Raw genomic sequence first — 57,311 nt, 5'->3', positions numbered from 1 at the left:
GATGCGGCCGTGGTAGCGGTAGCCCGAACGATCGAAGGCAACCTTCTCGACGCCGGCGGCCTTGGCGCGCTCAGCGACGATGCGGCCAACCTTGGCAGCGGCGTCGGCGTTCTTGCCGTTCTTCAGGCCTTCCTTGATGTCGGCCTGGGTGGTGTTGGCAGCAGCCAGCACCTTGGAACCGTCAGCGGTGAAGACCTGCGCGTACAGGTGCTGACCGGTGCGCAGCACCGACAGGCGGGCAACGCCGAGCTCACGGATGTGGGCGCGGGTCGACTTGGCGCGACGCAGGCGGGCGATGTTCTTGTTCATTTTGTTTTTCCCTTGAAAGCGGAAGGACCTAATTAGGCCTTCTTGGCTTCCTTACGGATGATGACTTCGTCGGAGTACTTCACGCCCTTGCCCTTGTACGGTTCCGGCTTGCGGAACGCACGGATCTTGGCGGCGACTTCACCGACCACCTGCTTGTCCGCGCCCTGGACCAGGATCTCGGTCTGGGTCGGGGTGGTGATGGTGATACCTTCCGGCGCCACGAACACGACCGGGTGCGAGAAGCCGAGCGACAGGCTCAGATCCTTGCCCTGCATGGCGGCACGGTAACCCACGCCGACCAGCTCCAGCTTGCGCTCGAAACCGTCGGACACGCCCTTGACCATGTTGGCCAGGATCGCGCGAACGGTACCGGTCAGCGCGACCAGCTCCACGTTGTCGGTGCTCAGGGTGGCAACGCCGTTGTCGACGTTGATGGCAATACCGGCCGGCTTGGCCAGCGACAGGGTGCCCTTCGGGCCCTTGGCGGTGACGCTGTCCGACTGGACGTTCAGTTCAACCTTACCCAGGTCGATCGGCTTCTTGGCTACGCGGGACATAGTTCTACTCCTTTCGCCTTAGGCCACGAAGCACAGGACTTCGCCGCCGACGCCCAGCTGGCGCGCCTGCGCATCAGTCATGATGCCCTTGGAGGTGGAAATGATGGAGATACCCAGGCCGTTCATGACCTTCGGCAGCTCGCTCTTGCCGCGGTACTGACGCAGGCCCGAACGCGAGAAGCGCTTCAGGGTCGCGATGACCGGCTTGCCTTCGAAATACTTCAGCACGATTTCCAGCTCGGACTTGTTGTTTTCCAGCGGGGTCACGCGCAGGTCGGCGATGTAACCCTCGTCCTTCAGGACCTGGGCGATCGCAACCTTGATCTTGGACGACGGGGCTTTCACCGTCTGCTTGCCAACCGCGGCCGCATTCTTGATGCGGACCAGCAGGTCGGCGATGGGATCAGTCATGCTCATATGAGTACCTTTGAGTGCACCGATATCCGCTTTCGCGAAAATCTGTTGTCTCCTGGAAACGGGCCAGGCCCCCTACCCCTCACGCTTTGCGCAGGGCAAGACGCGGGAGTATACGCCAAAAGAGCCCGACTTGCGTCGGGCTCTTCAGGTTTTTTCACAGAGGGAAAGCTGAACACCTTCCCTCCCCGGTTCAGGAGCCCCCGAAGAGGCCCCTGATCGCAGGACCGGCTGGGATTACCAGCTGGCCTTGCGCAGACCCGGGACGTCGCCACGCATGGTGGCTTCACGCAGCTTGTTACGGCCGAGGCCGAACTTGCTGTAGACGCCACGCGGACGGCCCGACAGCTCGCAACGATTACGCTGGCGGCTCGGCGACGAATCGCGCGGCAGCTTGGCCAGCTTGGTTGCGGCGTCGATCTTCTCTTCGTAGCTCGCGTCCACCGAGGACACGATCTTCTTCAGAGCCGCACGCTTGTCAGCGTACTTCTTGGCCAGCTTTTCCCGCTTGATGTCGCGGTTGACCATGGAGGTCTTTGCCATTTCGGTTTCCTCGACAGATCAGTTACGGAACGGGAACTTGAACGCTGCCAGCAGCGCCTTCGCTTCCGCGTCGGTCTTCGCAGTGGTGGTGATGGCGATATCCATGCCGCGGATCGCGTCGACAGCGTCGAAGTCGATTTCCGGGAAGATGATCTGTTCCTTCACACCCATGTTGAAGTTGCCGCGACCGTCGAAGGAACGACCGGAAACACCACGGAAGTCGCGCACGCGCGGCAGCGAGATGTTGATCAGGCGGTCCAGGAACTCGTACATCTTGTGGCGACGCAGCGTGGTCTTGCAGCCGATCGGCCAACCATCACGGATCTTGAACGACGCAACCGAGATACGCGACTTGGTGACAACCGGCTTCTGGCCGGAAATCTTGGTCATGTCGCCGACGGCGTTTTCCAGGATCTTCTTGTTGGTGGCCGCTTCGCCGACACCCATGTTCAGGGTGACCTTGACGAGCTTCGGCACTTCCATCGGATTGGTGTAGCCGAACTGCTTCATCAGCGCCGGCACCACTTCTTCCTTGTAGAACTTTTCGAGACGGGAAGTCATCTTCACATTCCTCAGGCGTCAAGCGCCTCACCGCTGGAGCGGAACACACGCAGTTTGCGTCCATCCTCCAGCACCTTGAAGCCAACGCGTTCGCCCTTGCCCGAAGCCGGGTTCAGCACATTCACGTTGGAGATATGGATCGACGCTTCACGCTCGACCACGCCGCCGGCAACACCTGCCTGCGGGTTCGGCTTGGTGTGGCGCTTGACGATGTTCACGTTGGCGACGACCACACGGTCGCCGTCGACGCGGACGATTTCGCCCTGCTTGCCCTTGTCCTTGCCGGCGTTGACGACAACCTGGTCGCCCTTCTTGATACGGTTAGCCATGATTATCTCCTGTCGCTCACAGCACTTCGGGAGCGAGCGAGACGATCTTCATGAACTTCTCCGAACGAAGTTCACGGGTCACCGGCCCGAAGATACGGGTGCCGATCGGCTCCTGCTTGTTGTTCAGCAGAACGGCAGCGTTGCCGTCGAAGCGGATCAGCGAGCCATCGGCGCGACGCACACCCTTGCGGGTACGCACCACGACGGCGTCATACACTTCACCCTTCTTGACCTTGCCGCGCGGAATCGCATCCTTCACGGTGACCTTGATGATGTCGCCGATACCGGCGTAACGGCGCTTGGAACCACCCAGCACCTTGAAGCACATCACCTGCTTGGCACCCGAATTGTCCGCGACGTCAAGGTAGCTCTGCATCTGGATCATGATTCAGACTCCTTATTCAGCCGCACGCGTGATGACTTCCACCACGCGCCAGTTCTTGGTCTTGGACATCGGAGCAATCTCGGTCACGCGGACGACATCGCCTTCCTTGCAGGCGTTGTCGGCATCGTGGGCGTGCAGCTTCGTCGAGCGCTTGATGTACTTGCCGTACAGCGCGTGCTTGACCTGACGCTCAACCAGGACGGTAACCGTCTTGTCCATCTTATTGCTGACGACACGGCCTTCGACCGTGCGCAGCGCCTTGTTTTCAGTATTGTCGCTCATAGCGGCCATCCTTACTTCGTGCTGCCGAGCAGGGTCTTGACGCGAGCAATCTCGCGACGGACCCGGCGGATGTCGTGGGTCTTCGGCAGCTGGCCGGTGACCTGCTGCATACGGACAGAGAACTGTTCCTTACGCAGGTCGATCAGGTGGGCCTTCAGTTCGTCAGCCGACTTTTCACGGAGAGTTTTGATATCCATCAGCGCACCGTACGGGTCACGAAAGTGGTGGTGACCGAGAGCTTGGCGGCGGCCAGGCGGAACGCCTCGCGAGCCACTTCCTCGGAAACACCCTCGATTTCATAGATCATGCGGCCGGGCTGGATCTGGGCCACCCAGTATTCCACGTTGCCCTTACCCGAACCCATTCGAACTTCGATGGGCTTCTTGGTGATGGGCTTGTCGGGGAACACGCGGATCCACATCTTGCCGCCGCGCTTGACGTAGCGGCTGATCGAGCGGCGAGCCGCTTCGATCTGACGCGCGGTCAGCTGACCGTGTGCGGTTGCCTTCAGGCCGTACTCGCCGAAGCTGACAGCGTTGGCGCTCCAGCTCAGGCCTTCGTTACGGCCCTTGTGTACCTTGCGGTACTTGGTTCGCTTGGGTTGCAACATTGTCGTTACCTCGCTTCACGAGCCGGGCGCTGACGGTCACCACGGTCACCACGATCGTGACGATCGTTGCGCGACGGGGTGTCGTCCTGCTTTTCCTGGCCAACCTGGGAGAAGTCGAAGACCTCGCCCTTGTAGATCCAGACCTTGATGCCGATGATGCCGTAGGTCGTCTTGGCTTCAGCGAAGCCGTAGTCGATGTCGGCACGCAGGGTGTGCAGCGGCACGCGGCCTTCGCGGTACCACTCCGAACGGGCGATTTCAGCACCGTTGAGGCGGCCACCCACGTTGACCTTGATGCCCAGGGCACCCAGGCGCATCGCGTTGCCCACCGAGCGCTTCATTGCGCGGCGGAACATGATGCGACGCTCCAGCTGCTGAGCGATCGATTCGGCAACCAGCTGTGCGTCCAGCTCCGGCTTGCGCACTTCGGTGACGTTGATGTGCGCCGGGACGCCCATCATCTCGCTCACTTCCTTGCGCAGCTTCTCGATGTCCTCACCGCGCTTGCCGATCACCACGCCCGGACGGGCGGTGTGGATCGTCACGCGAGCGGTCTTGGCCGGACGCTCGATCAGGATCTTGCTGATGCCGGCCTGAGCCAGCTTCTTGCGCAGCATTTCGCGAACTTTCAGGTCGGCTGCCAGGTAACCAGCGAACTCGGCCTTGTTGGCGTACCACTTGGAGTTCCAGTCCTTGGAAATACCGAGACGGATACCAATCGGATGAACTTTATGACCCATGGTCTTTTCCTTATCCGCTTACTTGCCGGCGCCCACAACCACAGTGATGTGGCTGGTGCGCTTGAGGATGCGGGTACCGCGGCCTTTCGCCCGCGCCATGAAACGCTTCAGGGTCGGACCTTCATCAACCATGATGGTCTGAACCTTCAGCTCGTCGACGTCGGCGCCCTGGTTGTTCTCGGCATTTGCAATAGCCGACTCCACCACCTTCTTGATCAGGTGGGCAGCCTTCTTGTCCGAGAACTTCAGCAGGTTGACGGCACGCTCGGCCGGCAGACCGCGCACCTGGTCAGCGACCAGACGTGCCTTCTGCGGGGAGATGCGCGCGGTGCGCAGGATGGCTTTCGCTTCCATTGTCATCTCTCCTTACTTGCCCGACTTCTTGTCACCACCGTGACCCTTGAAGGTCCGGGTGATGGCAAATTCGCCGAGCTTGTGGCCGACCATGTTCTCGTTGACGAGAACCGGGATGTGGTTCTTGCCGTTATGCACGGCAATGGTGACGCCTACCATGTCAGGCAGGATCATCGAACGGCGCGACCAGGTCTTGATCGGCTTCTTGCTGCCCGCAGCGGCCTCCACCTTCTTGACGAGGTGGTGATCGACGAACGGGCCCTTCTTGAGTGAACGTGCCATGGTCGATTAGCCCCTACGATCGCGGACGATGAACTGCTGAGTGCGCTTGTTATGGCGCGTCTTGTAACCCTTGGTCGGGACACCCCACGGGGTGACCGGATGCGGGTTACCCTGGCCGGCCTTCGCCTCACCACCACCGTGCGGGTGGTCAACCGGGTTCATGGCAGCACCACGAACGGTCGGGCGGACGCCGCGCCAGCGCTTGGCACCGGCCTTGCCCAGCTTTTCCAGGCTGTGCTCGTCGTTGCCGACTTCGCCGATGGTGGCGCAGCACTCGACCGGGACCTTACGCATTTCACCCGAGCGCAGGCGCAGGGTGGCGTAGATGCCTTCGCGAGCCACCAGCTGCACGGCCGCACCAGCGGCGCGGGCGATCTGAGCGCCCTTGCCGGGCTTCAGTTCGATGCAGTGGATGGTGGTACCGACCGGGATGTTGCGCAGCGGCAGGGTGTTGCCCGCCTTGATCGGGGCGTCCGAACCAGCGATCACCTGATCACCAGCCTTCAGACCCTTCGGGGCGATGATGTAGCGACGCTCGCCGTCGACGTAGCACAGCAGGGCGATGTGGGCGGTGCGGTTCGGATCGTATTCGATGCGTTCCACGCGCGCCGGGATGCCCAGCTTGTTGCGCTTGAAGTCGATGATGCGGTAGTGCTGCTTGGCACCACCACCGACGTGACGCACGGTGATGCGGCCGTGGTGGTTACGACCACCCGAGCGGCTCTGCGACTCGACGAGCGCGGCGTGCGGAGCACCCTTGTGCAGGTCGGGCGTGACCACGCGCACGGCCGAACGGCGGCCGGGGGAGGTGGGCTTGAATTTCATCAATGGCATGGGATGTACCTCAGGCCTTGGCCGTTACATCGATCGACTGGCCATCGGCCAGACGAACGTACGCCTTGCGCCAATCGCCGCGGCGGCCAGCACGGTTACGGAAGGACTTGTTCTTGCCCTTGACGTTGACCACGTTGACGGCTTCGACCTTGACGTCGAACAGCTGCTCAACCGCGGCCTTTACATCGGCCTTGGTGGCTTCGTTCGAAACTTCGAAGACATACTGGTTGGAGAGTTCCTGCAGGCGCGCGGTCTTTTCGGAGACACGCGGGGCACGCAGCACGCTGAAGATTTTTTCGTTGCTGTTCATGCCAGCCACTCCTCGACCTTCTTGACCGCGTCAGCGGTGATGACGACCGTGTCGGCACCAACCAGCGAGACCGGATCCAGACCCTGGACGTCACGCACCTGCACATACGGCAGATTGCGGGCGGACAGGTACAGGTGCTCGGACGCATCTTCGGTGACGATCAGCGGGCGCTTGCCCACTTCCAGGCCGGCCAGCTTGGCGATCAGCGCCTTCGTGTTGGTCGCTTCGACATCGAAGGCCTCCACGATGGTCAGACGGCCCTGACGGTTCAGCTCGGACAGGATCGCGCACATGGCGGCACGGTACTGCTTACGGTTGACCTTCTGCTCGAAGCTGCGCGGCTTGGCCGCGAAGGTGACACCACCGCCGACGAAGATCGGAGCCGTCAGTGCGCCATGACGCGCGCCGCCGCCCTTCTGCTTCTTCGACTTCTTGGTGGTACCAGCCACTTCAGAACGAGTCTTCTGTGCCTTGGTGCCGGCGCGACCGGCGTTGCGGTAAGCAACGACGACCTGGTGAACCAGATCTTCGCTGAAATCGCGACCGAACACGGCTTCGGAGACCGAGACCTTGTTGTTGCTACCCGTGATAACGAGTTCCATCGTCATCTCTCCTTATGCCTTGCTCGCCGGACGGACGATCACGTCGCCACCCGCCGCACCCGGAACGGCGCCGCGAACCGCGATCAGACCGCGCTCGACGTCGACCTTGACCACTTCCAGGTTCTGGGTGCTCTGCTGCACCGCGCCCATGTGGCCCGACATCTTCTTGCCCGGGAAAACGCGACCCGGGGTCTGGCGCTGACCCAGCGAACCCGGCGCGCGATGCGACAGCGAGTTACCGTGGGTTGCATCGCCCATACGGAAGTTGTGGCGCTTGATGGTGCCCTGGAAGCCCTTACCCTTGGTGACACCCTGGACGTCGACGATCTGGCCGACTTCGAAGATGTCCGCCTTGACTTCGCCGCCAACGGCGAATTCGCCGAGCTGCGCGTCTTCAACGCGGAATTCCCACAGGCCACGACCCGCTTCCACCTTCGCCTTGGCGAAGTGGCCGGCTTCCGGCTTGTTGACCAGGGCAGCGCGACGTGCGCCGACGGTCACCTGCACAGCGCTGTAGCCGTCGGTTTCGACGGTCTTGATCTGCGCGATGCGGTTCGGGCTTGCTTCGATCAGGGTCACCGGGATGGAACGACCATCTTCGGTGAACACGCGGCTCATGCCGGCCTTGCGGCCCACGAAGCCCAACGAATACTTCTTCGTCATGGTCGTAGTCCTCAGGTCAGCTTGATCTGAACGTCGACGCCGGCAGCCAGTTCGAGCTTCATCAGCGCGTCCACGGTCTTGTCATTCGGGTCAACGATATCGAGCACGCGCTTGTGCGTGCGGGTCTCGTACTGGTCACGCGCGTCCTTGTCGACGTGCGGGGAAACGAGAATGGTGTAACGCTCGATCTTGGTCGGCAGCGGGATCGGGCCACGCACTTGCGCGCCGGTCCGCTTTGCCGTTTCAACGATCTCGCTGGCCGAACGGTCGATCAGACGATGATCGAACGCTTTCAGCCGGATCCGGATCTTTTGGTCCGCCATGGCGGTAGGTTCCTTCGTTAAAAGAGCGACAGACAAAGCCTCTGGGTTGCTTTGTCCCATGAAATTCCTGAATACAGACGGCCCGCACTCCTGCAGGCCGACAAGGTCAATCCGTAGACCTCAAAAACGTAGGCAGACCCGTTTCCCGGCCTGCCCAGACGTAGAAGCATAATGGCACGCAAGGCAGCTGTCAACAGTCGCCTGTTGACGCCGCCTGAATGGCATTGACCCTTCCTGGTCCGGGGAACACAAGGCACGTCCTGTGCCTGCTTTCCCATTTTGATACGCCCCGATGCCCTACCCAGGCAACATCGGGGCGCAGATACTAACAGATTACTCGATGATCTTCGAGACCACGCCGGCGCCGACGGTACGGCCGCCTTCGCGGATGGCGAAGCGCAGGCCTTCGTCCATTGCCACCGGGTTGATCAGGGTGACGACCATCTTGACGTTGTCACCCGGCATCACCATTTCGACGCCTTCCGGCAGCGAAGCTGCACCGGTGATGTCGGTGGTGCGGAAGTAGAACTGCGGACGGTAGCCGTTGAAGAACGGGGTGTGACGGCCGCCCTCATCCTTCGACAGCACGTACACTTCGCCTTCGAACTTGGTGTGCGGCTTGATCGAACCCGGCTTGGCCAGAACCTGGCCACGCTCGACGTCGTCACGCTTGGTGCCGCGCAGCAGCAGGCCAGCGTTGTCGCCTGCCTGACCCTGGTCCAGCAGCTTGCGGAACATTTCAACGCCGGTCACGGTGGTCTTCTGCACCGGACGGATACCGACGATTTCGATTTCGTCGCCGACCTTGATGATGCCGCGCTCGATACGACCGGTCACCACGGTGCCGCGGCCCGAGATCGAGAACACGTCTTCCACCGGCATCAGGAACGGCTTGTCGATCGCGCGCTCCGGCTCCGGAATCCAGGTGTCCAGCGCCTCAACCAGCTTGATGATCGCCGGCACGCCGATGTCGCTCTGATCGCCTTCCAGCGCCAGACGGGCCGAACCGGCAATGATCGGGGTGTCGTCGCCCGGGAACTCGTACTTGCTCAGCAGTTCACGGACTTCCATCTCCACCAGCTCGAGCAGCTCGGCGTCGTCAACCATGTCGGCCTTGTTCAGGAACACGACGATGTACGGCACGCCGACCTGACGCGACAGCAGGATGTGCTCGCGGGTCTGCGGCATCGGGCCGTCGGCGGCCGAGCACACCAGGATCGCGCCGTCCATCTGGGCGGCACCGGTGATCATGTTCTTGACGTAGTCAGCATGGCCCGGGCAGTCAACGTGGGCGTAGTGACGGTTCGGGGATTCGTATTCGACGTGTGCGGTCGAGATCGTGATACCACGAGCCTTCTCTTCCGGAGCAGCGTCGATCGCGGAGTAATCCTTGAACTCGCCACCGAAGCGCTCAGCGCCGATCTTGGTCAGCGCAGCGGTCAGCGTGGTCTTGCCGTGGTCGACGTGACCGATGGTGCCGACGTTGACGTGCGGCTTGGTGCGCTCGAACTTACCCTTTGCCATTGTTGTATACCTTGATTGTTCGTAAGTGATTTCAGGAGAGGCTGAGCGAAGCTCAGCCCTTCTTCATGACGGCTTCGGCGATGTTGTTCGGCGCCGGCTCGTAATGGTCGAATTCCATGGTGAAGGTGGCACGGCCCTGGGTCTGCGAACGCAGCGCAGTGGCGTAGCCGAACATTTCACCCAGCGGGATCATCGCGTTGATGATGCTGGCCGAACCGTCACCGGTGGTGTCGGAACCCTGCAGCACGCCGCGACGACGGCTGACGTCGCCCATCACGTCACCCTGGTAGTCTTCCGGGGTCACGATCTCGACCTTCATGATCGGCTCCAGCAGCACCGGCTTGGCCTTGGCGAAGCCCTGCTTGAAGGCCATCGACGAAGCCAGCTTGAACGCCATTTCCGACGAGTCGACGTCGTGGTACGAGCCGAACACCAGCTTGACCTTCACGTCCACGACCGGGAAGCCAGCCAGCGGACCGCTGGTGATGGTTTCGCGCAGGCCCTTTTCGATCGAAGGAATGAATTCCTTCGGGATCACGCCGCCGGTGATGTCATTGACGAACAGGAAGTCGTCCTTGATCGCCGGAGCCAGCTTGGCGTCGGCACGATCAGCAGCGGTCAGCGGCGACAGCTCGATCACGACGTGACCGTACTGACCCTTACCACCGGACTGCTTGGCGTGCTTGTAGTCCGACTTGACGTCGGCCAGGGTGATGGTTTCGCGGTACGCCACCTGCGGCGCACCGACATTGGCTTCAACGTTGAATTCGCGCTTCAGGCGGTCAACGATGATGTCCAGATGCAGCTCGCCCATGCCCGAGATGATGGTCTGGCCGGATTCTTCGTCGGTCTTGACGCGGAACGACGGATCTTCCTGCGCCAGACGGCCCAGGGCCAGACCCATCTTTTCCTGGTCCGACTTGGTCTTCGGTTCGACAGCCATCGAGATCACCGGCTCCGGGAACGTCATGCGCTCCAGGATGATCGGCTGGTCGATCGAGCACAGGGTGTCACCGGTGGTGGTGTCCTTCAGACCCACGGCAGCGGCGATGTCACCGGCCAGAACTTCCTTGATTTCCTCGCGGTTGTTCGAGTGCATCTGCAGGATGCGGCCGATGCGCTCCTTCTTGCCCTTGACCGAGTTCAGCACGGTGTCGCCACCGTTCAGAGTGCCCGAGTACACGCGGAAGAAGGTCAGCGCGCCGACGAACGGATCAGTGATGATCTTGAAGGCCAGCGACGAGAACGGAGCCTTGTCGTCCGACTTGCGGGTCATGGCGACGTTTTCGTCGTCCACGTCGGTACCGGTCACGTCCGGAACGTCGACCGGCGACGGCAGCAGCTGGATCACGCCGTCGAGCATGGCCTGCACGCCCTTGTTCTTGAACGCCGAACCGCAGTACATCGGGACGATTTCGGTGGCCAGGGTACGGGTACGCAGCGCGTTGATGATTTCGGCCTCGGCCAGCTCTTCGCCGCCCAGGTACTTTTCCATCAGCTCTTCGTTGGCTTCGGCCGCAGCTTCGATCATGAAGGTACGGGCTTCTTCAGCCTTTTCCTGCAGATCGGCCGGGATCTCACCGTACTCGAACTTCATGCCCTGCGAAGCCTCATCCCAATGGATGGCCTTCATCTTCAGCAGATCGACAACGCCCTTGAAGCCTTCTTCAGCGCCGATCGGCAGCTGCATCGGCACGGCGACGGCGCCGAGCTTGGCCTTCAGCTGGTCACGGACCTTGTAGAAGTTGGCGCCGGTGCGGTCCATCTTGTTGACGAACGCAATGCGCGGCACCTTGTAACGGTTGGCCTGGCGCCACACGGTCTCCGACTGCGGCTGCACGCCACCGACGGCGCACAGGACGAAGACGGCACCGTCGAGCACGCGCAGCGAGCGCTCCACTTCGATGGTGAAGTCGACGTGCCCGGGGGTGTCGATGATGTTGAAGCGATGCTCCGGCAGGGACTTGTCCATGCCCTTCCAGAACGCAGTGGTCGCAGCGGACTGGATCGTGATGCCACGCTCCTGCTCCTGCTCCATCCAGTCCATGGTGGCGGCGCCATCATGTACTTCACCGATCTTGTGGCTCTTGCCGGTGTAGAACAGGATGCGCTCGGACGTGGTGGTCTTGCCGGCATCGATGTGGGCCATGATGCCGAAGTTGCGGTAACGCTCGATGGGAGTGGAACGGGCCACGGGGAGCCTCTCAGATTTCTTGGAATTCGGATGGCCGAACGCCGCCTTTCGGCGGCCTTCGGATTGGCGCAGCCCTTCTGGGGCCGCGAGGCAGCACCGATATGGTGCTGCCCTGCCTGTTTTACAAGGCCGTCAAACTCACCAGCGGTAGTGGGCGAATGCCTTGTTGGCTTCGGCCATGCGGTGGGTTTCTTCGCGCTTCTTGATGGCGCCGCCACGGTTTTCCGAGGCATCGATCAGTTCAGCAGCCAGCTTCTTCGGCATGGTGTTTTCACCACGCTTGCGCGCGGAGTCGATCAGCCAACGCATTGCCAGAGCCATCTTGCGCGAGGCGCGCACTTCGACCGGCACCTGGTAGGTGGCACCACCGACACGACGCGACTTGACTTCGACCGACGGAGCCACGTTTTCCAGAGCCTTCTGAACCAGCTCGACGGAATTCGGGTTCTTCTCACCGATCACGTCCATGGCGCCATAGACGATCTTTTCAGCGACCGACTTCTTGCCGCTCAGCATCACCATGTTGATGAAACGGGCGATGGTTTCGCTTCCGTGCTTCGGATCCGGCAGGACTGCGCGCTGCGGCGTATTACCTTTACGAGACATGTGTGCTTTCCCTTAGCTCTTCGGACGCTTGGCGCCGTACTTGGAACGGCCCTGGCGACGCTTGGCAACGCCGGAGGCGTCCAGCGAACCACGAACGGTGTGGTAACGCACACCCGGCAGATCCTTGACGCGACCGCCGCGGATCAGGACCACGGAGTGCTCCTGCAGGTTGTGGCCTTCACCGCCGATGTAGGAAATCACTTCTTCCTGGTTGGTCAGGCGAACCTTGGCAACCTTGCGAAGCGCCGAGTTCGGCTTCTTCGGAGTAGTGGTGTAAACGCGCGTGCAGACGCCACGGCGCTGGGGGCACTTTTCGAGAGCCGGCGAGGCGCTCTTATAAGTGGTTGCCTGCCGCGGCTTGCGGACAAGCTGATTGATCGTCGCCATCAGTATGTTCTTCTGAGAGAGGCCGAAAAAACCGGCCATGAATGCGGATATGTGCGAGCAGGCGGAAAAGCAGCCTGCTGAGACAGACGATTGTAGCAACCTGACGAAAACGCGGTCAAATGCGCACACGCCAAGCCAGCCCTGATCCTGGGCCGTTACAGGGGAGCCTTCTCCATGCCCCCCGTTCAGGTTGTCGCCCGACCCATCGCTGGGCCGGCCGGCATCCTACCTCATCGAGGGCGGACAGACCAGCGGCCTGAGCCTTCGAGTGCAGATCCGGCCAAAGCCGATCCTGCGTGATACGTGCCCGGCACGGAGCCGGGCCCTCCTGCAGGGCACGGCCGATGGCCGCCCCCTGCCCGATCGAGGTCCGGCCCAAGGCCGGACCTGCCGATCAATCCTCGGCCTGCTCGGCGTCGGTCGACTCCACCACCACTTCCGGCGCGGCCACGGCCACGACCGGGGCTGCAGCGGCCGGGGTGCCGGCGAGGGTCTGCATTTCCGAATCGGTCAGCCCGCTCGCGTTGCGGCGGCGGTTGGCGTGGTAGGACAGACCGGTACCGGCCGGGATCAGGCGGCCGACGATCACGTTCTCCTTCAGGCCGCGCAGGTTGTCCTTGGTGCCGCGAACGGCAGCCTCGGTCAGCACGCGGGTGGTCTCCTGGAAGGAGGCCGCCGAGATGAACGATTCGGTTGCCAGCGAGGCCTTGGTGATGCCCAGCAGGACCGGATCGAAGCGCGCGATCAGCTCGTTGCGGGCCACCAGGCGCGCATTCTCCTCGATCACGCGCTGGCGCTCGACCTGCTCGCCGTTCAGGAACTTGCTGCTGCCCTGATCGGTGATCTCGACCTTGCGCAGCATCTGGCGGGTGATCACCTCGATGTGCTTGTCGTTGATCTTCACGCCCTGCAGGCGGTACACGTCCTGGATTTCCTTGACCAGGTAGGCGGCCAGCGGCTCGACACCCAGCAGGCGCAGGATGTCCTGCGGGCTCGGCTCGCCGTCGACGATGGTTTCGCCCTTGGTCACGTGCTCACCTTCGAACACGATGACCTGACGGTACTTCGGAATCAGCTCTTCGTGCTCCGAACCATCGGTGTCCTTGATGATCAGACGCTGCTTGCCCTTGGTGTCCTTGCCGAAGCTGATGATGCCCGAACGCTCGGCCAGCACCGCCGGATCCTTCGGCTTGCGCGCTTCGAACAGATCGGCCACGCGCGGCAGACCACCAGTGATGTCGCGGGTCTTGGACGCTTCCTGCGGGATCTTGGCGACGACGTCGCCCACGCCCACCGCGGCGCCGTCCTGCAGGTTGACGATCGAACGCGGCGGCAGCAGGTACTGCGCCGGCAGATCGGTACCCGGAATCGACAGGTCGTTGCCCTTGGCATCAACGATGCGCACGATCGGACGCAGATCCTTGGCCTGGGCGCCGCGGCGCTTCGGGTCGGTGATCTCGCGCGACGCCAGGCCGGTCAGCTCATCGGTCTTCTCGATGACGGTGATGCCGTCGACGAAGTCGATGAAGCGGATGAAGCCGGCCACTTCCGAAACGATCGGGTGGTTATGCGGATCCCAGTTGGCCACGGTCTGGCCAGCCTTGATCGCATCACCGTCCTTGGAGGTGATGGTCGCACCGTACGGCAGCTTGTAACGCTCACGCTCACGACCGTGGGCGTCGAGCACCGAGATTTCGCCCGAACGCGACACCGCCACCAGCGAGCCATTGGCGTGCTCGACCGACTTGAGGTTGCTGAACTTGACCGAACCGGTGGTCTTGACGGTGATGTTGTCCACCGCAGCCGCACGCGATGCCGCACCACCGATGTGGAACGTACGCATGGTCAGCTGGGTACCCGGCTCACCGATCGACTGGGCGGCGATGACGCCGACCGCTTCACCGATGTTGACCAGGTGGCCACGGGCCAGATCGCGGCCATAGCAGCGACCACAGACACCGAAGGCCGATTCGCAGGAGATGGTCGAGCGGACCTTGATGGTCTGCACGCCGGCATCTTCCAGCTTGGCCACCCAGGCTTCGTCCAGCAGGGTGTTGCGGGTGACGATCGGATCTTCGTCGTTGCCCGGCAGGAACACGTCCTCGGCCACCACGCGGCCCAGCACACGATCCTTCAGCGGCTCGACGACATCGCCGCCTTCCACGATCGGGGTCATGATCAGGCCTTCGGAGGTACCGCAGTCCACCTCGGTGATCACCACGTCCTGCGCAACGTCGACCAGACGACGGGTCAGGTAACCCGAGTTCGCGGTCTTCAGCGCGGTATCGGCCAGACCCTTACGGGCACCGTGGGTGGAGTTGAAGTACTCCTGCACGTTCAGGCCTTCGCGGAAGTTCGCCTTGATGGGCGTCTCGATGATCGAGCCATCGGGACGGGCCATCAGGCCTCGCATGCCGGCCAGCTGACGGATCTGCGCCTGGCTACCACGCGCACCGGAGTCGGCCATGATGTACAGCGAGTTCATCGACTTCTGGTCGATGGTCTCGCCCTTGGCATTGACCACCTTCTCGGTGCCGATGGTGTCCATCATCGCCTTGGCGATGCGTTCGTTGGTGCGCGACCAGATGTCGACCACCTTGTTGTAGCGCTCGCCGGCGGTGACCAGACCCGACTGGTACTGCTCCTGGATTTCCAGCACTTCGGCTTCGGCCTCGGTGAGGATACCCTTCTTCTCGTCCGGGATCAGCATGTCGTCGATGCCGATCGAGACGCCGGCGCGGGTCGCGTAGGCGAAGCCGGTGTACATCAGCTTGTCGGCGAACACGACCGTGTCCTTCAGACCCAGCTGGCGGTAGCTGGAGTTGATCAGGCGGCTGATGTTCTTCTTGGTCAGCTCGGTGTTGGCCAGCGCGAACGGCAGGCCTTCCGGCAGGATTTCAGCCAGCAGGGCGCGGCCGATCGTGGTGTCCACGATCGAGGTCTTCGGCTGCTTGACACCATCTTCGTCGGTCACCACCTCGGTGATGCGGACCTTGACGCGCGCATGCAGTTCCACCACGCGGTTGTCGTAAGCGCGCTTGACTTCGGCGATGTTCGCGAAGGCCATGCCCTCGCCCTTCTTGTTTTCCAGCGAGCGGGTCATGTAGTACAGACCCAGCACGACGTCCTGCGACGGCACGATGATCGGCTCGCCGTTGGCCGGCGACAGGATGTTGTTGGTCGACATCATCAGCGCACGCGCTTCCAGCTGGGCTTCCAGCGAGAGCGGCACGTGGACGGCCATCTGGTCACCGTCGAAGTCGGCGTTGAACGCGGTGCAGACCAGCGGGTGCAGCTGGATGGCCTTGCCTTCGATCAGCACCGGCTCGAACGCCTGGATGCCCAGACGGTGCAGGGTCGGCGCACGGTTCAGCATCACCGGATGCTCGCGGATGACCTCTTCCAGGATGTCCCAGACTTCGGCTTCTTCGCGCTCGACCAGCTTCTTGGCGGCCTTGATGGTGGTGGCCAGGCCACGACGCTGCAGCTTGGCGAAGACGAACGGCTTGAACAGTTCCAGCGCCATCTTCTTCGGCAGGCCGCACTGGTGCAGGCGCAGGTACGGACCGACCACGATGACCGAACGGCCCGAGTAGTCGACGCGCTTGCCGAGCAGGTTCTGGCGGAAGCGACCCTGCTTGCCCTTGATCATGTCGGCCAGCGACTTCAGCGGGCGCTTGTTGGTGCCGGTGATGGCACGGCCGCGGCGGCCGTTGTCCAGCAGCGCATCGACCGATTCCTGCAGCATGCGCTTTTCATTGCGCACGATGATGTCCGGCGCGCTCAGTTCGAGCAGGCGGCGCAGGCGGTTGTTGCGGTTGATGACGCGGCGGTACAGATCGTTCAGGTCGGAGGTCGCGAAGCGGCCACCGTCCAGCGGAACCAGCGGACGCAGGTCCGGCGGCAGCACCGGCAGCACGGTCATGACCATCCATTCCGGACGGTTGCCCGACTCCAGGAAGGCTTCGATCAGCTTGATGCGCTTGGTCAGTCGCTTCAGCTTGGTTTCCGAACCGGTCGCGGCGATCTCTTCGCGCAGGCGGGTCATTTCCGACTGCAGGTCGATCGTGCGCAGCAGTTCGTACACGGCTTCGGCGCCCATCGCGGCATCGAAGTCGTCACCGTGCTCCTGGCGTGCCTGCAGGTACTGCTCTTCGGTCAGCAGCTGGCGGCGCTCCAGGGCGGTCAGGCCCGGCTCGGTCACCACGTAGGCTTCGAAGTACAGCACGCGCTCGATGTCGCGCAGGGTCATGTCCAGCATCAGGCCGATGCGCGACGGCAGCGACTTCAGGAACCAGATGTGCGCGACCGGCGAGGCCAGGTCGATGTGGCCCATGCGCTCACGGCGCACCTTGGCCAGGGTCACTTCGGTGCCGCACTTCTCGCAGACCACGCCGCGATGCTTCATGCGCTTGTACTTGCCGCACAGGCACTCGTAGTCCTTCACCGGCCCGAAGATGGCGGCGCAGAACAGGCCGTCGCGTTCCGGCTTGAAGGTACGGTAGTTGATGGTTTCCGGCTTCTTCACTTCGCCGAAGGACCACGAACGGATCAGGTCCGGCGAGGCCAGCGCGATCTTGATCGCGTCGAAGTCCAGCGTCTGGCGCTGCTGGTTGAAGAGGTTGAGCAGGTCTTTCATGGTGTTCTCCAGAAGGAGGAATGCTGTGTCGATGGGCTTTCAGTTCACTGCCAGCGGCGCGGCGGTCGAGGCCGCCGCGCCGGCATGGATCAGTTGTCTTCCAGTTCCATGTTGATGGCCAGCGAGCGGATTTCCTTCACGAGCACGTTGAAGGATTCCGGCATGCCCGCGACCATCTCGTGCTCACCGTCGACGATGTTCTTGTACATCTGGTTGCGGCCCTGAACGTCATCGGACTTCACCGTCAGCATTTCCTGCAGGGTGTAGGCCGCGCCGTAGGCTTCCAGCGCCCAGACTTCCATTTCACCGAAGCGCTGGCCACCGAACTGCGCCTTGCCGCCCAGCGGCTGCTGGGTGACGAGCGAGTACGGACCGGTCGAACGGGCGTGCATCTTGTCGTCGACCAGGTGGTTCAGCTTCAGGTAGTGCATGTAACCGACGGTGGTGTGGCGGTCGAAGGCTTCACCGGTGCGGCCGTCATACAGCTGGGTCTGGCCACTGCTCGGCAGGTCGGCCAGTTCCAGCATGCGCTTGATTTCCGCTTCGGTGGCGCCGTCGAACACCGGGGTGGCCATCGGCACGCCGTCGAACAGGTTGCGGGCCAGGCGCAGCAGCTCTTCATCGCTGAACTGCGACAGGTCGACACGGTTGGCCACGTTGGTGTCGTCGTGGTTGTAGATGTCGTCCAGGAACTTGCGCAGGTCCGCGACCGCGGCCTGGGCTTCCAGCATTGCCTGGATCTTGCGACCCAGACCCTTGGCGGCCCAGCCCAGGTGCACTTCCAGGATCTGCCCGATGTTCATACGCGACGGCACGCCCAGCGGGTTCAGCACGATGTCCACGGTTTCGCCCGAGGCCATGTACGGCATGTCCTCGACCGGCACCACGTTGGAGACCACACCCTTGTTGCCGTGGCGGCCTGCCATCTTGTCACCCGGCTGGATACGGCGCTTCACGGCCAGGAACACCTTGACCATCTTCAGCACGCCCGGGGCGAGGTCGTCGCCGGCGGTGATCTTGCCGCGCTTGTCGGCGAAGCGACGCTCGAATTCCTTCTCGTGCGCCTGGATCTGCTTCTGCGCGCGCTCGATGGCTTCCGCAGCGTCCTCGTCCTTCATGCGCAGCACGAACCAGTCGGCCTTCTTCAGGCCATCCAGGTAGGCGTCAGAGATGACGTCGCCCTTCTTCAGGCCGGCGCCGCCGTTGACCACCTTGCCCACGATCTGCGAACGCAGGCGCATGTAGATGGCCGCTTCCAGGATGCGGAACTGGTCGTCGAAGTCCTTCTTGACGCGCTTGATTTCAGACTCTTCGATCTGGCGGGCGCGCTTGTCCTTCTCGATGCCGTCGCGGGTGAAGACCTGCACGTCGATGACCGTGCCGTCCATGCCCGGCGGAACGCGCAGCGAGCTGTCCTTAACGTCCGAAGCCTTCTCGCCGAAGATCGCGCGCAGCAGCTTCTCTTCCGGGGTCAGCTGGCTTTCGCCCTTTGGGGTGACCTTGCCGACCATGATGTCGCCGGCGCGGACTTCGGCACCGATGTACACCACGCCGCTCTCGTCCAGGCGGTTCAGCGCCTGCTCGGAAACGTTGGGGATGTCGGCGGAGATTTCCTCCGGCCCCAGCTTGGTATCACGCGCAACGCAGGTCAGCTCCTCGATGTGGATCGTGGTGTAACGATCCTCTTCCACCACGCGCTCGGAGAGCAGGATGGAGTCTTCGAAGTTGTAGCCGTTCCACGGCATGAATGCGATCAGCATGTTCTGGCCCAGGGCCAGCTCGCCGATGTCGGTGGACGGGCCGTCAGCCAGCACGTCGCCACGCGCCACCACATCGCCCACTTCCACCAGCGGACGCTGGTTGATGCAGGTGTTCTGGTTGGAGCGGGTGTACTTGATCAGGTTGTAGATATCGACGCCGGCATCGGTCGCGTCGGTGATCTCCGGCTCGTTGACCTTGACCACGATGCGGGCGGCGTCGATCTGCACGATCTCACCACCACGACGGGCATTCACGGTCACGCCCGAGTCACGCGCAACGGCGCGCTCGATGCCGGTACCAACCAGCGGCTTCTGCGCACGCAGGGTCGGCACGGCCTGACGCTGCATGTTCGCGCCCATCAGTGCACGGTTCGCGTCATCGTGCTCCAGGAACGGAACCAGCGCGGCCGCGATCGACACGGTCTGCATCGGCGAGACGTCCATGAAGTGGACTTCCGCCGGCGGCTTCAGCAGCGATTCGCCCTGGAAGCGGCACGGAACGAACTGCTCGGTCAGCACGCTGTTGGCATCGGTCAGCGCATTGGCCTGGGCGATGACGTACTCGTTTTCTTCGATGGCCGACAGGAACTCGACTTCGTCGAAGACCTTGCCGTCCACGACCTTGCGGTACGGGGTCTCGAGGAAACCGTACTGGTTGGTGCGGGCGTACACGGCCAGCGAGTTGATCAGGCCGATGTTCGGGCCTTCCGGGGTTTCGATGGTGCAGACGCGGCCGTAATGGGTCGGGTGAACGTCGCGCACTTCGAAGCCGGCGCGCTCACGCGTCAGGCCGCCCGGGCCCAGGGCCGAGACGCGGCGCTTGTGCGTCACTTCCGACAGCGGGTTGTTCTGGTCCATGAACTGCGACAGCTGCGAGGAGCCGAAGAATTCCTTGATGGCAGCAGCAACCGGCTTGGCGTTGATCAGCTCCTGCGGGGTCAGGCCTTCGGACTCGGCCATCGACAGGCGCTCCTTGACCGCGCGCTCGACGCGGACCAGGCCCACGCGGAACACGTTCTCGGCCATTTCGCCGACCGAACGCACGCGACGGTTGCCCAGGTGGTCGATGTCATCGACCACGCCGCGACCGTTGCGGATCTCGGTCAGGACCTTGATCACATCCAGGATGTCGGAGCTTTCACCGTGGGTGGCGACCAGGCGCTTGGACTCTTCGTCGTTGCGCTCACCGAAGTACTTGCGGTCGTACAGCACGGCTTCGCCGGTGGTTTCCTTGCGGCCCACGCGACGGTTGAACTTCATGCGGCCGACCGCGGACAGGTCGTAGCGCTCGAAGGTGAAGAACAGGTTGTGGAACAGGTTCTGCGCGGCGTCCTTGGTCGGCGGCTCGCCCGGACGCATCATGCGGTAGATCTCGACCAGGGCTTCCAGCTGGGTCTTGGTCGGATCGATGCGCAGGGTGTTGGACAGGTACGGGCCACGATCCAGGTCGTTCACCCACAGGGTGCCGACCGCATCAACACCGGCCTTGCGGAAGTTCTGCAGCTGCTCGTCGCTGATCTCATCGTTGGCCTGGGCCAGCAGTTCGCCGGTCGAAGCATCGACCACGTCGTGCGACAGGATGCGGCCAACGATGTAATCGTCCGGCACGGCCAGCGCAGCGATGCCCGAGGCTTCCAGCTGCTTGATGTGGCGCGCGGTGATGCGCTTGCCGGCTTCCACGATGACCTTGTCGCCATCGGCGAGGTCAAAGCCCAGGGTTTCGCCGCGCAGGCGCTCCGGCACCAGCTCCAGCTGGACGCCTTCATCCGGGTTGATGTGGAAGGTGTTGATCTCGAAGAACTCGGCCAGCATCTCTTCGTTGCTGTAGCCAAGCGCGCGCAGCAGGATCGACACCGGCAGCTTGCGGCGACGGTCGATACGGGTGAACAGCGCATCCTTCGGGTCGAACTCGAAGTCCAGCCAGGAGCCGCGGTAAGGGATGATGCGGGCGCTGTACAGCAGCTTGCCCGAGCTGTGGGTCTTGCCACGGTCGTGGTCGAAGAACACGCCCGGCGAGCGATGCAGCTGCGAGACGATGACGCGCTCGGTGCCGTTGACGATGAAGGTGCCGTTTTCGGTCATCAGCGGGATTTCACCCAGATAGACCTCCTGCTCCTTCACGTACTTGATGGCCTTGGTCGACGACTCACGGTCGTAGATCACCAGGCGCACGGTCACGCGCAGCGGGGCGCCGTAGCTCATGCCGCGCTGGCGGCACTCACGTTCGTCGAAGACCGGCTCGCCCAGCTTGTAGCCGACGTATTCCAGGGCGGCATTGCCGCTGTAGCTGGCGATCGGGAAGACCGACTTCAGCGCAGCGTGCAGGCCGTGGTCCGTGCGCTTGGCCGGATCGACGTTTTCCTGCAGGAATTCACGATAGGAATCCACCTGGATGGCGAGCAGGAACGGCACTTCGAGGATCGAGCGCTGCTTGCCGAAATCCTTGCGGATGCGCTTTTTTTCGGTGAACGAATAGGACGTCATGAGGTCTTCCACCTTGTTGTGCGGGCCGTGCGTCCACGACCCAGAAGGAAACTTGAAATTGTCAGTTGGAAGTCGCTGGTATTGCCGGCACCAGCACGCCTTCTCCCGCTACTTCCAACTGCCAACTCGTCTGCTACCGCGCCCCTGCCGCCGCGCCCTGCGCTGGCCGACCGAGGTTTGACTGCAGCCCGTGTTGGGCTTTTTCCGCTTTTTACATCCACGCATGGCGTGGATCTACCACATCGCAACAACGACCAAAGGCCGGGGGCTTACGCCCCCAGCCTTGGCTGCATCGCCGTGAATCGGTGACGATGCAAGGTAACTGCTTACTTGACTTCGACAGTCGCGCCAGCAGCTTCCAGGTCCTTCTTCATCTTCTCGGCTTCGTCCTTCGAAGCGGCGTCCTTCAGCACGCCACCGGCTTCGGCCAGGTCCTTCGCTTCCTTCAGGCCCAGGCCGGTGATGGCGCGGACGGCCTTGATGACTTCGACCTTCTTCTCGCCGGCAGTCTTCAGGGTGACGGTGAATTCGGTCTGCTCTTCAACAGCAGCAGCCGGGCCAGCGGCAGCAGCCACGGCAACCGGAGCAGCGGCGGAGACGCCGAACTTCTCTTCGATGGCCTTGACCAGCTCCATCACTTCCATCAGGGACTTCTCGGCGATGGCGTCGACGATCTGTTCGTTGGTAAGGGACATGATAAATACCTTTGGATGTTTTTCTGGGTTGAGGTTCCGTCAGGAACCACGATTAGTCGAAACTCAGGCGGTCTCGGCGGCCGGTTCAGCAGCGTCGGCGACGACGTCGCCACCATTCTGCTTGTCGCCGATTGCCTTGATGGCGCGGGCGAACATCGTGACCGGCTCGGTCAGGACGCGTGCCAGCATTGCCAGGGCCTGGTCGCGGGTCGGCAGCGATGCCAGAACCTCGACGTGGCTCGCCGGGAACACTTCACCACCGATGGCGACGACCTTGGCCTTCAGCTTGTCGTTGCCCTTGGCGGCTTCCTTGATCAGGCGACCGGCAGCGCCGGGCTCCTCAAGCGAGAACGCGTACAGCAGCGGACCAACCATCTGGTCCTGAGCGACTGCGAACTCGGTGCCTTCAACAGCACGCGAAGCCAGGGTGTTCTTGACAACCTTCAAGAAAACACCGGTTTCACGAGCCTGCTTACGCATCGCGGTCATCTGAGCGACCGTGGTGCCAGCGTATTCGGCTGCGATCAAGGAGTGGGCCTTGGCGGCGATGTCTGCCAGCTCCGCGACTACTTCTTGCTTCTGGGACAGATTGAGAGCCATTGCACTCCTCCAATTGAACTCCGCTTACGGCTCCTGCCGTGTGCGGTCCTGTGCAGCATCCGTCCTGGACGCCGGGAACATCGGGATGATGTTCCGGGGGTGGGCCGTTCTAGACCTGGAGTGGGCCAACCTGGGAAACCCAGACGTGCGTGAACCAGAAAAACTCCAGAAGGGCACCATCTACGCAGGGTGATTCCGGGGAATCGATTAAGCGCTCATGACGGTTCCGGCGGCGACTCCTTGCCAGATCGAGCTTCCGTGCCCGTCGCCGGTACTGCCACGACCGCGCCTGCGGTCTTTGACGGCTACCGCGGGCGATGGACTGTCCGCGATGCCTTCAAATGTCACGATCACGGCACCGGAGGCACCGTGACCGCTTGAAACAATTACTTCAGGGTCAGCGACGACTGGTCGACGGTGACGCCCGGGCCCATCGTCGAGCTGACCGAAACCTTCTGCAGGTAGGTGCCCTTCGAGGTGGCCGGCTTGGCCTTGATCAGGTCCAGCAGCAGCGCGGTCAGGTTCGACTTCAGCGCATCTTCGGCGAAGTCGGCCTTGCCGATGGTGCAGTGGATGATGCCGGCCTTGTCGGTGCGGTAACGGACCTGACCCGACTTGGCGTTCTTCACGGCTTCGCCCGGGTTCGGGGAAACGGTGCCGACCTTCGGGTTCGGCATCAGGCCGCGCGGGCCCAGCACGGTGCCCAGCTTACCGACGACGCGCATGGCGTCCGGGGTCGCGATGACGACGTCGTAGTTCAGGTCGCCGGCCTGCATCTTCTCGGCCAGATCGTCCATACCGACGGCTTCGGCACCAGCGGCCAGGGCTTCGTCAGCCTTGGCACCGGCCGGAGCGAACACGGCGACGCGGACCGACTTGCCGGTACCTGCCGGCAGCACGGTGGAGCCACGGACCTGCTGGTCGGACTTCTTCGCATCGACGCCCAGGCGCACGGCAACGTCGATCGACTCGACGAACTTGGCCTTGGTGGCGGTCTTCAGGATGTTGATCGCGTCCTCGAAGGCGTACGCCTTGCCCGGAACGACGGCGGCCTTGATGGCCTTCTCACGCTTGTTCTGTGCCATCTTATTAACCCTCCACCACGAGGCCCATGGAACGGGCAGAGCCAGCGATGGTACGCACGGCGGCGTCCAGGTCGGCGGCAGTCAGATCCGGCTCCTTCGCCTTGGCGATCTCTTCCAGCTGCTTACGGGTGACCTTGCCGACCTTCTCGGTGTTCGGGCGCTTGGAGCCCGACGAGATGCCAGCGGCCTTCTTCAGCAGGGTGGTAGCCGGGGTGCTCTTGGTGATGAAGGTGAACGTACGGTCCGAGTAGGCCGTGATGATCACCGGAACCGGCAGACCCGGCTCGAGCTTCTGCGTGGCAGCGTTGAACGCCTTGCAGAATTCCATGATGTTCAGGCCGCGCTGACCCAGCGCAGGACCGACCGGCGGCGAGGGGTTGGCCTGACCGGCCTTCACCTGCAGCTTGATGTAACCGACAACTTTCTTTGCCATGAGTATGCTCTCCGGGTGCTAGCGCCTTTCGACAACAGGCTCCCCATCGGACCGGGAATCACGCGTCCCGGCATCGCGTTTTGAAATCATGCCGAAGGCCACCTTGCGGTGGCCTCGTCCTGCTGGCTTCCCAGCGGGGAGCCGCGCACTATATCAGGTTTTTTCTTCACATGCCTGAAGCGGCAGGTAAACGGAAGAAACCGGGCAGCGCCCGGTTCCCCTTGTAGAGTCGAGCTTGCTCGGCTCTATCAACCGGTCAGACGGCCTTTTCGACCTGCCCGAACTCGAGCTCGACCGGCGTGGCACGGCCGAAGATCAGCACCGAGACGCGCAGACGGCTCTTCTCGTAGTTGACTTCTTCGACAACGCCATTGAAATCGTTGAACGGGCCATCGGTGACGCGGACCATCTGGCCCGGCTCGAACAGCACCTTCGGGCGCGGCTTCTCGACACCTTCCTGAACGCGGTTCAGGATGGCCTCGGCCTCGGAATCGGCGATCGGCAGCGGGCGATCAGCGGTACCGCCGATGAAGCCCATCACGCGCGGGGTTTCCTTGACCAGGTGCCAGCTTTCATTGTCGATGCGCGGAATACCGGCTTCTTCGTGGGTCTCGATCTGGACCAGCACGTAACCCGGGAAGAACTTGCGCTCGGAGCGGCGCTTCTGGCCAGCGCGCATCTCGACCACTTCTTCGGTCGGGACCAGGACGTCGCCGAAGCGCTCTTCCATGCCGTCACGGACGATGCGATCGCGCAGAGCCTGCGCCACCGACTTCTCGAAGCCCGAATAGGCGTGAACGACGTACCAACGCTTCATGCAATTCTCCTTAGCGGCTCAGGAACCACTGAGTCAGTTTCTGGATCAGGAAGTCGAAGCCACCCAGCAGCAGGCTGAGGATGAGCACCACGACAATCACGACCCACGTCATGCGGATGGCTTCCTGGCGCGTCGGCCAGACCACCTTGCGCAGTTCGAAGCGCGACTCGGAGAGGAAATCGCGGGTGTCGCGCCCCTTGCCGGTCAGCATGAACACGCCGATGCCGCCAACCAGACCGACCACAACCGCCAACGCACGCAGCTGACCCGCCCACGCACCCAGCTGGGCGGCGCGACCGGAGTCGGCAGAGAACCAGAACCAGACGAACAGACCCGCCAGCACCAGCAACGATGCAGCGACATACTTGACGATATCCCCGCCGTTGGCGGAGTTGTCCTTGGAGTGTTCGATCTTGCTATTCATCCGGCTGTGTCTGCTTTAGCGGCCCAGGCCGCTGGATAAGGTGGGCAGATGGCACGCCAGGAGGGACTCGAACCCCCAACCTGCGGTTTTGGAGACCGCTGCTCTGCCAATTGAGCTACTGGCGTACGTGTTGAAACTTGCCTTCCCTTAGACGGCGAAGGCGGACCGAGGTTCCCGGCCCGCCATTCGCGTAACCGGCAGTGCTATGCAACCGCCGGCACTGCAGGCTTACTCGATGATCTTCGAGACCACGCCGGCGCCGACGGTACGGCCGCCTTCGCGGATGGCGAAGCGCAGGCCTTCGTCCATTGCCACCGGGTTGATCAGGGTGACGACCATCTTGACGTTGTCACCCGGCATCACCATTTCGACGCCTTCCGGCAGCGAAGCTGCGCCGGTGATGTCGGTGGTGCGGAAGTAGAACTGCGGACGATAGCCGTTGAAGAACGGGGTGTGACGGCCGCCCTCATCCTTCGACAGCACGTACACTTCGCCTTCGAACTTGGTGTGCGGCTTGATCGAACCCGGCTTGGCCAGAACCTGGCCACGCTCGACGTCGTCACGCTTGGTGCCGCGCAGCAGCAGGCCAGCGTTGTCGCCTGCCTGACCCTGGTCCAGCAGCTTGCGGAACATTTCAACGCCGGTCACGGTGGTCTTCTGCACCGGACGGATACCGACGATTTCGATTTCGTCGCCGACCTTGATGATGCCGCGCTCGATACGACCGGTCACCACGGTGCCGCGGCCCGAGATCGAGAACACGTCTTCCACCGGCATCAGGAACGGCTTGTCGATCGCGCGCTCCGGCTCCGGAATCCAGGTGTCCAGCGCCTCGACCAGCTTGATGATCGCCGGCACGCCGATGTCGCTCTGATCGCCTTCCAGCGCCAGACGGGCCGAACCGGCAATGATCGGGGTGTCGTCGCCCGGGAACTCGTACTTGCTCAGCAGTTCACGGACTTCCATCTCCACCAGCTCGAGCAGCTCGGCGTCGTCAACCATGTCGGCCTTGTTCAGGAACACGACGATGTACGGCACGCCGACCTGACGCGACAGCAGGATGTGCTCGCGGGTCTGCGGCATCGGGCCGTCAGCGGCCGAGCACACCAGGATCGCGCCGTCCATCTGGGCGGCACCGGTGATCATGTTCTTGACGTAGTCAGCATGGCCCGGGCAGTCAACGTGGGCGTAGTGACGGTTCGGGGATTCGTATTCGACGTGTGCGGTCGAGATCGTGATACCACGAGCCTTCTCTTCCGGAGCAGCGTCGATCGCGGAGTAATCCTTGAACTCGCCACCGAAGCGCTCAGCGCCGATCTTGGTCAGCGCAGCGGTCAGCGTGGTCTTGCCGTGGTCGACGTGACCGATGGTGCCGACGTTGACGTGCGGCTTGGTGCGCTCGAACTTACCCTTGGCCATGGCTGCTTATCTCGAATTCGTCTGAGAGGTGATGCTTAAGATGGTGCTCACGAAAGGAATCGAACCTTCGACCTCTTCCTTACCAAGGAAGTGCTCTACCGACTGAGCTACGTGAGCCGAGTTTTGCATTATGACATGAACTCGATAAGATTCAAAGTTCATTCAATGGAGCGGGAGACGGGAATCGAACCCGCACCATCAGCTTGGAAGGCTGAGGTTCTACCATTGAACTACTCCCGCGCCGGGAATGTCACAACGTGAAACTGGTGGAGGGAGGTGGATTCGAACCACCGAAGGCGTAAGCCAGCAGATTTACAGTCTGCCCCCGTTGGCCGCTTGGGTATCCCTCCTTACCACCCCATTCCGTGCCGCCGAAGCGTTGCGGTGTGTGGTGGTGAGCCCGCAATTCTGGAGATGAAGCGGGGGTCTGTCAACGCTTTTTTTCACTTTTTTTCACATGCGTCGCAAACCCATTGATACGCAAGGTTATTGACCGGGAAGCGGCAGCGGCTCGTCAGCGAAGATCGCGACATGGGGAACACCATCGCCCCCGATCCATCCCCGATACATGCCCTGGGTGTTGAACGGCGTGGCCATTTTTCCGTCGGCAGCAAGCACGATCGCCCCCCCGTCGCCGCCCATCTTCGGGATCGTCTCGTTGATGACGCCCCGCCCGGCCTGCTCCGGGGTCTGTCCCAGGTAGCGCATGCGTGCGCAGATCTCGTGCGCGGCAGCGGTGCGGATGTAGTACTCGCCCCAACCGGTACCCGACACCGCACAGCGTGCGTCGGCCCAGGTGCCCGCGCCGATGATCGGCGAATCACCGACCCGGCCATAGCGCTTGTTGGTCATGCCGCCGGTGGAGGTGCCCGCCGCGAGATGCCCCTGCGCATCCAGCGCGACCGCTCCGACCGTTCCGAAGTGCCTGGCGGTCTCCAGGTCGGCATGTGCCTGGCCGTTGGCCTCTTCCTTCAGGGCACGCTGCAGCTGCTGCCAGCGCTTGTCGGTACGGAAGTAGGCCGGATCGACCAGCGTCATGCCCTGCTCCACCGCAAAGGCCTCGGCGCCCTGCCCGACCATCATCACGTGCCTGGACTTCTGCATCACCGTCTGCGCCAGCAGGATCGGATTGCGCACCCGCTGCACACCGGCCACCGCGCCGGCGGCCTGGGTCACCCCGTCCATCACCGCCGCGTCCAGTTCGTTGTGACCATCGTGGGTGAACACCGCGCCCTTGCCGGCGTTGAAGGTCGGATCGTCCTCGAGCACGGTGATCGCCGCGGTCACCGCCGCCAGCGCCGGCCGACCCGCGGCCAGTTCGGCATGCCCCTTCAACAGGGCGGCACGCAGTGCTTCACGCGCCGCCTTCTCTTCAGCGGGCGACAGGTCCTTGCGCTCGACACCGGCGCCGCCATGGATGACCAGCAGCGGCGTGCTGGCCGGCACGGCGTGGGCGAGCAGGGGCAGGGACAGCAGCGCGGACAGGGCCAGGCGCAATTTCATCGGGTACGTCTCCAGCAGGTTGGTGAAGGGATTGCGCGGGTAGTGCCGGCCGCTGGCCGGCAAGGGTCACGTCAGGGCAAGCGGGCTGCCGGCCAGCGGCCGGCACTACCCCCCGTGGAAGATCATTGCCGGACGACTTCCATCTCGCCGTCGCTGATATCGGCCATGGCCTGGTAGTCGACCTCGGCCTGGAAATCATCGAGCCGCATGCGGCTGCCACTGGCAACCACGGTCACCGGCACGGCATGGAAACGCAGCGGTTCGCCTTCAACCAGCCGGTCGGCGTCACGGCCGGGACTGACCACCCAGACCTTGCCTTCGCCGTCGGCACTGTAGACCTGGGCCTGGCCATCAGGCTCCACGCACAAGGCGGTGTCCTCGTCGACGCCGATACCGACGATGTCCGGGTCACCACTGTCCTGTGCAGCGCGCGCGACGAACACGATCAGGCGGCCGAGCCGGTCGCGTTTGTCGAAGTGGGTGTCGGTGACCACGCGCTGCAGGTACGGCATCTGCAGGAATCCGCTGTCGAGGGTGACTGCGCTGCCCATCGGATCTGCCAGCGCGCCGGCGGAGGTGATGCTGCCGCCATCCAGCGCGCCATAGGCATAACCGCCGAGGATGGCCAGCCCGGCGCTGGTGCCGGCAATCGGCTTGTCGGCACGCACATGGGCATTGAGCGCCCGGTTGAGCGCGGTCCCTTTCCAGAAGCGGATGTAGCGCGACTGGTCACCGCCGGCGATGAAGATGGCATCGGCCGCCGCCACCACCCGCAGCACGGCCGGGTCATCCGCGCCCCGGCGGCTGTCGAAGACCAGGGTCTGTACCGCGGTAGTGCCACCGATCTCACGGTACAGCCGATCCTGCAGCTCATCACTGCCGGATGCACGCAGGATCAGCACGCGGCCGTTGCCGGCCTGCTTCAGCCACCACTGGAAAGCCTCTGGCACCCACTCGCCACCGCCCATCAGCATCATCGCCGGAGCGCGCGGACCAGGGCGCGGGGCCTCCAGATCACCGACTTCGTAATAGGCGAAGCCCGGGCCCTGCAGGTCCTGTGCAGGCGTGGCCAACGGCCAGACCAGCACCAGCAGCGCCAGCCAGGCCAACCGGGTACGCAGGGTTCGATGGAGGCGCCGCATCTTGATCTCCCTGAACAAAATCGACTTGCAACCGTTTTCACTCTTTGCCAGATAGAAACCCAGTAGTCAAGGACATAAAAAAGGCGTTAAATGCGCGCGCCCATTCCGGAAATCTGAATGGGGGACAGGGCCCCTCCTCTGCGGGCCGGCTTCATTTCCGAGAATTCCTCATGCGTAGAAAGGCGATGGCGTGGTCGATCCAGCTGGCGTTGATGGGCGTGGCTGCTTCCGCGGCGGCCCAGGCTCCGGCTTCCTCTTCGGTGCAACAACTGGATGCGGTGCAGGTCACCGGTTCGCGCATTCCCCGCGCCCAGGTGGAAGGCCCCGCCCCGATCACGGTGATCAGCGCCGAACAGATCCGCTCCAGTGGTTTCACCAGCGTGCCCGACGTGCTGCGCGCGATGACCCAGAACGGCGGTGAGACGCAGAGCCAGCAGTCCTCCAGCGGCGCTGACTTCTCGCCCGGCGCACAGCAGGTGGACCTGCGCGGGCTCGGCCCGAACCACACGCTGGTGCTGGTCAACGGCCGCCGTATCGCCGACTTCCCGATGCCGTTCAAGGGCCGCAGCAACTTCACCGACGTCTCCAACATCCCGCTGGGCATGATCGAGCGCATCGAAGTGCTGACCGGCAGCGCCTCGGCCATCTATGGCTCGGACGCGATCGCCGGCGTGGTCAACTTCATCCTGAAGAAGAAGGCCGACGGCACCACCGTGGACATGCGCATGGGCACCACCACCGAAGGCGGTGGCGAGTCGTTCGACATGAGCATCGCCAGCGGCTTCAGCCACGGCAACTTCAACGCCGTGTACAGCGTCGAACTGCAGTCGCAGACGCCGCTGTGGGCCTATGAGCGCGACCGGCAGGATTCGACCCAGGACGGCCCCACCGAGGGTTCGCGCATCGCGCGCCGCAGCTACCTGCGCACCGACTACAACGATGACTACCTGGACCCGGGCGCCGCCACCTGTGAGGCCCTGTCCGGGCAGAACCAGGGCAGCACCTACCGCGCGTTCCGTCCGAAGTACGGCTACTACTGCGGCAGCGACGCGTCGATCGGCTACGGCACCATCCTCAGCAAGCGCCGCGGCGCCAACGGCTACGCGTCGCTGAGCTACGACTTCGACAATGGACAGCAGTGGTTCGCCGACGTGCAGCTGGGCTACCACACGATGTCGCTGATGCGCGATGTCACCAAGTGGGGCCGCATGGACGCCAGCGGTGATGAGTCGGGCTACTTCAACAACGAAGCCACCGGCGAGATCGAGTTCTGGCAGCGCCAGTTCTCGCCCGAGGAAATGGGCGGCCTGCGCAACGCCATGGTGCGCAGCACGCAGAAGACCTTCAGCGTGACCACCGGTTTCAAGGGCAACCTGACCGGCAACTGGGACTACGAAGCGGCACTGAGCCATTCGCAGTACCAGTCGCGGATCAGCTGGGCGCAGATCATCGCTTCCAAGGCCAATGACCTGTTCCTGGGGCCGCAGCTGGGCGTGGATGACGACGGGTTCCCGATCTACAACGCCGACCCGTCGCGCCTGTACCGTCCGCTGACCCGTGCCGAGTACGACTCGATCGCCGCGCGTACCACCTACACCCCGAAGTCGCGTACCGAAACCGCGGCCTTCACCCTGACCAACTCGGCGCTGTTCGGCCTGCCCGGCGGTGACGCCGGCTTCGCCGCGACCGTCGAAGTGGGCCAGCAGGCCTACTCGTTGAACCCCGATCCGCTGGCGACCCAGTACTACTACTACAGCTGGAAGGATTCGGACGGCAACGGTTCGCGCAACCGCTGGGCCACCGCTGCCGAGCTGCGCATGCCGCTGCATGACACGGTCAACCTGAGCGTGGCTGGCCGCTACGACCAGTACCGCTATTCCGGCCATACCATCGGCAAGGCGACCTGGAGCGGCGGCCTGGAATGGCGCCCGATCGACACCCTGCTGGTACGCGGCTCGTACGGAACCGCGTTCCGTGCGCCGGACCTGCATTACGTGTTCGCCGGCCCGGGCAACGATGAGACCACCGCCGAAGACCTGTACAGCTGCCGCGCCGACGGCGCCACCGACTGTGCCGACTACGAGCGCAACCTGATCCGCAGCCGCACCGGCAACCGCCAGCTCAACCCGGAGACCAGCACCTCATGGAGTGCCGGCTTCGTCTGGTCGCCAGCCATCGGCCTGGACCTGTCGGTGGACTGGTTCGACATCGACATGCGCAACCAGGTGCAGGACATGGACGTGCGCACGATCCTGGCCAACGAGGCGAACTGCCGCCTGGGCAGCGCGGACATCAATTCACCGACCTGCGTGGATGCGCTCAGCCGCATCACCCGCAGCAACGACGGCCGCCTGTACGGCGTGCGCGTGGAGCCGATCAACGTCGCCCGCGAGTCGACTTCCGGCATCGACGTCGGCCTGCGCTACCGCCTGCAGACCGGTGTCGGTGATTTCATCTTCAACGGCACCCACACCTGGGTGAAGAAGCATGATTTCCAGCGCTACCCGGGCGATCGCACCGAAGACCAGTTCGCGGTCAACAGCGGCTTCGACATCCCGCGTACCAAGACCAGCCTGAGCGTGACGTGGGAGAAGGATGCCTGGTCGGCCACGGTGTACGGCTCGCGCCTGGGCAAGCTGCCGACCTCGGACAGCTATGACCAGGTGTTCAACTGGGACAGTGGTGCCAGCCCGTACGTGAAGGCCACCTATCGCTACAACGCATCGCTGCAGTACCGCTTCGATGACCACTCGCGCCTGTCGCTGTCGGTGGTCAACGTGTTCAACAAGATGCCGCCGAAGGACCCGACCTATACGGCTTACCCGTACTACGACGTGTCCTGGTTCGACAGCGTCGGCCGCACGATCAACCTGCAGTACACCCACAAGTTCGGCGGCAGCGCGCTGTAACGCGATCCGCCACTGCCGATACAGGAGCCCCCGCTTCGGCGGGGGCTTTTTTTTCTTTCGCCTGAATGGCCCCTGCGTGCAGGGTTGGCCGGGGCGGGGCTGCCGGGGATTTTAGGAAACAGCTGATTCCGCGTCGTCCGTGTTGCTCCCTAGCATCGCCGCATGTTCCAGGTTCCCCGCCCAACGTTCCAACAGACCGTGCCACCGACCACCGCGTCGGTGCTGCTGCGCTGCCTGACCGTATGCGTGTTCATCTGCCTTTCGGCCGCCGCCGGCTTCTACCTGCTTGCGGCGTTCACCGAGGACATCTCTACCCACCGGCGCGAGATGAACGCGGCGGCCTACAAAGCGCAGATCTACTTCGACCAGCGTGAAGCCCTGCTGCGCTATCTGGGCGACTCGGTGGTGAGCGGCGATCCTGCCGCGCCCGCCGCCGACAGTGAAGGCATGCGCCAGGTGCCACTGGATGGCCCCGGTGGCCGGGCGGGCCGGAAGCTGCTGCTGTCGGCGCGCGCCGAGCAGACGCTGCAGGTGCTGCAGACCCGCCTGTTGCTGGTGGATGCCGAAGGCGTGCACGGGCTGGCTGGCGGCGAGGTCGACGTCGACCCGGCACAGCTGCCGTCGCTGCGTGCATTGCAGACACGCAGCGGCAGCCTTGACGGGCCTGATCCGGTGTACTGGCTGCGACCGGGCGACACGGGGGTTGCGCTGGCGCAGCCGGTGCAGGCTGGCCCGCAGCCGACGCAATGGCTGTTGCTGCTGCTCGACAGTGCCGCAGCGGCAAGCGTGATCAATGGCCAGGGCATCGGCGGCTACGCGTTGCTTGATCGCGCAGGACAACCTGCACTGTCCAGCCAGGCACCACGACTGGACAGTGCGGGCTGGAAAACCCTGCAGCAACACCAGGACGACAGCTTCGGCATGCTGTGGAGCGGCGGGCTGCCGCGTGGCGTGGCGCTGGTGAAAGGGGTGGGCAACGATGGCTGGCGACTGGTCTACCATCTGCCGCCACCGCTTCTGCTGGGTGACCTGGCGGTTCCGATGCTGATCTGCGGCCTGTTGCTGCTGCTGGCCGGCGTCGCCCTGCGCCTGCTGCGGCACCGTGTGGATCGCCAACTGATCCAGCCAGCACTGCAGCAGCATCGGCGCCTGCTGGAGAACCTGGATTTCAGCGCGACGGTGATCGACATGGCGCCGGCCGGCATCTGTGTCCTGCGCCGCAGCGACCGCCAGCTGCTGCTTTGCAACCAACTGCTGCGCGACTGGCTCGGCGAAGAAGGCGAACACAGCGACTGGCAGGCGCCCTGGCGCGGGCATGCCGGCGAGCGCGGCCGCGGACTGGAATTCACCACGCGCGACGGCCGCCAGCTGCAGGTGCTGCACGCCGCCTGTCGCTACCAGGGTGATGACGTGCTGCTGTGTGTCTTCCATGACATCTCGCGGCATCGACAGGCCCAGGCCGCGCTGTCATCGGCGCGTCAGGCGGCCGATGCGGCCAACCAGGCCAAGAGCGCGTTCCTGGCGACCATGAGCCACGAGATCCGCACGCCGCTGTACGGCGTGCTGGGCACGCTTGAACTGCTCGGCCACACCGTCCTGGATGCGCGGCAGTCGCAGTACCTGCGCACCATCGAGAGTTCCTCGTCGGTGCTGCTGCAGCTGATCAGCGACGTGCTGGATGTTTCCAAGATCGAATCGGGCCAGCTCAGCCTGGAACCGGCGGCGTTCTCGCCACGCGAACTGACCGAAAGCGTGCTGCGCAGCTTCGCCGCGTCGGCCACCTGCAAGGGGCTGCAGATCCTGGTCTGCACGGACCCGTGTCTGCCGACACGCGTGCTCGGTGATGCCGACCGTATCCGGCAGGTGCTCGGCAACCTGCTCAGCAACGCGATCAAGTTCACCGAGCATGGGCGGGTCGTGCTGCGCGTGCGCCAGGTGCAGCGCGAAGGCGAATCGAGCGTACTGGGCTGGCAGGTCACCGATACCGGCGTGGGTATCGCCGCCGAGGAACAGGGGCGGCTGTTCGAGCCGTTCCGCCAGATCCGCGGCGCGGCCAGTGCGCAGGGCACGGGCCTGGGCTTGTCCATCAGCGACCGCCTGGTGCGCCTGATGAGCGGCGAACTGCAGGTGGTCAGCGAGCCCGGGCTGGGTAGCAGCTTCAGCGTGCGCCTGCCGTTGCCGGTGCTGGCCAGCGCCGAGGATGGCCCTGCGCTGCAGCCGGAGCCGCCGATCCTGGTGCGCGGCCGCGACCGCGAACTGGTCGACAGTGCCTGCGGCTGGCTGCGGCGCTGGGGTGCCAATGCGCAGGCCCTGCAGGGCGATCCGACCCTGTTCGACCATGACGGCACGATCCTGATGGACGCCGAAGCCGCGACGCCGCTGGCCTGGTCGGGCCCGCGCGTGGTGGCGTCGATCGAGGGTGGTGACCCGCCCACTGCCGACACCGATGGCAGCCTGCTGGTGACCCTGCACAGCATGGCTGCGATCGGCGCTGCGCTGGCCAGCGTGCAACAGCAGCGGGCGGCACTACCAGAGGCGGCCCGCGTGGCGCCACCGATGGCACTGGGCCTGCGCGTACTGGCCGTCGAGGACAATCCGATCAACCGGGTGATCCTGGCCGAGCAGCTGCGAACCCTGGGCTGTGACGTAGAGCTGGCGCAGGACGGTGTGGAAGCATTGCAGTGCTGCCGCGAGCGCACCTTCGACCTGGTGGTCACCGACATCAACATGCCGCGCATGGATGGCCATGCGCTGGCGCGGCAGCTGCGCGACGACGGCAACCCGGTACCGGTGGTCGGCGCCACCGCCAATGCCACTGCCGAAGAGCGCGAGCGCTGCGTGGCCAGTGGCATGCAGGGCTACCTGAGCAAACCCATCGACATCGCCCGCCTGCGCAAGGCACTCGCCTCCCTGCGCCAAGGAGACCCCGCATGACCCAGCGCATCCTGATCCTGGAAGACCAGCCATTCCAGCGTGGCTTCCTCGCCAACCTGTTCGGCACCCGCGCCGGCGTGCAGGTCGACGCCTGCGGGGATGTGGAGGCGGCCATCGCGTTGTGTGCCTGCCAGTCCTACGACCTGGTGGTCAGCGACCTGCTGATGCCGGGGCAGGACGGCATCCAGTTCATCCAGGCGCTGGCCGCGCAGCCGCGTCCGCCACGCCTCGCCGTGGTCAGCGCGGCGCCGCGGCGGATGATGACTTCGGCGCGGTTGATGGCTGAATCGCTGGGGTTGGATGTGATCGGCCTGTTGCCCAAGCCGGTGGCGACCGCCGACGTGGATGCCCTGTTCGAGGCGCTGGCGCAGGCACGCCCCCTGCCCGGTGCAGCGCCGACGCGCACGACGGTGCTCCCCGAACCCGATGCATCGCAACTGCGCCAGGCCATGGCTGACGGCAGTCTCACGGCCTGGTTCCAGCCGAAGAAGTCCCTGCAGTCCGGGCGGGTCGTGGCCGCCGAGGCACTGGTGCGCTGGCGTCACCCACAGCTCGGTACGTTGGCCGCCGGCAGCTTCCTGCCCGCGATCTGCCACTACGGACTGGAAGGCGAGCTGTTGCGGATGATGCTAAAGGCCAGCATCCGCGCGCAGACGCATTGGCGCAGACAGGGGTTCCGGGTACCGGTATCGATCAACCTGCCGCCGCACCTGCTGGAGCAGTCCGACCTTCCCGACGAGCTGCTGGCGATGACGTTGGCCCTGGGCGGCACGCCGGGCGAACTCTGCTTCGAACTGATGGAAAACAGCACCACGCGGCACGTCAGTGATTTCTATGCCGGTGCCTGCCGCCTGCGCATGAAGGGCTTCGGTCTGGCCCAGGACGACTTCGGGCAGGGCTTGAGCTCGGTCCACAACCTGGTCAACACCCCCTTCACCGAGGTCAAGATCGACCGTGCGCTGGTCAGTGGCTGCGCCCGCGACCCGGCGCTGCACCTGACGTTGTCGACGGTGATTGCGCTGGCCAACCAGCTGGGCCTGACGATCGTCGCCGAAGGCGTGGAAAGCGATGCCGATCTGGCTGCACTGCGCCAGCTGGGTTGCAACCAGGTGCAGGGCTTCCTGATCTCGCAGGCGCTGCCTTCGGACGAATTCACCCGCCTGCTGGACGAGGAGGCACCACAGCGGGATGAGTTCCCGCGGACCGCCGTGCGCTGACGAGGGCTCCACCGTGGCTTCACGACTTCATCAAGTGGCATTGACGATCCTGTCTGAGCAGTGGCGCCGGGCATCCGTCCGGTGCCACCCAGGTGCCGCTGACCGCCCCCTGCTCCGAGATCCGCCATGCCGGCCGAGGCCGCTCCTGTACGTCGACTCGCTCGTCGTTCCCTGCGCGTCCACGCCCTGCTGATCGGCGTGGTGGTGCTGGCCACCCTGCAGGCCGGCCTGCTGCTGTCAGCCGGTACGCAACTGTTGAACGAAGAACGCAGCAAGATCGAGTACCACTTCCGCCGCCTGGACGGCACGTTGCGCGAGCAGGAGCGTTTCCTGCGCCAATGGCGGCTGCATGATGTCGGCACGCGTGGACAGCCGGTGCCGGATGCCAGCGTGGAGCTGCAACGCGGACCGCTGTTCGCCAACTTCGCGGTGATCGGCAACGAGGGTGCCCCCATCGCCCCACCCACCGAGCTGGGTGACCGCTTCCTGCGCTTCTACGGCACCTTCTGGTCGGCCTCGCACTACCCGCCACCGCAGTGCCTGCTGGTCGATGGCCACGGCACCCGCGGGCTGCTGGCGCCGGTGCAGATGGCCGGCACGGAGGCGAGTCAGAACAGTCCACACCATCTCCGCCCGGCGATCGCCGACATCCATCGCGTACTGAGCACCCGGCCAGCACTGCAGCGCGGTGGCATCGCCTGGGTGGGCGTACCCTGGCGCGACAGGCAGACGCGCCTGCTGGCCATCGCCCATGCGCCGCAGGATGCGCGCCTGTGGGGTGAAAGCAACGAAGGTTCGCTGGCCGCACTGGCCTGCCTGCTCGATCCAGCACGCGTGGATGACTACCGGCAGGTGCTGGGCGTGCCGGTGTTCCAGCGGCTGTCGTTGTTCGACGCCGCCGGCCAACGCCTGCTTGGCGAGGCGACCGATGCCAGTGAGGCCGGAACGTCCTGGCAGGCAGGCCTCGCCGGCCTGCAGTTCCGCATGCGCAGCGAGCGCGGCTGGCTGGCGGTCTACCACGTCAGCTGGCGGCAGGTGTTCCAGCATCCGCAGGGCCCCTTGCTGGGGGCAACGATGGTGGCCCTGCTGCTGGCGCTGGGCGGCACGCTGGTGCTGCGCGCGTACCGGCGCTCGGTCATCGAGCCGCTGCGCAGCAACCACGCGCGCCTGCTGGAAAGCGAAGCCTTCAGCCGCACCATCCTGGACAACGCGCCGATCGGGCTGTGCCTGCTGCGTCGTACCGACGGCACCGTGCTGCTGGACAACTCGCTGGCGCGCCGCTGGCTGGGCGAGGACCATCACAGCGGCGGTTGGCACGGCCCCTGGCGGCGCAGTGTGCTGGTGGCCGGTGGCACCACGCTGGGCGATGGATTGGCCTACACCACGCCCGACGGCCGCCACCTGCTGGTAACGGCAACACCCGCGCGCTACCGCGGTGAACCGGCCGTGCTGTGCCTGTTCATCGATCTCAGCAGCCAGCACGAGGCAGAACAGGTGCTGCAACAGGCACGCCGGGCCGCCGACCAGGCCAACCGTGCCAAGAGCCAGTTCCTGGCCACCATGAGCCATGAGATCCGTACCCCGCTGTACGGCGTGCTCGGTACCCTCGAACTGCTGGGGCTGACCCCGCTGGATGCGCGGCAGCAGGATTACCTGGCCACCATCCAGCGTTCGTCCTCGACCCTGATGCAGCTGATCAGCGACATCCTCGACGTCAGCAAGGCCGAAGCTGGACAGCTGAGCCTGGAGCCCAGCCCGTTCGATCCGGTGCGACTGACCGAAGATGCGCTGGACTCGTACGCCGCCGCCGCTGCCAACAAGGGCCTGCAGTTCTATGCCTGCATCGATGCCGATGTGCCGGCCACGGTGTGCGGTGATGCCGCGCGCATCCGCCAGGTGCTCAACAACCTGATCAGCAACGCACTGAAGTTCACCGACGGCGGACGCGTGGTGGTGCGGGTCTGCGCACGCTGGCAGGACGGTCACTGCTGGCTGCAGTGGCAGGTCGCCGATACCGGCATCGGTATTGCCAGCGAGCACCAGGCGCATCTGTTCGAACCGTTCTTCCAGGCCAACCCGGGCACCGATGCAATGCAGGGAACCGGCCTGGGCCTGGCTATCTGCGCGCACCTTGTGGCATTGATGGAGGGCCACCTGCGTGTGGTCAGCGAGAGCGGCCTGGGCAGCAGCTTCAGCGTCGAGCTGCCGTTGCCACCGGCGCAGCCAGACCCGCAGCAGTCGCCCGCGCCGCGACTTCCGGCGGACCTGCAGGTGCAGGTCCGGGGCAGCGTGCGCGAACTGGTGCAATCGCTTTGCGAGCGTCTGCAACACCGCGGTGCACACGCCAGCGTGTACCGGGAAGACACGGCTGCAGGCCCGGCACCGGCGGCGGTGCTGCTTGAGCTGGTGCTGGAAGGCCCGCCGCCTGGGTGGAACGGAGGGCCGCGTGTGATCGCCTGCCCCGAGGGCGGCGCAAGGCCGCAGCAGGTCGGGGACACCTGGCAGGTGGGCCCGCACCGGCTCGATGCCATTGTGGCGGCGCTGGCGGCGGCCAGCGGCCAGCCAGCGGCCGCCGATGCCGGCGGACGTCTGCCGGCCCCTCGCCGTTTCGACCTGCAGGTGCTGGTGGCCGAGGACAACCCGATCAACCAGGCGATCCTGCGCGACCAGTTGGAACTGCTCGGTTGTCGTGCCGTGGTTGCCAGCGATGGCAACGAAGCGCTGGGCTACTGGCGGCAGGGCGCGTTTTCGCTGGTGCTGACCGATCTGAACATGCCGGGGCTGGATGGCTACGGCCTGGCCCGTGCATTGCGCGCGCGTGGCGTCGGTGTGCCGATCCACGGTGCGACCGCCAATGCCGACCCGGCCGAGCGCCAGCGCTGCCAGGAATCGGGCATGCAGGGCGTGCTGGTCAAGCCGATCACCCTGGAGGCACTGCAACGCCTGCTGACGCGGATCACCCTTGGGGATGCCCCGATGCCTTCGCTGCCGGAGGGACCTGCATCCGTCGCAACGCACGAAGACGACTCCCCACTGCAGGTACCGGCGAAGATGCAGGCGCTGTTCGTACAGACCATGCAGTCCGACCTGGCCAGCCTGCGCCAGGCGATTGCCGGGGCCGATCCCGCACGTGTGGCGCAGGTGCTGCACCGCATCCGCGGTGCGCTGGTCATCGTCGGTGCACCGTCGCTGGTGGACAGCGGCCTGCAGATCGAACATCGCCTCGCCGGCGGCGATGATGTCGCCACCCAGGCCGAGCCCCTGGCCAGTTTCCAGCGGCGGTTGCTCCACTTGCTGGATCCGCTGCCCGACGCAGGCTCCCCTTCCCTCTCTGACGACTCGACCCTGCCATGACCACACGGATCCTCATCGCCGACGACCACCCGATCGTGCTCGCGGGCATCCGCGATGTACTGGCCGGCGAACTGGACCTGGAAGTCGTCGGCGAAGCAGCCGACCCGGCCACGTTGATCGCGCTGATGACGCAGGCCCGACCACAGGCGGTGATCACCGACTACAGCATGCCCGGTGGGGACCGCTTCGGTGATGGCATCAAGCTGATCTCGTTCCTGCGCCGCAGCTTCCCCGAGACACGCCTGCTGGTGTTGACGATGGTCTCCAACCCGTCGCTGGTTGCCGCGATGTATGCCGCCGGTGCTGGCGGGGTGGTGCTCAAAAGCCACGGACTGGGCAGTCTGGTGCAGGCGCTGCGCGTGGTGCTGGCCGACCGTGTCTACCGCCCCCCGGGGCTGCTGCCGGTGGCCGCGCTGGAACCGGCCGATACCGATGCGGTACGCGCACGCCTGTCGCCGCGCGAGCTGGAAGTCATCCGCCTGTTCACCGGCGGCATGAGCGTGGGTGACATCGCACGACAGCTGCAACGCAGCGCCAAGACGGTCAGCACGCAGAAGATCAGCGCGATGCGCAAGCTCGGCGTGGACAGCGACCAAGCACTGATCGAGTACTGCCTGCAGGCCTCGCTGTTCGCCTGAGCCCCACTGCCGGCTGAATCTTTCTGGCCCCGTGACGGGCCCGCCAGGGCTTTAGGAAACGCCTGATTCCATCGGACAGTGCCGATTCCTAGGCTGGACGCATCCCACCGTGGTGTGCGTGGCCGTTGCTGCGCCGCCATGCGGGACGGAAGCCCGATGGCGCCTGCCGCTGCCATCGCGCGTGGCTTCCGCAGCGACGCGGCCCTGCCGCGCCAGTTCGCGCAGCCGTGCTGCGCCCTGCCACAGGAAGTCCAACAGCATGTACGCCTCCCCCACACGGCATCGCCGTGCGTCCGGGCGCGCGCGCCTCGCGCCTGCCCCCCTCCTTCCCAGCCTGCTGGCGGCCGCTTTGTGGGCGGCGCTGCCGGTCCATGCCGCCGACCTGACCGGACCCTTGGAGGTCAGTGCCGGCAACCGCCTGCAGCTTGGTGCGGACGATGTCCTGCGCCACACCACGGGCAGCTTCGCATTGACGGTCACCGGCGCTGGCAGCAGCGCGCTGATCGACGGCAGCCGCATCAGCGTGACCGGCAATGGCAGCGGCGTATCTGCCACCAACGGCGGCCAGGTACAGCTGCGTGGCGCTACGTTGTCGATCGCACCGGCCACCGGCGCGGGCTTCTACTCGCTGTATGCCAATGGTGCCGGCAGCGTGATCGAGGCGAACGATGTCGACATCGATGCCACCCGCAATGGCAGCGGCTTCGGAAGCGTGCAGGCCTACAACGGTGGGGTGATCCACTACACCGGCGGGCGCATTGCGATGACCGGCGGTGCCGGTACGCTGGTCGGTGCCTCCGGCAGGGGCAGCGAGGCGCACCTGGACAGCGTGCAGATGAGCGCCGACGGCGGCGTGCGCCTGCGGGCCGACAGTGCCGGCCTGCTGACGATCCGCAACAGCCGGATCACCCTTGCCTCCGGCGGCATTCTGACCGGTGTTGCGGTGGATGGCGTGGGCAGCCGTGCCGAGTTGTACGACAGCTACCTGGACGGCGGCTGGTTCGATATCGGCAGCGGTGGCAGCGTGCTGCTGGAGAACGTGGAAGCACACTCGACAGGCGGCAGCATGCGCCTGCTCGGCAGCAGCATCAGCAGGACCTATTCCAGCGCAGTGATCAACGGCGGCAGTTTCCACACCGTGGGCGGCTATGGCGTGAACATCAACAGCTGGGGTCAGCTGACCGCGCGCGACACCGCCTTCGATGTGCGCGAAGGCGCTTCCGGGTTCTGGCTGTCCAGCGACGAGTCGCGCCTGCAACTGACCGACAGCACAGTCGATACCTGGACCGACAGCAACGGCCACGGTGTGGAAATCTACGGTGGCGTGGCCACCGTGCAAGGTGGCCAGATCACCACGCATGGTGATGCGGTCTACGGCGTGCGCGTGACCGGCTCCACCGGCAGTACCGTCAGCCGCATCGAAGCCAGCGGCAACGTGATCGACATCCGCGGCAACGGCGGTGGCGGCGTGTTCATCGGCGGTTCCACCGCGACCGCATTGCTCGACAACGTTGCGATCCGCAGTGACGGCGAGAACGTGTTCGGCATCGTGCACATGAACACGGCGCGGTTGACCCAGGCCGACCGCCTGGACATCCGCATGACCGGCGGCAACAGCGGCGGCTACCGCTCCTACCTGACCGCGTTCGGCCCGTATTGGAACCGTGCCACCTTCAATGACAGCCATATCGAGACCGCCAGTGGTGCCGCGTTCTGGCTGCAGGGCAGCAACCACGCGTTGACCGTCAATGGCAGCGACGTGACGGCGGGCGACGGCGGCGGGCGCCTGCTGCGGGTCAGCGACACCGTGTTCACCGATGGCAGCAGCGTGGCGACCAGCCGTGTCGACTTCACTGCCGACGCCAGCACGTTGCGCGGCGACGTGGTGATCGACAGCGCGACGGCCGACGTGCACATGGTGCTGCGCAACGGCACCACGTTCAGCGGCGCGCTGCGCGATGACTCCGGCTTCCAGGTGGCGGGGCTGGCGGTGGATGGCAGCAGCCAATGGAACGTGCGTGCCAACTCCAGCGTCGGCGCGCTCGAACACACCGGCACCATCGCCTTCGATGCGCCCGCCGCCGGCTTCAAGACCGTCACTGTCAGTGGCGACTACGTGGGCAATGGTGGCCAGTGGATCTTCAACCGTGCGCTGGGCGATGACACATCGCTGGGCGACCAGCTGGTGATCAACGGCAACAGCAGCGGCACCGCCAGCGTGCAGGTGCGCAATGCCGGTGGTGCAGGTGCGCTGACCCAGGAGGGCATCCGCCTGATCACCGTGGCTGGCCAGTCGGATGCGCAGTTCAGCCTGCAGGGGCGCGCGGTGGCCGGTGCCTACGACTACTTCCTGTTCAAGGGCGGCGTATCGACCCCGGACGATGGCAACTGGTACCTGCGTTCGGAGTACGTGCCTCCGGTGGATCCGCCGGAGCCGCCGGTTGATCCGCCCCAGCCGCCCGAGCCGCCCGAGCCGCCAATCGACCCGCCGTCACCGCCGGAACCGCCGGTCGACCCACCGTCACCACCGGGGCCACCGATCGACCCGCCGTTGCCGCCGGAGCCGCCGATCGATCCGCCACGTCCGCAGGTGGAGCGCCCGGAACCGGCAGCCTACCTGGCCAACCGCAACGCCGCGCTGGGCATGTTCCGGCACAGCCTGCACGACCGCGCCGGTGATCCCACGGCCGAGGCCGGCGGCAGCAACGATGGTGTGGCCTGGCTGCACCTTCGCAGTGCGCAGCCCGACAGCCATGACCGCAACCGCCAGGTGCAGGTCGATGGCCAGATCAGCAGCGCGCTGGTCGGCGTCGGACGCCGCTTCGAGGTGGGTGGCACGGGCGAGCTGCAGGCAGGTGCGATGCTCGGCCACGGCCGCGCCCGCAATGACAGCCGCTCACAGGTGACCGGCTACACCGCGCGTGGCGTGGTCACCGGCACCAGCGTGGGCGCCTATGCCTCCTGGCTGCAGGATGCACGCATGGAAGGTGGCGCCTATGTGGATGGCTGGCTGCAGTACGGCCGCTTCCGCAACAGCGTGCAGGGCGAAGGCCTGCACAAGGAGCGCTATGACGCCCGCAGCTGGAGTGCGTCGGCTGAGGCCGGCTACGTGCTGCCGTTGCAGCGCACCGCGCAGCGGGGCATCTACCTGCAACCACAGCTGCAGGTGATCCATAGCCGCTATGACAGCGACCGCGTGGTCGAGGCCAACGGTACGGTGGTCGAAGACCGCGGTGGTGGCCAGACCAGCACCCGCCTCGGCCTGCGGCTGTACAGCCGTGGCGTGAGCCCGGCGCAGGGCCAGGTGCACCCGTACGTGGCGGTGAACTGGTGGTCAGGCGGCAATGGCGCAGGCCTGGCGATGGACGGTGAGCGGCTGTCGCGGCAGCTGCCGCGCGACATCTACGAAGCCAAGGCCGGTGTGCAGGTGGATCTGTCCGGCGGCTGGCGCGGCTGGGGTGAATTGAGCCGGCAGAGCGGCGGCATGGGCTTCCGCGACGTCGGTGCCCAGCTGGGCGTGTCGTACCACTGGTGATGCGGAAGCGCCCGGCAAAGGATGGCCGGGCGCTTTTCTCCACATGTGACGTGGAAAGCGATGGGGGTTTGATGTGGACAAGTGTCCACGAGCCACGCGCGGCAACGGTTTCAGAACGTGGCATTTTTTTGTCCATGGCGTCCAGGGGTTTTCCACATCGCACGTGGAGAGCGATGGGGGTTTGGTGTGGACAAGTGGCCGCGAGCAATGCGCAGCAAGCGTTTCAGAATGTGGTTGTTTTTTGTCCACAGCGGAAACTACGGTAGAGCTGAGTCCACGCTCGGTTTCATGCCGGGCCGTCATGGCACTGGAAGCAGCCGAGTGTGGGCTCGGCTCTACAGGGACAACCAGGGTTTTCCACATGCGCCGTGGAAAGCGATGGGAACTTGGTGTGGACAAGTGGCCGCGATCATTGCAGCGCAGGCGTTTCGCAGTGTGGTGTTTTTTTATCCAGACGGTGCAGCACGCCTGGGCCAGAAACGCGAACGCCCCGCACAAGGCGGGGCGTTCGGGGCCGATCTGATGCCGCAGGATCAGACGTTGAAGCGGAAGTGCAGGATGTCGCCTTCCTGCACGCGGTATTCCTTGCCTTCCAGACGCAGGCGACCGGCTTCCTTGGCACCCGCTTCGCCCTTGTACTTGATGAAGTCGTCATACGCGATGGTCTCGGCGCGGATGAAGCCCTTCTCGAAGTCGGTGTGGATGACTGCGGCGGCCTGCGGAGCGGTAGCGCCCTTGCGCACGGTCCACGCACGGACTTCCTTCACGCCGGCGGTGAAATAGGTCTGCAGGCCCAGCAGGCTGTAGGCCGCGTTGATCACGCGGTTCAGGCCCGGCTCGCTCAGGCCAAGGTCGGCCAGGAAGGTGTCGCGGTCCTCGTCGTCGAGCTGGGACAGCTCTTCCTCGATCGCGGCCGACACCGGCACCACCTGCGCGCCTTCGGCGGCGGCATGGGCGCGCACGGCGTCCAGGTGCGGGTTGTTCTCGAAGCCGTCTTCCAGCACGTTGGCGATGTACATCACCGGCTTCAGGGTCAGCAGGAACAGGTCGCGCACCAGCGCCTTCTCTTCCTCGTCCAAACCGACCGAACGCCCCGACTTGCCGTCCGACAGCGCCGCCTGCAGCTTGGCCAGCACCGGCTTGCGCGCCGCCGCGTCCTTGTCGCCGCCCTTGGCCGCGCGCTCGGCGCGGTTCAGCGCCTTCTCGACACTATCCAGGTCAGCCAGCGCCAGTTCAGTATCGATGGTTTCGATATCCGAAATCGGATCGACCTTGTTGTTGACGTGGATGACGTCGGCGTTCTCGAAGCAGCGCACCACATGGGTGATCGCGTCGACTTCGCGGATGTGCGCCAGGAACTTGTTGCCCAGGCCTTCACCGCTGGCGGCACCGGCCACCAGGCCGGCGATGTCGACGAACTCAACCGCGGTCGGGATGACCTTCTGCGGGTTGATGATCGCCGCCAGTTCGTTCAGGCGCGGATCCGGCACCGGCACGATGCCGACGTTCGGCTCGATGGTGCAGAACGGGAAGTTCGCCGCGGCGATACCCGCCTTGGTCAGCGCATTGAACAGGGTCGACTTGCCGACGTTGGGCAGGCCGACGATGCCGCATTTGATACCCATGGGTGACAGCTCTCTGGGGTGAAAGTGATTGGTGAAACAACGCGCGCGCTGCTTGGCCAATCCATCTCGTTGCCGATCATTGTTCGTGCCAACCAAGGTTGGCACCTACCAGAAGCGGGTCAGCGGGGAGTGTGCAACCGCTTCATCGCTTCGCTGAAATCGCCCTGCACCGCCAGCGGCAGCACGTCGATCGCATCGTCGATGGCGCGTGCGATCAGCACCTCGTCGTCCTTGGACGGGCGGCCCAGCACCCAACCCACCACGCGGTCCTTGTGGCCGGGGTGGCCGATGCCCACGCGCAGGCGATGGAACTTGCCGTGGCCGAGCAGGCGGATGGTGTCACGCAGGCCGTTCTGGCCGCCGTGGCCGCCGTCGAACTTCAGCCGCGCCACGCCGGGCGCCAGGTCCAGTTCGTCGTGGGCCAGCAGGGTTTCTTCCGGTTCGATCTTCCAGAACCGCTGTGCAGCGGTAACCGACTTGCCGCTGAGGTTCATGAAGGTGGCGGGCTTGAGCAGCCACACCGTCTGCCCGGCAATCTCGACCTTGGCGGTCTCGCCGAACAGCTTGCTGTCCACGTTCCATCGCGCACCGGCTTTTTCCGCCAGGGCCTCAACGAAATGAAACCCGGCATTGTGCCGGGTCCGGGCGTGCTCCGATCCGGGGTTGCCCAGACCGACGATCAGTCGCAATCCTGCCATGGTTCCTTCCAGCGCGGCGCCTGCCCGGAGGCAGGCGCCGCAGCGGTATTACTCGGCAGCCGCTTCTTCGTCGGCCGCGTCGGCCTTGCCGGCCTTGGCGGTGACGATGGCGTCGTCGTGGTCCTTGCCCAGCGCCAGCGCCGGGATTTCCACGCCCTTCGGCAGCTTGATGTCGGACAGGTACACCACGTCACCGGCCTTCAGGTCGGCCAGGTCGACTTCGATCGATTCCGGCAGGTCCTTCGGCAGGCAGCTGATGGCCACTTCCTTCAGTTCGTGGGCGACCACGACGTCGGCAGCCTTGCCAGCCGGCGAGGTGTCTTCGTTGATGAAGTGCAGCGGAACCGAAGCGGTCAGCTTCTCGTTCTCGTTCACGCGCAGGAAGTCCAGGTGCATGATCAGCTGCTTGTACGGATGGCGCTGCATGTCACGCAGCAGCACCTTCTGCACCTGGCCGTCCAGGTTCAGGTCCAGGATCGAGGCATAGAACCACTCGTTCTGCTGGGCCAGCCAGATTTCGTTGTGGTCCAGGCTGATGGCGACCGGCTCGGCGTTGCCGCCGTACACGATGGCCGGGATCACACCAGCGTGACGCAGGCGGCGGCTCGCACCCTTACGCTGCAGTTCACGCTTGGTGACCTTGATTTCATGGGTCTTCGACATTTTCGACTACTCAGGTTGTTGCCTTGCCTTGCGGCTTGGCGGTTGAAGGCACTTCCGCGACCAGAAGCGCCCGGTGTGCCCCCGCCGTTGCCGGCAGGGACGAAAAATCAATCGACGTACAGCGAGCTGACCGACTCACCGAAGGCGATGCGGCGCATCGTTTCGGCCAGCATTTCCGCCACGCTCAGCTGGCGGATCTTGCTGCACACCCGCGCCGCGTCCTTCAGCGGGATGGTATCGGTCACCACCAGTTCGTCGAGCTGGGAATTGGTGATGTTGTCCACCGCCGGGCCCGACAGCACCGCGTGGGTGCAGTAGGCAGCGACCTTGAGCGCGCCGCGCGCCTTCAGGGCAGCGGCAGCGGCGCACAGGGTGCCGGCGGTGTCGACGATGTCATCGACCATCACGCAGGTCTTGCCTTCGACGTCACCGATGATGTTCATCACGGTGGAGACGTTGGCACGCGGGCGGCGCTTGTCGATGATCGCCAGGTCGGCGTCATCCAGGCGCTTGGCCACCGCACGGGCGCGGACCACGCCGCCCACGTCCGGCGAGACGACGATCAGGTTCTCGGTGCCGTAGGCGCGCCAGATGTCGGCCAGCAGCAGCGGAGAGGCATACACGTTGTCGACCGGAATATCGAAGAAGCCCTGGATCTGGTCGGCGTGCAGATCGACGGTCAGCACGCGATCAGCGCCAGCGGTGCTGAACATCTTCGCCGCCAGCTTGGCGGTGATCGGCACGCGCGAGGAACGCATGCGGCGATCCTGGCGCGAGTAGCCGAAGTACGGCACCACGGCGGTCACGCTGGCCACCGATGCGCGCTTGAGCGCGTCGATCAGCACCAGCAGTTCCATCAGGTTTTCCGCGCTCGGCGCGCAGGTCGGCTGGATCACGAACACGTCCTGCTTGCGGACGTTCTCTTCGATTTCCACCTGCACTTCGCCATCGGAGAAGTGCGAGACCAGCGCCTTGCCCGGGCGAACCCCCAGTTCTTTGCAGATATTCTGCGCCAGACGTTTGTTGGCGTTGCCGGAAAAGACCAGCAGGTTCGGGGACTCTTGCATCATGATTGTCTCGGGCGGGGACGAGTGGCGGGGATCCGGAGTCGGCAAGGACCCGATGGACCCTTGCTGCTGACAACACCGCGGTTGTTTCCACGTCCCGCGCAGGCGATGCGCTGGAAGGCGCGGACACAGCCGCTATTGGCAGGGGCGGTAGGATTCGAACCTACGAATGCCAGGATCAAAACCTGGTGCCTTGGGCCTCTTGGCGACGCCCCTGCATTGATAAATCAGTGTTGCTCGAGTGCATCCAGCAGTGGCGAACGCGCAACGCCCGCTGCCACTCTTGCCCGCAACTCCTTCGGCAACTTCGACCGTCCCTGCTCTGCAGCAGCCTGCGATGCGAACTCGACGAAACAACCACTTCCCGAACCGGTCAGCCGCGCCAATCCTATGCAGCTCAACGCGGCGAGCACGGCCTCGACGGCAGGCTCACGGCGGCGCAGCACCGGTTCGAACGCGTTCCCGACCAGGGTCCCGGAAGCGAAGTCCTCTATTTTCGCCACTGGGCTGTCGCGCGTCAAATCCGGGTCTGCGAACAGGGCCGGCGTGGGAACATGAACGCCGGGTTCGACCACCACATACCAGGCCGGCGCCAGCGTGATCGGCTGCAGCCGCTCGCCCACCCCTTCGGCCCAGGCGTTGCGCCCGCGCACGAACACCGGCACGTCGGCGCCCAGGCGCAGGCCCAGCGCAGCCAGCGCATCTTCATCCAGGCCGGCCCGCCAGAGCCGGTTCAGCACCACCAGTACCGTGGCCGCATCGGACGAGCCGCCGCCGAAACCGCCGCCGGCCGATACATGCTTTTCAACGATGATGTCTGCACCTTGCGCGACATTCGCCACATCTTTCAGCATTCGCGCAGCGCGCACGGCCAGGTCATCGGCCTCGGCCACGCCAACCAGGCCGTCGCCCTGCCGGCGCACCTGGCCATCGTTACGCAGGCGCAGGCCGATGCGATCGCCCCAGTCCAGAAGGCGGAACACGGTCTGCAGCTCGTGGTAGCCATCGGCACGGCGGCCGGTGATATGCAGGAACAGGTTCAGCTTGGCCGGGGCCGGCCACCAGGACCAGCCCGCGCCATCGGCTGCGCCACTCATGGGGCGCCCTGTCCCCACTGGTCGACCAGCAGGCGCACCTTGGCGTCACCATTGCTGGCCTCGATCCGCCGCGGCAGCGCCGGGCGCCCGGCGTCGGCCGGGGACCAGTCCAGGTACTGCACCAGCCAGCCCATCTGCTGCATGCGACGCGGCCGGCCTTCGCCGTCGCGCTCGACCTTTTCGGGGCCGGCGGCGTCGCCGGCTACCAGCCCGCGGATCCAGTCCGGCAGCTGGTTCACCGGAATATCCCAGCCGGTGGCATCGCGCAGCAGTTGCTGGGCATCCTCGCCATCGCGCGGCCCTCCGGCCAGCCCTTCCAGGCGACCGGCTTCAGAATGGGTATCGCCGGTCAGCTTCCAGCTCTGCCGGGTTACCGGCGCGCTCAGCTCGACCACATAGCGGCGGCCATCCTGCTTCCAGTCGATGCGGCCACTGCCACCGTCCTTGCCCTTGCTGACCGCCACCCGGCCCTGGAAGGTCCAGTCCGGCTGCGCACGCAACGCGGCCACGCGTGCGGCCTCGGCCTGCATCGCTTCGGCCGAGACTGTCTCGACCACCGTCGGCGCCGGGGTCTTCTGCGTGCCCACGGTGGTGCAGGCCGTGACCACCACCGTCGCGGCCGCCAGCAGCAGCGGCCGGATCAGGGAAACACTCATGGATTGAATTTCTCACGGGCGCGCAGCAGCGCGCGGTTCTCGGGATCGAGCTTGGCGGCCTCTTCGAAGAAGTGGCGCGCTTCGTCATGCCTGCCCAGCGCCCACAGCACTTCGCCGACATGGGCGGCGATCTCCGGGTCCTTGGCCAGGGTCCAGGCACGGCGCAGCTGCACCAGTGCTTCGTCCTTGCGGCCAAGTCGATACAACACCCAGCCATAGCTGTCGACGATGGCCGCGTTGTCCGGCTCGGCCACGCGGGCGCGGTCGATCAGTTCCAGCGCCTCCTGCAGGCGCCCGGTGCGGTCGGCCAGGGTGTAGCCCAACGCATTCAGCGCCGGCACATTCTCCGGGTCGGTCACCAGGATCTTGCGCAGATCGGCCTCGGCGCGCGGGATGTCGTCGCGGCGTTCCCAGGTGAGTGCGCGGGCATACAGCAGGCCATTGTCATCCGGGTAAGCGGCCAGGCCGCGGGCCAGCGCGTCCAGCTCACCGGCACTGTCATCGGCACGCAGGCGCAGCTCGGCTTCCAGCAGGTAGGCATCGCGGCGCACATCGTCGTCGACCACCGCATCGGACTGGATCGCGTGCACCTCGTCCAGTGCCTGCGGCAGGCGCCCGGCCAGGGCCTGGGCATTGGCCGCACGCAGGCGCGCCTCGCTCAGTTCATCGCCACCGGGCACGCTGTGGTACCACTGCACCGCTTCGGGGTAACGCTTCAGGTACTCGGCAATCTTGCCCAGCAGCAGGCGTTGCGCCGGGTCCGGCTTGGCCGCCTGCCGCGACAGTTCGTTGTACAGGTTGGACAGCGCCGCTTTGTCACCCTGCTTGGCCAGCAGCGAAGCGCGCATGCCCCAGGTCTGTACGTCCTGCGGGCCGAACGCCAGCACGCGCTCGGCTGCCGCCGGCTGGCCGAGGCTGTCGTAGGCGATGGCCACCGCGTTGCGCAGCTCGGGGTCCTGGCGGGTCTTCGGCTCGACGTCGTGCAGCAACGACAAGGCCTTGCCGGTCTCGCCAGCCTGCTGCAGCTGGCTGGCGCGCAGCAACGCCACGCGCGGCTCCTCGGGGAAGCGCTTGACCACTTCATCGATCATGCGCCGGGCCAGTTCGGGCTTCTCCATGCGCAGGGCCAACCTGCCAAACTCCTGCCAGGCTTCGATCTTCGGCGGAATGGCGTTGGCATCGACCAGCTCGCCCAGCACCTGCGCCGGCACCGCCGGATCGCGGCCACCGCCGATCAGCGCGGCCAGGGCGAACTTCCAGCCCCGCTCATCGGGGTCGGCCAGCAGCGCCTGCAGCTCGGTGCGGGCCGCCTTCACATCGCCCTGGCGCATGGCCAGCGCACCGGCCGCGCTGCGCTGGGTCAACGAGCGTGGCGCCCGCTGCTGCCACAGGGCCAGGCCCTTGGCCGCGCTGGCGTCGTCGTTGGCAAGCATGGAAATGCGGGTCGCGCGCTCGGCCAGGCCGGCATCGCCGTCCGTCTGCTGGGCCGCCTGCAGGTACCAGCGCGCGGCCTCGGCCAGCTTGCCGGCCTGCAGCGCGAACTCACCGGCCATCACCGGTTCCAGCGCCAGTTCCTCAGTGGCCGGGCCCCGCACGGGGGCCTTGGCCGGCACCGCCGCCAGGGCCTGGCCACAGGCCAGGGACAGCAGCAGAACACTGGGGATGCGAATCAATGCGGGCATCGTCGGCATCGGGGCCTTAAAATGTCGTCCAATGGCCAGCAGCTTATCGCAAGCAACTGAACAATGACCCTGTGGGTGCTCGGACTGAATCACCAGACCGCACCGGTAGAGCTGCGCGAACGCGCGGCCTTCGCCGGTGAGGCGTTGCCGCGCGCGCTGGGTTCGCTGCGCGATACCCCGCAGATCGCCGAAGCGGTGCTGCTGTCCACCTGCAACCGCACCGAGCTGTACGCCGTGGCCGAATCTGCGCAGGCCCTGGACCAGTGGCTGCACACCCAGGCCGGCGACCTGCGCGGCTACCTGTACCAGCATGCCGACGCCGAGGCCGTGCGCCACCTGTTCCGGGTCGCCACCGGGCTGGACTCGATGGTGCTGGGCGAGCCGCAGATCCTCGGTCAGGTGAAGGATGCCTGGTCGACCGCGCGCGACCATGGCCTGCTCGGCCAGCGCCTGGACCGGCTGTTCCAGCAGACCTTCTCGGTGGCCAAGCGCGCCCGGACCGATACCCAGGTCGGTGCCAACCCGGTGTCGGTGGCCTCGGCCGCCGTGCGCCTGGCACAGAACGCGTTCGCGCGCCTGGATGATTCCACCGTGCTGCTGGTGGGCGCCGGCGAGACCATCGAACTGGCCGCGCGCCACCTCAGTGAAGGCAAGGTACGGCGGCTGCTGATCGCCAACCGTACTGTTGCCCACGCGCAGGAACTGGCCAGCCGCCATGGCGGCGTCGCGTTGCCCCTGACCGAACTGGATCGCCACCTGGCCGAGGCCGACGTGGTGTTCTCGGCCACGGCCGCGCGTGAACCGGTGATCCACCGCGAGATGGTCGCCAAGGCCCTGCGCGCGCGCCGGCACAAGCCGATGCTGCTGTTCGACCTGGCCGTACCGCGCGACATCGAAGCCGACGTCGGCACACTCAACGATGCCTTCCTCTATACGGTCGATGATCTCGAACGTGCAGTGGAAGACAACCGTCGTGGCCGCCGCGAGGCCGCTGCCGAAGCCGAAGCGATCATCGACCTGCAGGTGTCCCGCTTCGTCGAGACGCTGCAGGCCAACGCCCACCAGGCGCCGCTGCGGCAGCTGCGTGCGTTCGGCGAGGCCACCCGTGCCGAGCTGCTGGAACGCGCGCGCCAGCAGCTGGCCAATGGCAAGCCGGCCGACGAAGTACTGGAACTGCTGGCCCATGGCCTGACCAATCGCCTGCTGCACCCGCCGACCGCCGCCCTGCGCGCGGCAGCGCTGAGCGGCGACGCCGACCTGACCCGCGCCGCCGAGCGCCTGTTCCCGGCCACGCCGGGTTACCACCATCCACCCGTGAGACCTGATGACGCCGACCCTGCGCCGTAAGCTGGAAGCGCTGGCCGAGCGCCGCGAAGAACTGGAACGCCTGCTCGCCGAGCCCGACGTGGTCGCCGACAACACCCGTTTCCGCGACCTTTCGCGCGAATTCGCCCAACTTGAACCAATCGCCACCGCACTGGCCGAAGAGGTCCGTGCCAAGGCCGACCTGGATGCGGCCGAAGGCATGCGCGCCGACCCCGACCTGCGCGAGCTGGCCGATGAGGAAATCGCCGCCGCGCAGGCGCGCCTGCAGGAACTGGAGCAGGAACTGGCGCTGCTGCTGGTACCGCGTGATCCGCGCGATGAAGGCAATCTGTTCCTGGAAGTGCGCGCCGGTACCGGTGGCGACGAGGCGGCGATCTTCGCCGGCGACCTGTTCCGCATGTATGCCCGTTACGCCGAACGCCAGGGCTGGAAGGTCGAGATCGAATCGGACAATCCGGGCGAGCATGGCGGCTACAAGGAAGTGGTGGCGCGCGTGGTCGGCCGTGGCGCGTTCTCGCGCCTGAAGTTCGAATCGGGTACGCACCGCGTGCAGCGCGTGCCGGCCACCGAATCGCAGGGCCGCATCCATACCTCGGCAGCGACCGTGGCGATCATTCCCGAGGCCGACGAAGTCGAAGACGTCGTCATCAATCCGGCCGATCTGAAAGTCGATACTTTCCGTTCGTCCGGCGCCGGTGGTCAGCACGTCAACAAGACCGAGTCGGCCATCCGCATCACCCACGTGCCGACCGGCGTGGTGGTGGAGTGCCAGACCGAGCGCAGCCAGCACGCCAACCGCGATAAGGCAATGAAGCGCCTGAAGGCGCAGCTGCTGGATGCCGAACGCCAGCGCCAGGACGCGGCACAGGCCGAATCGCGGCGCCTGCAGGTGGGCAGCGGCGACCGCAGCCAGCGCATCCGCACCTACAACTTCCCGCAGGGCCGGATCACCGACCACCGTGTGGAGGGCCTGACCCTGTACGACCTGCCCAACGTCCTGGCTGGCGACCTCGACCCGCTGCTGCAGCGGCTCAGCCATGAGCACCAGGTTGACGCCCTGGCCCAGCTGTCGGCGGGCTGAGCACGATGTCGGCCTGGCAGCAGCGGCAACACCTGCAGCAGGCGATCGCACGCCAGCCCGGTGATTTCATCGCCTGGGTGATGCTGGCCGACCTGGAACTGGAGGCCGGCGACATCGCCGCCGGCGAACAGGCCGCGCGACGCGCGCTGCAGCTGCGCCCGAACCATCCCGAAGCACTTGCACGGCTGGGCCGGGCCGCCTGGATGGCCGGCGCCCATGCTGACGCCGCAACGCTGCTCCGCCAGGCCTCGGCGCTTGCGCCGCAGCATCCGGGCATCGCGCTGTGGCTGGGTCACGCGCTGGAAGACGCCGACGATGCCGAAGGCGCGGCCGCGGCCTACCGCCGCGCGCACATGCTGATGCCGGACGAGCCCTACATCGCCGCCCAGCGCCTGGCCTGGCAGCGCCGCCTGTGCGACTGGCAGGACGTGGACACACTGGCCGCGCAGGTGCGCGGCGCCCTTGCCTCCGGCCAGGGCGCGGTCGAACCGTTCGCCTTTCTCAGCGAAGACGCCAGCGCCGCCGAACAGCTGGCCTGTGCACGTGGGCGTGCTGCAGTCGTGGCTGCCTCGGTGCGGCCTCTGCCAGCGGCCAGGGTGCGTGAGCGCGGCCGGCTGCGCGTCGGCTTCCTCTCCAATGGGTTCGGCGCCCATCCCACCGGCCTGCTGACCGTGGCCCTGTTCGAGCACCTGCACCACGACCGTGCGCTGGAGCTGCATCTGTTCGCGCTGAACCGCGCCGACGGCAGCCGTATCCGTGAACGGCTGCAAGCTGCGGCCCGGCTGCACGACGTGGCCGCGCTGCGGCACGCCGACATCGCTGCACGCATCCGCGCACAGGGCATCGATCTGCTGTTCGACCTGCGCGGCTGGGGCGGTGGAGGCACGCCCGAAGTCCTGGCGATGCGCCCCGCCCCGCTGCAGCTGAACTGGCTGGCCTACCCGGGCACCTCCGGCGCGCGCTGGCTCGATGCCGTGGTCGCCGATGACTTCGTGCTGCCGCCTGCATTGGAACCACACTTCAGCGAACGCGTGCTGCGCCTGCCGCGCGCGTTCCAGCCCTCGGACAATAGCCGCGTGCTGGAGCCGGCACCGAGCCGTGCCGACTGCGGGCTGCCCGAACAGGGTGTGGTGTTCTGCTGCTTCAACAACAGCTACAAGCTCAACCCACGCAGCATGAACCGCGCCTTCGCGGTGCTGCAGGCGGTGCCCGGCAGCGTACTGTGGCTGCTGTCCGGGCCCGGCCAGGCTGATGCGCGGCTGCGTGCGGCCGCCCAGGCCGCCGGCCTCGATCCGGCCCGCCTGGTGTTCATGGCCAAGCTGCCGCACCCGCACTACCTGGCCCGCTATCAGCTGGCCGATCTTTTCCTCGACACTCATCCGTACAACGCGCACACCACCGCGTCGGACGCGCTATGGGCCGGTTGCCCGGTGCTGACCTGTCCCGGCGACACCTTCGCCGCGCGCGTAGCCGGCAGTCTCAACCACCATCTGGGGCTGGCGCGGCTGAATGCCGCCGACGACGCGGCATTCATCGCCACTGCCAGTGTGCTGGGGAACGACCCGACGGCGCTGGCCGTGTTGCGCGCCGAGCTGGCACAGGCCCGCGAACGCGGCAGCCTGTTCGACATGGCCGGCTTCGCGCACGACCTGTCGGCGCTGCTGCAGCAGCTGGCCGGCGAACACGGCTGGCAGGGCGTCGACAACACCTGAGCGATCCCTGCGTTACGCTCGGGCTTCCTCCCCGCGTGGTGTGACGATGGCCAAGCTCAAGCGCAAGGACTACGACGAACTGCTGTTACCGCTGCAGCTGGAACTGACCGCGATGGCGCGCTGGGTACAGCACAGCGGGCAACGCCTGCTGGTGCTGTTCGAAGGCCGCGATACGGCAGGCAAGGGCGGTGCGATCCAGGCCATCAGCCAGCATCTCAACCCACGCCAATGCCGCGTGGTGGCTCTGCCCAAACCCACCGACCGCGAAGCCACGCAGTGGTACTTCCAGCGCTACGCCTCGCACCTTCCCGCCGCCGGCGAGATCGTGCTGATGGACCGCAGCTGGTACAACCGCGCCGGCGTGGAGCGGGTGATGGGCTACTGCAGCGAGACCGAATACCAGCAGTTCCTGCGCCAGGCGCCGGTGTTCGAACAGCTGCTGGTGGATGATGGCATCCTGCTGTTCAAGTACTGGCTGTGCGTGGACCAGGAGCAGCAGGAAAAGCGCTTCGCCGAACGCCACCTCGATCCACTGAAGGGCTGGAAGCTCTCACCGGTGGACCTGAAGTCACGCAGCAAGTACAGCGCGTATACCGAGGCACGCGAGGCGATGCTGCGCGCCACCCATCGCGAAGGCGCGCCGTGGACGCTGGTGGATTTCAACGACCAGCGGCTGGGGCGACTGACGCTGGTGCGCAACCTGCTGGACCGGTTGCCGGACACGCGCGTGGACGCGCCGTTGCCGGAGCTGCCGAAACTGAAGGGCAAGCTGCATCGGGAGCACTACGACGTGCTGAAGCCGATCGAGGAGTTCCCGGTCGAGGAATAGGGGTGTTCGGCAGGGTTGCACCCTGCACCTGCAGAAGCCAGAGCAATAGCAACGGCAACGGCGGGTATTCCGTGGGATGGCGGGGCGGTGCCGGAGTGCGGGGACGCCGTGAACCCATCCCTGGGGGCTTGGCAGCCGCATCCATGCGGCTGACACCCCGCACTCCGACACCGCCCCACCTCTGACAGATTTCTGCGATCTGATGGATCCACGCTGTGTGGATGAATCTCCATCGAGATCGAATATTTCGACAATCGAACGAGGAGCATCCACGCATGGCGTGGATCTACGTGTCGACCAAGGTCGACACCCACCAAGAGCAGGCCATGCCATTCCGACAGATCGCGGAGAACTGTCGAAGGCGGGGTGGGGGGGGGGGGGGGGGGGGGGGGGGGGGGGGGGGGGGGGGGCGCCCCCCCCCCCCCCGGGGGGGGGGGGCCCCCCCCCCCCCCCCCCCCCCCCCCCCCCCGCCGGGCCG

General features: G+C 65.3%; 50 protein-coding genes and 5 tRNA genes (1 of these 55 running past the window's edge). 10 read left to right on the top strand and 45 right to left on the bottom strand.

Annotated features, from left to right (window positions below; genetic code table 11):
• The 37 genes from rplR to ABH900_RS09675 form a co-directional block, all read right to left on the bottom strand.
• Positions 1-309, bottom strand: partial view of a 50S ribosomal protein L18 gene (rplR, locus tag ABH900_RS09855; protein ID WP_107229959.1) — the 5' portion only. Its footprint begins 45 nt before the window's first position; only the first 309 of its 354 coding nucleotides appear in the window; the start codon lies at positions 307-309; the stop codon falls past the left edge of the window.
• A 32-nt stretch (positions 310-341) separates the two neighbouring features.
• The gene (gene rplF / locus ABH900_RS09850) at positions 342-866 is read right to left on the bottom strand and encodes a 50S ribosomal protein L6 (RefSeq protein ID WP_429622694.1); all 525 of its coding nucleotides are present in this window, start codon (positions 864-866) and stop codon (positions 342-344) included.
• An 18-nt stretch (positions 867-884) separates the two neighbouring features.
• On the bottom strand, positions 885-1,283 hold the full coding sequence (rpsH, locus tag ABH900_RS09845; protein ID WP_429622693.1) for a 30S ribosomal protein S8: 399 nt from the start codon (positions 1,281-1,283) through the stop codon (positions 885-887).
• 234 nt (positions 1,284-1,517) lie between these two features.
• On the bottom strand, positions 1,518-1,823 hold the full coding sequence (gene rpsN, locus ABH900_RS09840; RefSeq protein WP_049470498.1) for a 30S ribosomal protein S14: 306 nt from the start codon (positions 1,821-1,823) through the stop codon (positions 1,518-1,520).
• Positions 1,824-1,841: 18 nt separating this feature from the next.
• A complete protein-coding gene (rplE, locus tag ABH900_RS09835) occupies positions 1,842-2,384 on the bottom strand; it encodes a 50S ribosomal protein L5 (protein ID WP_004145361.1) in 543 nt (180 codons plus the stop codon).
• Positions 2,385-2,395: 11 nt separating this feature from the next.
• Positions 2,396-2,713, bottom strand: a complete 318-nt coding sequence (gene rplX, locus ABH900_RS09830) for a 50S ribosomal protein L24 (protein WP_004145359.1) — start codon at positions 2,711-2,713, stop codon at positions 2,396-2,398.
• Between the two features lie 16 nt (positions 2,714-2,729).
• Positions 2,730-3,098 (bottom strand): 50S ribosomal protein L14, encoded by a 369-nt coding sequence (gene rplN, locus ABH900_RS09825; protein WP_010483978.1) that lies wholly within the window; start codon positions 3,096-3,098, stop codon positions 2,730-2,732.
• Between the two features lie 12 nt (positions 3,099-3,110).
• Positions 3,111-3,380: a 30S ribosomal protein S17 gene (gene rpsQ, locus ABH900_RS09820; RefSeq protein ID WP_004145355.1), complete on the bottom strand. Its 270-nt coding sequence runs from the start codon at positions 3,378-3,380 to the stop codon at positions 3,111-3,113.
• An 11-nt stretch (positions 3,381-3,391) separates the two neighbouring features.
• Positions 3,392-3,577: a 50S ribosomal protein L29 gene (gene rpmC, locus ABH900_RS09815; protein ID WP_004154487.1), complete on the bottom strand. Its 186-nt coding sequence runs from the start codon at positions 3,575-3,577 to the stop codon at positions 3,392-3,394.
• Positions 3,577-3,990: a 50S ribosomal protein L16 gene (gene rplP, locus ABH900_RS09810; protein WP_053519743.1), complete on the bottom strand. Its 414-nt coding sequence runs from the start codon at positions 3,988-3,990 to the stop codon at positions 3,577-3,579. The genes rpmC and rplP overlap by 1 nt, the downstream gene beginning before the upstream one ends.
• Before the next feature lie 5 nt (positions 3,991-3,995).
• The gene (rpsC, locus tag ABH900_RS09805) at positions 3,996-4,730 is read right to left on the bottom strand and encodes a 30S ribosomal protein S3 (RefSeq protein WP_004145350.1); all 735 of its coding nucleotides are present in this window, start codon (positions 4,728-4,730) and stop codon (positions 3,996-3,998) included.
• Positions 4,731-4,748: 18 nt separating this feature from the next.
• Positions 4,749-5,084, bottom strand: coding sequence for a 50S ribosomal protein L22 (gene rplV / locus ABH900_RS09800; RefSeq protein WP_080375339.1), 336 nt, complete (start codon positions 5,082-5,084; stop codon positions 4,749-4,751).
• 12 nt (positions 5,085-5,096) lie between these two features.
• Positions 5,097-5,366, bottom strand: coding sequence for a 30S ribosomal protein S19 (rpsS, locus tag ABH900_RS09795; RefSeq protein WP_004154485.1), 270 nt, complete (start codon positions 5,364-5,366; stop codon positions 5,097-5,099).
• A gap of 6 nt (positions 5,367-5,372) precedes the next feature.
• Positions 5,373-6,200: a 50S ribosomal protein L2 gene (gene rplB / locus ABH900_RS09790; RefSeq protein WP_004145339.1), complete on the bottom strand. Its 828-nt coding sequence runs from the start codon at positions 6,198-6,200 to the stop codon at positions 5,373-5,375.
• Positions 6,201-6,210: 10 nt separating this feature from the next.
• Positions 6,211-6,510 carry a 50S ribosomal protein L23 gene (rplW, locus tag ABH900_RS09785; protein ID WP_004145338.1) on the bottom strand — a complete coding sequence of 100 codons (300 nt, stop codon included), beginning with the start codon at positions 6,508-6,510 and terminating at the stop codon, positions 6,211-6,213.
• Entirely contained in the window at positions 6,507-7,112 is a 606-nt protein-coding gene (gene rplD / locus ABH900_RS09780; protein WP_429622692.1) for a 50S ribosomal protein L4, read from the bottom strand. Before rplD ends, rplW begins: the two co-directional genes overlap by 4 nt.
• Before the next feature lie 12 nt (positions 7,113-7,124).
• Positions 7,125-7,775 carry a 50S ribosomal protein L3 gene (rplC, locus tag ABH900_RS09775; protein ID WP_429622691.1) on the bottom strand — a complete coding sequence of 217 codons (651 nt, stop codon included), beginning with the start codon at positions 7,773-7,775 and terminating at the stop codon, positions 7,125-7,127.
• Between the two features lie 11 nt (positions 7,776-7,786).
• Positions 7,787-8,098, bottom strand: a complete 312-nt coding sequence (rpsJ, locus tag ABH900_RS09770; protein WP_010341589.1) for a 30S ribosomal protein S10 — start codon at positions 8,096-8,098, stop codon at positions 7,787-7,789.
• A gap of 333 nt (positions 8,099-8,431) precedes the next feature.
• Complete coding sequence (gene tuf, locus ABH900_RS09765; RefSeq protein ID WP_429622683.1) at positions 8,432-9,622, bottom strand: elongation factor Tu; 1,191 nt, start codon at positions 9,620-9,622, stop codon at positions 8,432-8,434.
• A gap of 52 nt (positions 9,623-9,674) precedes the next feature.
• Complete coding sequence (fusA, locus tag ABH900_RS09760) at positions 9,675-11,816, bottom strand: elongation factor G (RefSeq protein ID WP_429622690.1); 2,142 nt, start codon at positions 11,814-11,816, stop codon at positions 9,675-9,677.
• Between the two features lie 138 nt (positions 11,817-11,954).
• Complete coding sequence (rpsG, locus tag ABH900_RS09755) at positions 11,955-12,422, bottom strand: 30S ribosomal protein S7 (RefSeq protein WP_025879343.1); 468 nt, start codon at positions 12,420-12,422, stop codon at positions 11,955-11,957.
• Positions 12,423-12,434: 12 nt separating this feature from the next.
• A complete protein-coding gene (rpsL, locus tag ABH900_RS09750; RefSeq protein ID WP_025879344.1) occupies positions 12,435-12,809 on the bottom strand; it encodes a 30S ribosomal protein S12 in 375 nt (124 codons plus the stop codon).
• 394 nt (positions 12,810-13,203) lie between these two features.
• A complete protein-coding gene (gene rpoC / locus ABH900_RS09745; protein WP_429622689.1) occupies positions 13,204-17,448 on the bottom strand; it encodes a DNA-directed RNA polymerase subunit beta' in 4,245 nt (1,414 codons plus the stop codon).
• A gap of 89 nt (positions 17,449-17,537) precedes the next feature.
• Positions 17,538-21,692, bottom strand: a complete 4,155-nt coding sequence (gene rpoB / locus ABH900_RS09740; RefSeq protein ID WP_429622688.1) for a DNA-directed RNA polymerase subunit beta — start codon at positions 21,690-21,692, stop codon at positions 17,538-17,540.
• Positions 21,693-22,018: 326 nt separating this feature from the next.
• Positions 22,019-22,387, bottom strand: a complete 369-nt coding sequence (gene rplL / locus ABH900_RS09735) for a 50S ribosomal protein L7/L12 (protein WP_429622687.1) — start codon at positions 22,385-22,387, stop codon at positions 22,019-22,021.
• Positions 22,388-22,450: 63 nt separating this feature from the next.
• Complete coding sequence (gene rplJ, locus ABH900_RS09730) at positions 22,451-22,987, bottom strand: 50S ribosomal protein L10 (RefSeq protein ID WP_429622686.1); 537 nt, start codon at positions 22,985-22,987, stop codon at positions 22,451-22,453.
• Positions 22,988-23,373: 386 nt separating this feature from the next.
• Complete coding sequence (gene rplA / locus ABH900_RS09725) at positions 23,374-24,072, bottom strand: 50S ribosomal protein L1 (RefSeq protein ID WP_429622685.1); 699 nt, start codon at positions 24,070-24,072, stop codon at positions 23,374-23,376.
• 4 nt (positions 24,073-24,076) lie between these two features.
• Positions 24,077-24,505 carry a 50S ribosomal protein L11 gene (rplK, locus tag ABH900_RS09720; protein ID WP_004145248.1) on the bottom strand — a complete coding sequence of 143 codons (429 nt, stop codon included), beginning with the start codon at positions 24,503-24,505 and terminating at the stop codon, positions 24,077-24,079.
• A gap of 256 nt (positions 24,506-24,761) precedes the next feature.
• Positions 24,762-25,322, bottom strand: coding sequence for a transcription termination/antitermination protein NusG (gene nusG / locus ABH900_RS09715; RefSeq protein ID WP_004154362.1), 561 nt, complete (start codon positions 25,320-25,322; stop codon positions 24,762-24,764).
• 10 nt (positions 25,323-25,332) lie between these two features.
• Positions 25,333-25,746: a preprotein translocase subunit SecE gene (gene secE / locus ABH900_RS09710; protein WP_429622684.1), complete on the bottom strand. Its 414-nt coding sequence runs from the start codon at positions 25,744-25,746 to the stop codon at positions 25,333-25,335.
• 49 nt (positions 25,747-25,795) lie between these two features.
• Positions 25,796-25,871 (bottom strand) — tRNA-Trp (locus tag ABH900_RS09705).
• Between the two features lie 103 nt (positions 25,872-25,974).
• On the bottom strand, positions 25,975-27,165 hold the full coding sequence (gene tuf / locus ABH900_RS09700) for an elongation factor Tu (RefSeq protein ID WP_429622683.1): 1,191 nt from the start codon (positions 27,163-27,165) through the stop codon (positions 25,975-25,977).
• 41 nt (positions 27,166-27,206) lie between these two features.
• Positions 27,207-27,282, bottom strand: a tRNA-Thr gene (locus ABH900_RS09695).
• Positions 27,283-27,331: 49 nt separating this feature from the next.
• Positions 27,332-27,405: transfer RNA gene (locus tag ABH900_RS09690), tRNA-Gly, on the bottom strand.
• 24 nt (positions 27,406-27,429) lie between these two features.
• Positions 27,430-27,515 (bottom strand) — tRNA-Tyr (locus ABH900_RS09685).
• A 136-nt stretch (positions 27,516-27,651) separates the two neighbouring features.
• On the bottom strand, positions 27,652-28,668 hold the full coding sequence (locus ABH900_RS09680) for an isoaspartyl peptidase/L-asparaginase family protein (protein ID WP_429622682.1): 1,017 nt from the start codon (positions 28,666-28,668) through the stop codon (positions 27,652-27,654).
• A gap of 122 nt (positions 28,669-28,790) precedes the next feature.
• Positions 28,791-29,810: a cyanophycinase gene (locus tag ABH900_RS09675; RefSeq protein WP_429622681.1), complete on the bottom strand. Its 1,020-nt coding sequence runs from the start codon at positions 29,808-29,810 to the stop codon at positions 28,791-28,793.
• Between the two features lie 170 nt (positions 29,811-29,980).
• Between ABH900_RS09675 and ABH900_RS09670 the strand changes: the two genes are divergently transcribed.
• The 6 genes from ABH900_RS09670 (at position 29,981) to ABH900_RS09645 (ending at position 44,397) form a co-directional block, all read left to right on the top strand.
• Positions 29,981-32,719 carry a TonB-dependent receptor plug domain-containing protein gene (locus tag ABH900_RS09670; protein WP_429622680.1) on the top strand — a complete coding sequence of 913 codons (2,739 nt, stop codon included), beginning with the start codon at positions 29,981-29,983 and terminating at the stop codon, positions 32,717-32,719.
• 162 nt (positions 32,720-32,881) lie between these two features.
• A complete protein-coding gene (locus tag ABH900_RS09665; RefSeq protein ID WP_429622679.1) occupies positions 32,882-35,653 on the top strand; it encodes a response regulator in 2,772 nt (923 codons plus the stop codon).
• Entirely contained in the window at positions 35,650-36,870 is a 1,221-nt protein-coding gene (locus ABH900_RS09660) for an EAL domain-containing response regulator (RefSeq protein WP_429622678.1), read from the top strand. Before ABH900_RS09665 ends, ABH900_RS09660 begins: the two co-directional genes overlap by 4 nt.
• A gap of 126 nt (positions 36,871-36,996) precedes the next feature.
• Positions 36,997-40,224 carry an ATP-binding protein gene (locus ABH900_RS09655; protein WP_429622677.1) on the top strand — a complete coding sequence of 1,076 codons (3,228 nt, stop codon included), beginning with the start codon at positions 36,997-36,999 and terminating at the stop codon, positions 40,222-40,224.
• A complete protein-coding gene (locus tag ABH900_RS09650; protein ID WP_429622676.1) occupies positions 40,221-40,862 on the top strand; it encodes a response regulator in 642 nt (213 codons plus the stop codon). Before ABH900_RS09655 ends, ABH900_RS09650 begins: the two co-directional genes overlap by 4 nt.
• 259 nt (positions 40,863-41,121) lie before the next feature.
• Positions 41,122-44,397, top strand: coding sequence for an autotransporter outer membrane beta-barrel domain-containing protein (locus ABH900_RS09645; protein ID WP_429622675.1), 3,276 nt, complete (start codon positions 41,122-41,124; stop codon positions 44,395-44,397).
• Between the two features lie 533 nt (positions 44,398-44,930).
• On the opposite strand, the gene ychF is transcribed toward ABH900_RS09645, so the two are convergent.
• From ychF to ABH900_RS09605, 8 genes are all read right to left on the bottom strand, one after another.
• A complete protein-coding gene (gene ychF, locus ABH900_RS09640; protein WP_004144978.1) occupies positions 44,931-46,022 on the bottom strand; it encodes a redox-regulated ATPase YchF in 1,092 nt (363 codons plus the stop codon).
• Between the two features lie 119 nt (positions 46,023-46,141).
• A complete protein-coding gene (gene pth / locus ABH900_RS09635; RefSeq protein WP_429622674.1) occupies positions 46,142-46,720 on the bottom strand; it encodes an aminoacyl-tRNA hydrolase in 579 nt (192 codons plus the stop codon).
• Positions 46,721-46,768: 48 nt separating this feature from the next.
• A complete protein-coding gene (locus ABH900_RS09630; RefSeq protein WP_429622673.1) occupies positions 46,769-47,383 on the bottom strand; it encodes a 50S ribosomal protein L25/general stress protein Ctc in 615 nt (204 codons plus the stop codon).
• A gap of 107 nt (positions 47,384-47,490) precedes the next feature.
• A complete protein-coding gene (locus ABH900_RS09625; protein ID WP_005415400.1) occupies positions 47,491-48,450 on the bottom strand; it encodes a ribose-phosphate diphosphokinase in 960 nt (319 codons plus the stop codon).
• A 139-nt stretch (positions 48,451-48,589) separates the two neighbouring features.
• Positions 48,590-48,666 (bottom strand) — tRNA-Gln (locus tag ABH900_RS09620).
• Between the two features lie 11 nt (positions 48,667-48,677).
• Positions 48,678-49,547, bottom strand: a complete 870-nt coding sequence (gene ispE / locus ABH900_RS09615) for a 4-(cytidine 5'-diphospho)-2-C-methyl-D-erythritol kinase (RefSeq protein WP_429622672.1) — start codon at positions 49,545-49,547, stop codon at positions 48,678-48,680.
• On the bottom strand, positions 49,544-50,203 hold the full coding sequence (gene lolB / locus ABH900_RS09610) for a lipoprotein insertase outer membrane protein LolB (protein WP_429622671.1): 660 nt from the start codon (positions 50,201-50,203) through the stop codon (positions 49,544-49,546). The genes ispE and lolB overlap by 4 nt, the downstream gene beginning before the upstream one ends.
• On the bottom strand, positions 50,200-51,885 hold the full coding sequence (locus ABH900_RS09605; RefSeq protein WP_429622670.1) for a tetratricopeptide repeat protein: 1,686 nt from the start codon (positions 51,883-51,885) through the stop codon (positions 50,200-50,202). Before ABH900_RS09605 ends, lolB begins: the two co-directional genes overlap by 4 nt.
• Positions 51,886-51,948: 63 nt before the next feature.
• On the opposite strand from ABH900_RS09605, the gene hemA reads away from it, so the two are divergent.
• The 4 genes from hemA to ppk2 are packed head-to-tail and all read left to right on the top strand — an operon-like array spanning position 51,949 to position 56,833.
• Positions 51,949-53,232 (top strand): glutamyl-tRNA reductase, encoded by a 1,284-nt coding sequence (gene hemA / locus ABH900_RS09600; protein WP_429622669.1) that lies wholly within the window; start codon positions 51,949-51,951, stop codon positions 53,230-53,232.
• On the top strand, positions 53,210-54,292 hold the full coding sequence (gene prfA / locus ABH900_RS09595) for a peptide chain release factor 1 (RefSeq protein ID WP_429622668.1): 1,083 nt from the start codon (positions 53,210-53,212) through the stop codon (positions 54,290-54,292). The genes hemA and prfA overlap by 23 nt, the downstream gene beginning before the upstream one ends.
• A gap of 5 nt (positions 54,293-54,297) precedes the next feature.
• Positions 54,298-56,004: a tetratricopeptide repeat protein gene (locus ABH900_RS09590; protein ID WP_429622667.1), complete on the top strand. Its 1,707-nt coding sequence runs from the start codon at positions 54,298-54,300 to the stop codon at positions 56,002-56,004.
• A 46-nt stretch (positions 56,005-56,050) separates the two neighbouring features.
• The gene (ppk2, locus tag ABH900_RS09585; RefSeq protein ID WP_429622666.1) at positions 56,051-56,833 is read left to right on the top strand and encodes a polyphosphate kinase 2; all 783 of its coding nucleotides are present in this window, start codon (positions 56,051-56,053) and stop codon (positions 56,831-56,833) included.
• Positions 56,834-57,311: the final 478 nt, after the last annotated feature.

It is taken from the genome of Stenotrophomonas sp. AN71, from assembly GCF_050435725.1.
In the GTDB taxonomy this organism is placed as follows: Bacteria; Pseudomonadota; Gammaproteobacteria; order Xanthomonadales; family Xanthomonadaceae; genus Stenotrophomonas.
The sequence above is the reverse complement of the archived record's forward strand: the minus strand, read 5'-3'. Positions and strand labels throughout refer to the sequence as shown.

What these genes read in the sequence shown, in the direction of transcription:
- rplF (WP_429622694.1), bottom strand. Translation starts at nt 866, where the DNA reads ATGTCCCGCGTAGCCAAGAAGCCGATCGACCTGGGTAAGGTTGAACTG.
- rpsH (WP_429622693.1), bottom strand. Translation starts at nt 1,283, where the DNA reads ATGAGCATGACTGATCCCATCGCCGACCTGCTGGTCCGCATCAAGAAT.
- rpsN (WP_049470498.1), bottom strand. Translation starts at nt 1,823, where the DNA reads ATGGCAAAGACCTCCATGGTCAACCGCGACATCAAGCGGGAAAAGCTG.
- rplE (WP_004145361.1), bottom strand. Translation starts at nt 2,384, where the DNA reads ATGACTTCCCGTCTCGAAAAGTTCTACAAGGAAGAAGTGGTGCCGGCG.
- rplX (WP_004145359.1), bottom strand. Translation starts at nt 2,713, where the DNA reads ATGGCTAACCGTATCAAGAAGGGCGACCAGGTTGTCGTCAACGCCGGC.
- rplN (WP_010483978.1), bottom strand. Translation starts at nt 3,098, where the DNA reads ATGATCCAGATGCAGAGCTACCTTGACGTCGCGGACAATTCGGGTGCC.
- rpsQ (WP_004145355.1), bottom strand. Translation starts at nt 3,380, where the DNA reads ATGAGCGACAATACTGAAAACAAGGCGCTGCGCACGGTCGAAGGCCGT.
- rpmC (WP_004154487.1), bottom strand. Translation starts at nt 3,577, where the DNA reads ATGGATATCAAAACTCTCCGTGAAAAGTCGGCTGACGAACTGAAGGCC.
- rplP (WP_053519743.1), bottom strand. Translation starts at nt 3,990, where the DNA reads ATGTTGCAACCCAAGCGAACCAAGTACCGCAAGGTACACAAGGGCCGT.
- rpsC (WP_004145350.1), bottom strand. Translation starts at nt 4,730, where the DNA reads ATGGGTCATAAAGTTCATCCGATTGGTATCCGTCTCGGTATTTCCAAG.
- rplV (WP_080375339.1), bottom strand. Translation starts at nt 5,084, where the DNA reads ATGGAAGCGAAAGCCATCCTGCGCACCGCGCGCATCTCCCCGCAGAAG.
- rpsS (WP_004154485.1), bottom strand. Translation starts at nt 5,366, where the DNA reads ATGGCACGTTCACTCAAGAAGGGCCCGTTCGTCGATCACCACCTCGTC.
- rplB (WP_004145339.1), bottom strand. Translation starts at nt 6,200, where the DNA reads ATGCCATTGATGAAATTCAAGCCCACCTCCCCCGGCCGCCGTTCGGCC.
- rplW (WP_004145338.1), bottom strand. Translation starts at nt 6,510, where the DNA reads ATGAACAGCAACGAAAAAATCTTCAGCGTGCTGCGTGCCCCGCGTGTC.
- rplD (WP_429622692.1), bottom strand. Translation starts at nt 7,112, where the DNA reads ATGGAACTCGTTATCACGGGTAGCAACAACAAGGTCTCGGTCTCCGAA.
- rplC (WP_429622691.1), bottom strand. Translation starts at nt 7,775, where the DNA reads ATGACGAAGAAGTATTCGTTGGGCTTCGTGGGCCGCAAGGCCGGCATG.
- rpsJ (WP_010341589.1), bottom strand. Translation starts at nt 8,098, where the DNA reads ATGGCGGACCAAAAGATCCGGATCCGGCTGAAAGCGTTCGATCATCGT.
- tuf (WP_429622683.1), bottom strand. Translation starts at nt 9,622, where the DNA reads ATGGCAAAGGGTAAGTTCGAGCGCACCAAGCCGCACGTCAACGTCGGC.
- rpsG (WP_025879343.1), bottom strand. Translation starts at nt 12,422, where the DNA reads ATGTCTCGTAAAGGTAATACGCCGCAGCGCGCAGTCCTGCCGGATCCG.
- rpsL (WP_025879344.1), bottom strand. Translation starts at nt 12,809, where the DNA reads ATGGCGACGATCAATCAGCTTGTCCGCAAGCCGCGGCAGGCAACCACT.
- rpoC (WP_429622689.1), bottom strand. Translation starts at nt 17,448, where the DNA reads ATGAAAGACCTGCTCAACCTCTTCAACCAGCAGCGCCAGACGCTGGAC.
- rpoB (WP_429622688.1), bottom strand. Translation starts at nt 21,692, where the DNA reads ATGACGTCCTATTCGTTCACCGAAAAAAAGCGCATCCGCAAGGATTTC.
- rplL (WP_429622687.1), bottom strand. Translation starts at nt 22,387, where the DNA reads ATGTCCCTTACCAACGAACAGATCGTCGACGCCATCGCCGAGAAGTCC.
- rplJ (WP_429622686.1), bottom strand. Translation starts at nt 22,987, where the DNA reads ATGGCTCTCAATCTGTCCCAGAAGCAAGAAGTAGTCGCGGAGCTGGCA.
- rplA (WP_429622685.1), bottom strand. Translation starts at nt 24,072, where the DNA reads ATGGCACAGAACAAGCGTGAGAAGGCCATCAAGGCCGCCGTCGTTCCG.
- rplK (WP_004145248.1), bottom strand. Translation starts at nt 24,505, where the DNA reads ATGGCAAAGAAAGTTGTCGGTTACATCAAGCTGCAGGTGAAGGCCGGT.
- nusG (WP_004154362.1), bottom strand. Translation starts at nt 25,322, where the DNA reads ATGAAGCGTTGGTACGTCGTTCACGCCTATTCGGGCTTCGAGAAGTCG.
- secE (WP_429622684.1), bottom strand. Translation starts at nt 25,746, where the DNA reads ATGAATAGCAAGATCGAACACTCCAAGGACAACTCCGCCAACGGCGGG.
- tuf (WP_429622683.1), bottom strand. Translation starts at nt 27,165, where the DNA reads ATGGCCAAGGGTAAGTTCGAGCGCACCAAGCCGCACGTCAACGTCGGC.
- ABH900_RS09680 (WP_429622682.1), bottom strand. Translation starts at nt 28,668, where the DNA reads ATGAAATTGCGCCTGGCCCTGTCCGCGCTGCTGTCCCTGCCCCTGCTC.
- ABH900_RS09675 (WP_429622681.1), bottom strand. Translation starts at nt 29,810, where the DNA reads ATGCGGCGCCTCCATCGAACCCTGCGTACCCGGTTGGCCTGGCTGGCG.
- ABH900_RS09670 (WP_429622680.1), top strand. Translation starts at nt 29,981, where the DNA reads ATGCGTAGAAAGGCGATGGCGTGGTCGATCCAGCTGGCGTTGATGGGC.
- ABH900_RS09665 (WP_429622679.1), top strand. Translation starts at nt 32,882, where the DNA reads ATGTTCCAGGTTCCCCGCCCAACGTTCCAACAGACCGTGCCACCGACC.
- ABH900_RS09660 (WP_429622678.1), top strand. Translation starts at nt 35,650, where the DNA reads ATGACCCAGCGCATCCTGATCCTGGAAGACCAGCCATTCCAGCGTGGC.
- ABH900_RS09655 (WP_429622677.1), top strand. Translation starts at nt 36,997, where the DNA reads ATGCCGGCCGAGGCCGCTCCTGTACGTCGACTCGCTCGTCGTTCCCTG.
- ABH900_RS09650 (WP_429622676.1), top strand. Translation starts at nt 40,221, where the DNA reads ATGACCACACGGATCCTCATCGCCGACGACCACCCGATCGTGCTCGCG.
- ABH900_RS09645 (WP_429622675.1), top strand. Translation starts at nt 41,122, where the DNA reads ATGTACGCCTCCCCCACACGGCATCGCCGTGCGTCCGGGCGCGCGCGC.
- ychF (WP_004144978.1), bottom strand. Translation starts at nt 46,022, where the DNA reads ATGGGTATCAAATGCGGCATCGTCGGCCTGCCCAACGTCGGCAAGTCG.
- pth (WP_429622674.1), bottom strand. Translation starts at nt 46,720, where the DNA reads ATGGCAGGATTGCGACTGATCGTCGGTCTGGGCAACCCCGGATCGGAG.
- ABH900_RS09630 (WP_429622673.1), bottom strand. Translation starts at nt 47,383, where the DNA reads ATGTCGAAGACCCATGAAATCAAGGTCACCAAGCGTGAACTGCAGCGT.
- ABH900_RS09625 (WP_005415400.1), bottom strand. Translation starts at nt 48,450, where the DNA reads ATGCAAGAGTCCCCGAACCTGCTGGTCTTTTCCGGCAACGCCAACAAA.
- ispE (WP_429622672.1), bottom strand. Translation starts at nt 49,547, where the DNA reads ATGAGTGGCGCAGCCGATGGCGCGGGCTGGTCCTGGTGGCCGGCCCCG.
- lolB (WP_429622671.1), bottom strand. Translation starts at nt 50,203, where the DNA reads ATGAGTGTTTCCCTGATCCGGCCGCTGCTGCTGGCGGCCGCGACGGTG.
- ABH900_RS09605 (WP_429622670.1), bottom strand. Translation starts at nt 51,885, where the DNA reads ATGCCCGCATTGATTCGCATCCCCAGTGTTCTGCTGCTGTCCCTGGCC.
- hemA (WP_429622669.1), top strand. Translation starts at nt 51,949, where the DNA reads ATGACCCTGTGGGTGCTCGGACTGAATCACCAGACCGCACCGGTAGAG.
- prfA (WP_429622668.1), top strand. Translation starts at nt 53,210, where the DNA reads ATGACGCCGACCCTGCGCCGTAAGCTGGAAGCGCTGGCCGAGCGCCGC.
- ABH900_RS09590 (WP_429622667.1), top strand. Translation starts at nt 54,298, where the DNA reads ATGTCGGCCTGGCAGCAGCGGCAACACCTGCAGCAGGCGATCGCACGC.
- ppk2 (WP_429622666.1), top strand. Translation starts at nt 56,051, where the DNA reads ATGGCCAAGCTCAAGCGCAAGGACTACGACGAACTGCTGTTACCGCTG.